Annotated in this window: 45 protein-coding genes and 1 pseudogene; 32 read left to right on the top strand and 14 right to left on the bottom strand. The window is 63.4% G+C overall.

Features of this window, described 5'->3' with window-relative positions; all coding sequences use genetic code 11:
• Positions 1-477: 477 nt before the first annotated feature.
• The 3 genes from AC629_RS14305 to AC629_RS14295 form a co-directional block, all read right to left on the bottom strand.
• A complete protein-coding gene (locus tag AC629_RS14305; RefSeq protein ID WP_084805364.1) occupies positions 478-681 on the bottom strand; it encodes a hypothetical protein in 204 nt (67 codons plus the stop codon).
• A 144-nt stretch (positions 682-825) separates the two neighbouring features.
• Positions 826-2,121 (bottom strand): spinster family MFS transporter, encoded by a 1,296-nt coding sequence (locus AC629_RS14300; protein WP_084805363.1) that lies wholly within the window; start codon positions 2,119-2,121, stop codon positions 826-828.
• A 61-nt stretch (positions 2,122-2,182) separates the two neighbouring features.
• Complete coding sequence (locus AC629_RS14295) at positions 2,183-3,373, bottom strand: aromatic ring-hydroxylating dioxygenase subunit alpha (protein WP_084805362.1); 1,191 nt, start codon at positions 3,371-3,373, stop codon at positions 2,183-2,185.
• A gap of 182 nt (positions 3,374-3,555) precedes the next feature.
• On the opposite strand from AC629_RS14295, the gene AC629_RS14290 reads away from it, so the two are divergent.
• From AC629_RS14290 to mtnK, 26 genes and pseudogenes are all read left to right on the top strand, one after another.
• Positions 3,556-4,071 (top strand): MarR family winged helix-turn-helix transcriptional regulator, encoded by a 516-nt coding sequence (locus tag AC629_RS14290; RefSeq protein WP_084805361.1) that lies wholly within the window; start codon positions 3,556-3,558, stop codon positions 4,069-4,071.
• A 186-nt stretch (positions 4,072-4,257) separates the two neighbouring features.
• Positions 4,258-6,511 (top strand): annotated as a pseudogene (locus AC629_RS14285) (TonB-dependent siderophore receptor).
• 22 nt (positions 6,512-6,533) lie between these two features.
• Complete coding sequence (locus AC629_RS14280) at positions 6,534-7,670, top strand: PepSY-associated TM helix domain-containing protein (protein WP_084805360.1); 1,137 nt, start codon at positions 6,534-6,536, stop codon at positions 7,668-7,670.
• Positions 7,671-7,744: 74 nt separating this feature from the next.
• On the top strand, positions 7,745-7,900 hold the full coding sequence (locus AC629_RS46795; RefSeq protein ID WP_168195480.1) for a hypothetical protein: 156 nt from the start codon (positions 7,745-7,747) through the stop codon (positions 7,898-7,900).
• 246 nt (positions 7,901-8,146) lie between these two features.
• Positions 8,147-8,512, top strand: a complete 366-nt coding sequence (locus AC629_RS14270; RefSeq protein ID WP_008136158.1) for an NADH-quinone oxidoreductase subunit A — start codon at positions 8,147-8,149, stop codon at positions 8,510-8,512.
• The gene (locus AC629_RS14265; RefSeq protein ID WP_084805358.1) at positions 8,503-9,090 is read left to right on the top strand and encodes a NuoB/complex I 20 kDa subunit family protein; all 588 of its coding nucleotides are present in this window, start codon (positions 8,503-8,505) and stop codon (positions 9,088-9,090) included. The genes AC629_RS14270 and AC629_RS14265 overlap by 10 nt, the downstream gene beginning before the upstream one ends.
• Before the next feature lie 11 nt (positions 9,091-9,101).
• Entirely contained in the window at positions 9,102-9,713 is a 612-nt protein-coding gene (locus AC629_RS14260; RefSeq protein ID WP_084805357.1) for an NADH-quinone oxidoreductase subunit C, read from the top strand.
• A gap of 2 nt (positions 9,714-9,715) precedes the next feature.
• Positions 9,716-10,912: an NADH-quinone oxidoreductase subunit D gene (locus AC629_RS14255; protein ID WP_084805356.1), complete on the top strand. Its 1,197-nt coding sequence runs from the start codon at positions 9,716-9,718 to the stop codon at positions 10,910-10,912.
• The gene (locus AC629_RS14250) at positions 10,912-11,889 is read left to right on the top strand and encodes an FkbM family methyltransferase (RefSeq protein ID WP_084805355.1); all 978 of its coding nucleotides are present in this window, start codon (positions 10,912-10,914) and stop codon (positions 11,887-11,889) included. Before AC629_RS14255 ends, AC629_RS14250 begins: the two co-directional genes overlap by 1 nt.
• Before the next feature lie 10 nt (positions 11,890-11,899).
• Positions 11,900-12,511 carry an NADH-quinone oxidoreductase subunit NuoE gene (gene nuoE / locus AC629_RS14245; RefSeq protein WP_084805354.1) on the top strand — a complete coding sequence of 204 codons (612 nt, stop codon included), beginning with the start codon at positions 11,900-11,902 and terminating at the stop codon, positions 12,509-12,511.
• Complete coding sequence (locus AC629_RS14240) at positions 12,511-12,717, top strand: hypothetical protein (RefSeq protein ID WP_084805353.1); 207 nt, start codon at positions 12,511-12,513, stop codon at positions 12,715-12,717. The genes nuoE and AC629_RS14240 overlap by 1 nt, the downstream gene beginning before the upstream one ends.
• Before the next feature lie 15 nt (positions 12,718-12,732).
• Positions 12,733-14,058: an NADH-quinone oxidoreductase subunit NuoF gene (gene nuoF, locus AC629_RS14235; RefSeq protein ID WP_074122216.1), complete on the top strand. Its 1,326-nt coding sequence runs from the start codon at positions 12,733-12,735 to the stop codon at positions 14,056-14,058.
• Positions 14,059-14,063: 5 nt separating this feature from the next.
• Positions 14,064-16,139: an NADH-quinone oxidoreductase subunit NuoG gene (nuoG, locus tag AC629_RS14230; RefSeq protein WP_084805352.1), complete on the top strand. Its 2,076-nt coding sequence runs from the start codon at positions 14,064-14,066 to the stop codon at positions 16,137-16,139.
• A 10-nt stretch (positions 16,140-16,149) separates the two neighbouring features.
• Complete coding sequence (nuoH, locus tag AC629_RS14225) at positions 16,150-17,217, top strand: NADH-quinone oxidoreductase subunit NuoH (protein WP_143199127.1); 1,068 nt, start codon at positions 16,150-16,152, stop codon at positions 17,215-17,217.
• 14 nt (positions 17,218-17,231) lie between these two features.
• Positions 17,232-17,720: an NADH-quinone oxidoreductase subunit NuoI gene (gene nuoI, locus AC629_RS14220; RefSeq protein ID WP_027529879.1), complete on the top strand. Its 489-nt coding sequence runs from the start codon at positions 17,232-17,234 to the stop codon at positions 17,718-17,720.
• 9 nt (positions 17,721-17,729) lie between these two features.
• Positions 17,730-18,368 (top strand): NADH-quinone oxidoreductase subunit J, encoded by a 639-nt coding sequence (locus tag AC629_RS14215; protein WP_084805350.1) that lies wholly within the window; start codon positions 17,730-17,732, stop codon positions 18,366-18,368.
• On the top strand, positions 18,365-18,673 hold the full coding sequence (gene nuoK, locus AC629_RS14210; RefSeq protein WP_074122220.1) for an NADH-quinone oxidoreductase subunit NuoK: 309 nt from the start codon (positions 18,365-18,367) through the stop codon (positions 18,671-18,673). Before AC629_RS14215 ends, nuoK begins: the two co-directional genes overlap by 4 nt.
• Positions 18,674-18,681: 8 nt before the next feature.
• Positions 18,682-20,751, top strand: coding sequence for an NADH-quinone oxidoreductase subunit L (nuoL, locus tag AC629_RS14205; protein ID WP_084805349.1), 2,070 nt, complete (start codon positions 18,682-18,684; stop codon positions 20,749-20,751).
• Entirely contained in the window at positions 20,752-22,260 is a 1,509-nt protein-coding gene (locus AC629_RS14200; RefSeq protein WP_084805348.1) for an NADH-quinone oxidoreductase subunit M, read from the top strand.
• A 22-nt stretch (positions 22,261-22,282) separates the two neighbouring features.
• Positions 22,283-23,719, top strand: a complete 1,437-nt coding sequence (nuoN, locus tag AC629_RS14195) for an NADH-quinone oxidoreductase subunit NuoN (protein WP_084805347.1) — start codon at positions 22,283-22,285, stop codon at positions 23,717-23,719.
• Between the two features lies 1 nt (position 23,720).
• The gene (locus AC629_RS14190) at positions 23,721-24,527 is read left to right on the top strand and encodes a biotin--[acetyl-CoA-carboxylase] ligase (RefSeq protein WP_084805346.1); all 807 of its coding nucleotides are present in this window, start codon (positions 23,721-23,723) and stop codon (positions 24,525-24,527) included.
• Complete coding sequence (locus AC629_RS14185) at positions 24,527-26,197, top strand: ribonuclease J (RefSeq protein ID WP_084805345.1); 1,671 nt, start codon at positions 24,527-24,529, stop codon at positions 26,195-26,197. Before AC629_RS14190 ends, AC629_RS14185 begins: the two co-directional genes overlap by 1 nt.
• 69 nt (positions 26,198-26,266) lie before the next feature.
• Complete coding sequence (gene mce / locus AC629_RS14180; RefSeq protein WP_084805344.1) at positions 26,267-26,671, top strand: methylmalonyl-CoA epimerase; 405 nt, start codon at positions 26,267-26,269, stop codon at positions 26,669-26,671.
• 9 nt (positions 26,672-26,680) lie between these two features.
• Positions 26,681-26,956 (top strand): DUF1467 family protein, encoded by a 276-nt coding sequence (locus AC629_RS14175; protein WP_084805343.1) that lies wholly within the window; start codon positions 26,681-26,683, stop codon positions 26,954-26,956.
• A 48-nt stretch (positions 26,957-27,004) separates the two neighbouring features.
• On the top strand, positions 27,005-27,352 hold the full coding sequence (locus AC629_RS14170) for a hypothetical protein (RefSeq protein WP_084805342.1): 348 nt from the start codon (positions 27,005-27,007) through the stop codon (positions 27,350-27,352).
• Between the two features lie 120 nt (positions 27,353-27,472).
• A complete protein-coding gene (mtnK, locus tag AC629_RS14165; protein WP_084805341.1) occupies positions 27,473-28,762 on the top strand; it encodes an S-methyl-5-thioribose kinase in 1,290 nt (429 codons plus the stop codon).
• 180 nt (positions 28,763-28,942) lie between these two features.
• On the opposite strand, the gene AC629_RS46790 is transcribed toward mtnK, so the two are convergent.
• The 3 genes from AC629_RS46790 to AC629_RS14150 all read right to left on the bottom strand — a co-directional run bounded on the left by AC629_RS46790 (position 28,943) and on the right by AC629_RS14150 (position 31,837).
• The gene (locus AC629_RS46790) at positions 28,943-29,086 is read right to left on the bottom strand and encodes a hypothetical protein (RefSeq protein ID WP_168195479.1); all 144 of its coding nucleotides are present in this window, start codon (positions 29,084-29,086) and stop codon (positions 28,943-28,945) included.
• A 399-nt stretch (positions 29,087-29,485) separates the two neighbouring features.
• Complete coding sequence (locus AC629_RS14155; RefSeq protein ID WP_084805340.1) at positions 29,486-30,385, bottom strand: GNAT family N-acetyltransferase; 900 nt, start codon at positions 30,383-30,385, stop codon at positions 29,486-29,488.
• A gap of 75 nt (positions 30,386-30,460) precedes the next feature.
• Entirely contained in the window at positions 30,461-31,837 is a 1,377-nt protein-coding gene (locus AC629_RS14150) for an FAD-binding oxidoreductase (protein ID WP_084805339.1), read from the bottom strand.
• 106 nt (positions 31,838-31,943) lie between these two features.
• Here AC629_RS14150 and AC629_RS14145 point away from each other — a divergent pair, with 106 nt between their 5' ends.
• Positions 31,944-32,852 carry a LysR substrate-binding domain-containing protein gene (locus tag AC629_RS14145; protein ID WP_084805338.1) on the top strand — a complete coding sequence of 303 codons (909 nt, stop codon included), beginning with the start codon at positions 31,944-31,946 and terminating at the stop codon, positions 32,850-32,852.
• Between the two features lie 718 nt (positions 32,853-33,570).
• Here AC629_RS14145 and AC629_RS14135 read toward each other — a convergent pair.
• Both AC629_RS14135 and AC629_RS14130 read right to left on the bottom strand, forming a co-directional pair.
• Positions 33,571-34,413: a hypothetical protein gene (locus AC629_RS14135; RefSeq protein WP_143199126.1), complete on the bottom strand. Its 843-nt coding sequence runs from the start codon at positions 34,411-34,413 to the stop codon at positions 33,571-33,573.
• Between the two features lie 171 nt (positions 34,414-34,584).
• Positions 34,585-34,797 carry a hypothetical protein gene (locus AC629_RS14130; protein WP_143199125.1) on the bottom strand — a complete coding sequence of 71 codons (213 nt, stop codon included), beginning with the start codon at positions 34,795-34,797 and terminating at the stop codon, positions 34,585-34,587.
• A 293-nt stretch (positions 34,798-35,090) separates the two neighbouring features.
• On the opposite strand from AC629_RS14130, the gene AC629_RS14125 reads away from it, so the two are divergent.
• Genes AC629_RS14125 through AC629_RS14105 form a run of 5 tightly spaced genes read left to right on the top strand, consistent with a single transcriptional unit; the run spans position 35,091 to position 40,504 of the window.
• Positions 35,091-36,680: an ABC transporter substrate-binding protein gene (locus AC629_RS14125; protein WP_143199124.1), complete on the top strand. Its 1,590-nt coding sequence runs from the start codon at positions 35,091-35,093 to the stop codon at positions 36,678-36,680.
• Positions 36,681-36,740: 60 nt separating this feature from the next.
• Positions 36,741-37,664 (top strand): ABC transporter permease, encoded by a 924-nt coding sequence (locus AC629_RS14120; RefSeq protein ID WP_084805334.1) that lies wholly within the window; start codon positions 36,741-36,743, stop codon positions 37,662-37,664.
• Positions 37,661-38,482 carry an ABC transporter permease gene (locus AC629_RS14115; protein ID WP_074122236.1) on the top strand — a complete coding sequence of 274 codons (822 nt, stop codon included), beginning with the start codon at positions 37,661-37,663 and terminating at the stop codon, positions 38,480-38,482. Before AC629_RS14120 ends, AC629_RS14115 begins: the two co-directional genes overlap by 4 nt.
• Entirely contained in the window at positions 38,479-39,459 is a 981-nt protein-coding gene (locus AC629_RS14110) for an ABC transporter ATP-binding protein (protein ID WP_084805333.1), read from the top strand. The genes AC629_RS14115 and AC629_RS14110 overlap by 4 nt, the downstream gene beginning before the upstream one ends.
• On the top strand, positions 39,452-40,504 hold the full coding sequence (locus AC629_RS14105) for an ABC transporter ATP-binding protein (RefSeq protein WP_084805332.1): 1,053 nt from the start codon (positions 39,452-39,454) through the stop codon (positions 40,502-40,504). The genes AC629_RS14110 and AC629_RS14105 overlap by 8 nt, the downstream gene beginning before the upstream one ends.
• A gap of 142 nt (positions 40,505-40,646) precedes the next feature.
• On the opposite strand, the gene AC629_RS14100 is transcribed toward AC629_RS14105, so the two are convergent.
• From AC629_RS14100 to AC629_RS14075, 6 genes are all read right to left on the bottom strand, one after another.
• On the bottom strand, positions 40,647-42,146 hold the full coding sequence (locus tag AC629_RS14100; protein WP_245331857.1) for a tetratricopeptide repeat protein: 1,500 nt from the start codon (positions 42,144-42,146) through the stop codon (positions 40,647-40,649).
• Positions 42,147-42,257: 111 nt separating this feature from the next.
• Positions 42,258-42,323 carry a BBE domain-containing protein gene (locus AC629_RS50575; RefSeq protein WP_502693013.1) on the bottom strand — a complete coding sequence of 22 codons (66 nt, stop codon included), beginning with the start codon at positions 42,321-42,323 and terminating at the stop codon, positions 42,258-42,260.
• 249 nt (positions 42,324-42,572) lie between these two features.
• Positions 42,573-43,601 carry an ABC transporter permease gene (locus AC629_RS14090; RefSeq protein ID WP_084805331.1) on the bottom strand — a complete coding sequence of 343 codons (1,029 nt, stop codon included), beginning with the start codon at positions 43,599-43,601 and terminating at the stop codon, positions 42,573-42,575.
• A 12-nt stretch (positions 43,602-43,613) separates the two neighbouring features.
• Complete coding sequence (locus AC629_RS14085; protein ID WP_084805330.1) at positions 43,614-45,116, bottom strand: sugar ABC transporter ATP-binding protein; 1,503 nt, start codon at positions 45,114-45,116, stop codon at positions 43,614-43,616.
• A gap of 6 nt (positions 45,117-45,122) precedes the next feature.
• Positions 45,123-46,145, bottom strand: coding sequence for a sugar ABC transporter substrate-binding protein (locus tag AC629_RS14080; RefSeq protein WP_084805329.1), 1,023 nt, complete (start codon positions 46,143-46,145; stop codon positions 45,123-45,125).
• Between the two features lie 138 nt (positions 46,146-46,283).
• Entirely contained in the window at positions 46,284-46,688 is a 405-nt protein-coding gene (locus AC629_RS14075) for a globin (protein ID WP_084805328.1), read from the bottom strand.
• Positions 46,689-46,791 lie beyond the last annotated feature (103 nt).

Here is a 46,791-nt window from a genome sequence, read left to right as displayed (position 1 = left end):
GCTTCCCGGCGATCGCCAGCTGACCGATCCGGCCCATGCCGGCGAACGTGGTGACACCCGCCCAGCTACACCACGCCAAGGGACACGATCCGCCTGCCTGATCCGACGCGTTATAGTTGGAATAGTTGGAGCAATGATGAGGGGCTTCGCTCAGAGCCGCAGGACGACAGCACAAATCGACACTCGAGGGACCCGGCGCGGCACCTTGCCGGTCGACCTCTACGGGTGACACTTAAGCGAGAATCTACGGCCGGTTTCGGGGACGAATTTGTCACCGATGTTTGATTTGTTTCAGCTTTTTCCGGCCTGTCACGCCGGAGGTCGCGGGTTCGAGCCCCGTCTCTCGCGCCATTTCATGGCGGATACACCCCTCAATATCTTTAAAATCAACGGTTTGGTGAGGCGTTCTCGTGCGCGCCTGGAATCAAAAGACCGCCCGTAGGCGGTCGTTTGGTATCAAATCGGACCTTTTGGTTGTCAGCGAATCTCGGGCGAGCCCGCGCTCGTGACCGCCACCGGCTTGCCGGCCTTGATGACGTGGGTCGACTGGGCGGTCTGGCTGAAATTGGCGCTGCTGCGGGCTGCGATCCCGAAGCCGGCCACGATGATGCCGGCAACCAGCGCCACCACCACGATCTTCAGGTGGGTCGCACGATCAACGGAATGAATTGAATGGTTCATCTGAGCCTCCCGACGGGCTTTGCCGCCGTTTATGGGCTCTTCTTCTAAGGGCTATCTGTTTCGGGATCGTTTCGCGGGTTCCGCAAAATGGTTTCATCTCCCGCCCGGCTGGTTTCACCGGGCGGCAGGGCCGGGGAGGCGGCCTCAGGCGGCGGCCCGGCCGATGTCGGCCCGGATCGACCGGGCGGCCCAGAGGAACAGGAGGGCTCCCAGCGTGGTCGTGATCGTCGCCGAGAGCAGGGAATAGCGGACAGCGTCAGCGCCATAGCTGCCCCTCAGGGCGTCGTTGACCACGCCGACCGCAAGCGGGCCGACGCCCTGGCCGAAGCAGGTCGCGGTCAGCGCGATGAGCGCGGATGCCAGCGCCCGCATGCTCGGCTTCGCCACCGTCTGCGCGATCGCGAAGATCGGCCCGAGATGGAAGCCGACCAGGAACGAGGTCAGCGCCAGCATCGCGACCATCATCGCGAAATCCTGCGTCAGCATGCAGAGCGCGAACACCGGGCCGGCGAGGCCTGAGGTGATCGCGGGCGCCCACAGCTTCCAGCGGTCGTCGCGGCGGCTGACTTGCGCCACCACGAAGCCGCCGAGCAGGGTGCCGGCCATGCCGGCGAGCCCCTTGAAGGTGCCGGCATAGGTGCCGATCTCGGCGCTCGACAGATGATGCACGCGGGCGAGGAATGGCGGGATCCAGGCCGCGGTCGCGTAGTTCGTGTAGGTGGTGAGGCAGAAGCCGATCAGCACGATGATGAAGCTCCGCTGCGAGGCGAGGAAGCGCAGCGTCGGCCCGAGCGGCTCGGGCACGAAGCTCTCCTGCATCGCGCCGCGCTTCGGCTCCGAGATCGTCAGCCACAGGATCAATGCGAGCAGGATGCCCGGCAGGCCGGCAACGTAGAAGGCGGCCCGCCAGCCATAATGCTGGTTCACATAGCCGCCAACGAAATAGCCGAGGAAGACGCCGAGATAGGTGCCGATGGCGTAGATGCCGAGCGCGCGCGGGCGCTCGTTCTTGGCAAAGAGATCGGCGACGATCGATTGCGAGGCGGGGGAGCCCGCGGATTCACCGATGCCGACGCCGACGCGGGCCAGCGCCAGCGAGGTCACGCTCGAAGCCGCGCCGCACAGCGCCGTCATCGCGCTCCAGAACGCGAACGCCGCGGCCACGATGTTGCGCCGGTTGAGCCGGTCGGCGACGCGCGCGATGGGAATGCCGAGCAGGGAATAGAACAGCGCGAAGCCGAAGCCTGCGAGCAGGCCCATCATGGTGTCGCTGAGCTGAAACTCCTTCTTGATCGGCTCGATCAGGACGTTGAAGATCGTGCGGTCGAGGAAGTTCAGCGCATAGATGACGGTGAGCAGGCCGAGCACGTAGTAGCGGCGCGCCGAGGGCTTTGCTGCGGCGGCCGCCTGCACCGACATTTGTGACGTTACGTCGACCATCGCTTCCCCCAATTTGCTTTTGTTATCATTGCCAGTCCCGCTCTTATTTGGAGCGGGATTCTCAGCCTTCGCGGATGTAATTCCCCGCTTCGAATTCGACTGGAGGCGCGCTTGCATCGAACGACACGCCGATCGGATCGCGATCTGCGGCGAGCGCGTCGAGCTGGTCGCTCAACATGCGCCGGATCATCAGGATGCCGCGGTCGCTCTGGCCGAAATGCTCCTCGGAGTGGATGGTCACCTCGCCCTGGCCGACCTGGGCCTCGTAGTCGCCCGGGAATTGCTGGTGCTCGGCTTCCGTCATGTCCCACCAGAACTTGCCGTTGAACTTCGAGCGCATCCGGCCGATGTCGCCGGAATTCTTGACGCGGCCGGCGACATAGATGCGGAACGAGGTGTCGTCGATCGGCAGCGTCCAGCCGATCGACTCGACGCGGGCGAATTGCGCCACGCGCGGGTTCGGCACGACGCGCAAGGTGGGGAGGGCAGCCTCGGTGACGCGATAAAACACCTTGCCATCATCCTGCTTGCGGATCGAGCGTACGGCGATGCCGCGCGGCGTCTTGTCGAACTTCACCTCCGGCATCGAAGCCATCATGTTGGTGAATTGCGGGCCCGAGAACGAGCCGTGCAGCACCGGCACGTGGTAGGGATCGACCACGTTCTCGAAATGCTGCAGCCAGTTGCAGGGGATGATCGCAGGGCCGCCGCCGCCGATCGAGGAATCGTCCGCCTCGACGAACTCGCCGTCATCCATGTTTTCCAGGCATTCGTAGGCCGGCAGCACCGGGCGTTTCTCGGCCGGACCCATATAGGCGAAGATCAGCCCGTAGCGTTCCTCGACCGGGTACCAAGGCTGGCGCACCTTGTCCTTGAACTGACCGCCGTCGGGCTCGCAGGGCTGTTCGAGGCAATGGCCTTCAGTGTCGAACTTCCAGCCGTGATAACAGCAGCGGATGCCGTCTTCCTCGACCTTGCCATAGTAGAGCGTGGTGCCGCGGTGGCAGCAGCGGGCATGCAGCAGGCCGACGCGGCCGTGCTTGTCGCGGAACAGGATAAGATCCTCCCCGAGCGCGCGCACCTTTTTCGGCGTGTCGGTCGCGTCGCTGGCAAGCCCGACCGGATGCCAGTAGCGGCGGAGCAGTTCACCCATCGGCGTGCCGCGCACAACCGAAGTGAGTTCGGCGCGCGTGTTCGCCGGCTTCATCGCATAGGCCGTGCCGAGATCGCGATCCCGCTGGGTGATCGTCATCCTGTTCCTCCCGCCGCAGGCCTTGGTGGCCGGGTCGTTTCTTATGCCGTGCCCCAATGAAAAATAATTCGATGACAATGTCAACGATATTGCAGAATGCTTCTTAGCCGCATTTTGATGAGGCTGGGGAGGTTGCGAGGCGCGGACTTGGCACGCCCCGGCTTTCTTGGCAGAGGTGGACCATGAGCCAGACATCGAGCAGGGGCGGGCGCGCGTCGTCCGACGTGGACGACAGTCACGCGCCGGCGCCGATCACCATGATGCTGTCGTCGCGGCTGATGGTCCTGGCCAACCTGCTCAAGCGGGGCGCCATCCTGCGCTACAAGCGCCTCGCCGGATTGTCCTCGGTCGAGTTCGGCCTCGTCGCTTCGCTCGGCCGCCGGCCGCCAATGAGCGTGGCGCGGCTCGCCGAAGCCGTCGGCCAGGACAAGGGTCAGATCAGCCGCGCGCTCGCGGAACTCGTCTCGCGCAAGCTGATCGCGAAATCGGCGAACCCGAAGGACAGCCGCGAGGTGCTGGTGTCGCTGACCGCGGCAGGGCTCGCCGCGCATGATGCGATCGTCGCCGGCGCGCAGCAGCGCAATCGGCAATTGCTGGAACAATTGAGCAAGGACGAACTCGAGACGCTGCTGGCGCAGATCGATCGCCTCACGGCGACGGCCGAGAAAATGCTCGAAGCCGAGCAAGCCCAGCGCTGATCTCCAGGCAAATTCCGGAAATATTGGATCGCTTCCAAGAGGTTCTCTAAGAGTCCTTCTAAGAGGCATTCAATTAGGGAATTCGCGCACCCTCACATAAGCGTCACCGCAACGCATGCCGCACGGGGAACGACGGCATGACGCAGCAAATAGACATCTTGGGGTGGCGTGTTGAACAGTCTTCGTATGCTGCGGTCGGCCGTATTGGCGACCGCGTCCGCTTTTGTATTGGTGCCGCAGGAATCGCTCGCACAATCATCCGCACAGTCCGGCGCGCAGAACGTTCCGTCCGTGACCGTTACTGCGCCGCAAGCGCATCGCCACGCGACGACGACCCCACAACGCCGCGTGCCGCGGTCGTCGGTGCAGACCGCCGCCAGCCGTAAACCGCAGCCGCAGCGCGACGCCGGCTTCGTCGAGACGCCGCGCGGTCCGGTCAACGGCTACGTCGCCAGCCGCAGCTCATCCGGCACCAAGACCAATACGCCGATCATGGAGACGCCGCAGTCGGTGTCCGTGATCGGCGCGGAGCAGATCCGCGACCAGAAGCCGAACAAGCTCGACGAAGTCCTGCGCTACACCGCCGGCGTGCGTGCCGGAACCTTCGGCGCGGACACGCGCAACGACTGGTGGCTGATCCGCGGCTTCAAGTCCGACGACATCGGACTGTTCCTCGACGGCATGCAACTTTACTACACGGCCTATGCGAGCTGGAAGCTTCAGCCATTCAATATGGAGCGGGTCGAAGTGCTGCGTGGTCCGTCGGCTGTGCTCTATGGCGGATCGAGCCCGAGCGGCATCGTCAACGTCATCAGCAAGATGCCGCCGGCCGAACCGATTCGCTACATCGAGACCGGCGTCAATAATTTCGGCAATGCCTATGTCGCCTTCGATGTCGGCGGGCCGGTCGCGACACAGCCCGAGAACGGCAAGCTGTTCTACCGCGTCGTCGGCGAGGTGCAGAACGGCGGCACCCAGGTCAACTTCACGCCCGACAACAACTACTTCATCGCGCCGTCCTTCACCTGGAAGCCGGATGCCGACACGACTTTCACGGTCCTTGCATCGGCGTCGAAGCAGGACACCCGCGGCATCAACTTCCTGCCTTACCAGGGCACGGTGACCAACGCGCCGTTCGGCAAGATCCCGACCAGCTTCTTCGCCGGCGATCCCAGCGTCGACAGGTTCACGCGCGAGCAGGAGATGCTCGGCTATCTGTTCGAGCGCAATCTTACGGACGGCCTGACATTCCGCCAGAACGCGCGCTTTGCGCATGTCGACCTGACCTATCGCGGCTACGTTGGTTCCGGCTGGTCCGACATCAACACGGCCATGCTCGGCCGCTACAATTGGTATGCGAAGGACACGGCCAACCAGGCCGACCTCGACAACCAGCTGGAGTATCGCTTCAACACCGGTCCGGTGCGACACACGATGCTGTTCGGGGTCGATCTGAAAGGGTACCAGATCGACGACTATCAGGCCTTCAACTTCGGCACTGTTCCTCCGATCAACGTATTGAATCCGGTCTACGGCATTGACATCCCGCTCACAGGCCCCCCCGTTCCGCAACTTCCTGATCACGCAGAAGCAGGCCGGCACCTATCTCCAGGACCAGATGAAGCTCGGCAACTTCACGCTGGTGCTGAGCGGCCGCAACGATTGGGTCGAGACGACGCAGGCCGCCCGCGACACGGGGGCAACGCTCGCCAGCAACAATGACAGCCATTTCAGCGGTCGCGCAGGCCTGATCTACAATTTCGACAACGGCATCGCGCCCTATATCTCCTACGCGACGAGCTTCAACCCGATCATCGGCCTCAACGCGCAAAACCAGCTGTTCGTGCCCGAGACCGGCAAGCAGGCCGAAATCGGCGTGAAGGTCGCGCCCAAGGGATTTGACGGCTACTTCACTGCCTCGGTGTTCGACCTGAAGCGCCAGAATGTGCCGACCACCGATCCGGTCATCGTCACATTGCAGAACCAGACCGGCGAGGTGACTTCGCGTGGCATCGAGATCGAAGCGGTGGCCAATGCCACGAAGGAGCTGAAGCTGATCGGCGCTTTCACGGCCTATCATCTGTTCACCAGCAGGGACCTTAACCAAGCCCTGGTCGGCAAGACTCCGACCAACACGCCCGAGATGCTGGTGTCCGGCTGGGCGGACTACACCTTCAAGGACGGTCCGCTCGCTGGATTTGGGTTCGGCGGCGGTGTGCGTTATGTCGGCTCTTCCTGGGCTGACCCCGCCAACACCCTCGAGGTTCCCGCGGTGGTGCTCGGCGACCTCACGGTCCACTACGAATGGCAGAACTGGCGCACGGCCCTCAATGTGATCAACGTGACCGACAAGATGTACGTCGCGAGCTGCGCGGGAACCACGTCCTGTTTCTATGGCGATCGCCGGCGCGTCACCGCCAGCGTTTCCTACAAGTGGTAAGCACAGGCCAGGGGAGGGGCTCGTGAAGGCGCGCACGGTCAGGCTTTGGTCCGTGGTCCATACCTGGACCAGCCTGATCTCGACCGTCTTTTTGCTTCTGCTCTGCCTGACCGGCCTGCCGCTGATCTTCCACCACGAGATCGATGAGCTCTTGGGCTATGCCCCCCAGCCCGAAGCTCATGGGGGCGCGGCGCGTGCGACGACGCAAGCCGTCGCCGACGCCGCGCTCGCCGCCGATCCCGGCCGGGTGCTGCAATATATCTCCTGGGACAAGGACGAGCCGGGGATTGTGACCGCGTTCACCAACAGCGCCGTCGACGGGTTGCCGGACAACACGACCGTGCGCGCCTTCGATGCCGTGTCGACGAAGCTGCTCGGGCCGGTCGGCATCGGGCCGATGCTGATCATGCTCAAGCTGCACACCGACATGTTCGCCGGCCAGCCCGGGAAACTGTTCCTCGGCGGGATGGGCCTGTTGTTCGCCATCGCCATCGTCTCCGGCGTCGTGCTGTATTGGCCGTTCACCCGCCGCCTGCGCTTTGCCATCATCCGCGATCACGCCTCGTGCCGCGTGCGCTGGCTGGACTGGCACAATCTGATCGGTGTCGTGACGGTGGCCTGGGCGCTGGTGGTCGGGCTGACCGGCGTCGTCAACACCTGGGCCGAGCTGATGCTCAACCAGTGGAAGGCGACCGAGCTCGCCAGCATGGTCGCGCCCTATGCCGGCAAGCCGCCGCCGTCGCATCTCGCCTCGCTCGATGACGTCGTCGCGCGCGCCAAGCTGACGGCTCCCGGCATGGAGGTCGCCTTCATCGCTTTCCCGGGCACGCCGTTCACCTCGTCGCATCACTTCGCCGCGTTCATGCGCGGCGACACGGCGCTGACGGCGCGGCTCCTCAAGCCGGTCCTGCTCGACGGCGAAACGGGGGAGGTCGCAGACAGCCGGGCGCTGCCGGTCTATCTCCAGGCCCTGCTGATCTCGCAGCCGCTGCATTTCGGCGACTACGGCGGCATGCCGCTGAAGGTGATCTGGGCCGCGCTCGACCTGCTCACGATCGTTGTGATCGGGAGCGGCCTCTATCTCTGGCTGGTGCGTCGGCGCAAGCGCGCGCTCGGCCGGACCGACGCATTCGCCAGACGTGCCCCGGTCCCGTCGTGATGCATGGCTCCTCTGACCGCTCCCGCCTGTGGATACGTGTCTTTGCTGCACCTATCGTGATCGCGGCCGCGACCATGGCCGGCCTCCTGGCTGCGCTGCTCTGGGGAACTGTTGGCCAATATGTCGCCTGGGTGACGGTCGGGGCCCCCGTGCTGGTCGTCGCCTGGGTTTGGGTGCGCTGTCGCACCACGAAAACCGGGCAATTTTCACGGGCGGCGCGCGGCAAATAGCTGCCTCGGCCTGTGCGCCGCAATCTCGGAACGGCTGCCCTGCAAAACTGTGGCCGCCCTTGCTGGGTCTGACGATCTGCTCCATACCAGCGCCGGGGTGATTCCGGGATTTTCACCGTTCGGGGAGCGGCAAAGGCCTGAAAACAGCGTGTCTTGCGCCCATTGGTGCACTGCGCTAAGGCTCAGAATAATTCCAAATCCGACGAATCCGTGGCTGCCCCGAGGCTACGGGAAAAAGGGCTCGCCATGAGCGGCATTCTGCAGAACTATCTTCCACTCGTCGTCTTTATAGGTGTAGCAGGCCTCATTGGCCTCGTGCTGCTGATCGCGCCCTTCATCGTGGCGTTCCAGCAGCCGGACCCGGAAAAGCTGTCGGCGTATGAGTGCGGTTTCAACGCCTTCGACGACGCCCGAATGAAGTTCGACGTCCGCTTCTATCTGGTCGCCATCCTCTTCATCATCTTCGACCTCGAGGTGGCGTTCCTGTTTCCTTGGGCGGTGGCGTTCGGCAAGCTTGGCGCGACCGGCTTCTGGTCCATGGTGGTGTTCCTCGCCGTGCTGACGGTCGGGTTCGCCTATGAATGGAAGAAAGGGGCACTGGAATGGGATTGAACCCTGCATCGTCCACAGGTCCGGTTGTTGCGCCGGCCCCCAAGGGCATTCTGGATCCGTCGACCGGCAAGCCGGTCGGGGCCAATGATCCGTTCTTCCTCGAGGTCAACTCCGAGCTGTCCGACAAGGGCTTCTTCGTGGCCGCGACCGACGACCTCATCACCTGGGCGCGCACCGGCTCGCTGATGTGGATGACCTTCGGTCTCGCCTGCTGCGCGGTCGAGATGATGCAGGTGTCGATGCCGCGCTACGACGTCGAGCGCTTCGGCTTCGCGCCGCGTGCATCGCCGCGCCAGTCTGACGTGATGATTGTCGCGGGCACGCTGACCAACAAGATGGCGCCGGCGCTGCGCAAGGTCTACGACCAGATGCCCGAGCCGCGCTACGTCATCTCGATGGGGTCCTGCGCCAATGGCGGAGGCTACTATCACTATTCGTACTCGGTCGTGCGCGGCTGCGACCGCATCGTGCCGATCGACATCTACGTGCCGGGCTGCCCGCCCACGGCGGAAGCGCTGCTGTACGGCGTGCTGCTGCTTCAGAAGAAGATCCGGCGCACCGGCACCATCGAACGCTAAGGTTTTACGTCATGGACGACGGCAAGCTCGAGGCCCTTGGGCAAACGATCGTTAGCGCGCTTCCGGGCGCCGCCACCGGTCATTCGGTGGCCTTCAATCAACTCACGGTTGATGTTGAGGCCAGCAAGATCGTCGAGGTGGTCAAGTACCTCCGCGACGATCCGAACTGCCGCTTCGTCAACATCACTGATGTGACCGCGGTCGATTACCCCTCGCGCGAAAAGCGCTTCGACGTGATCTATCATTTCATGTCACCGATCCTGAACACGCGGATCCGGCTGCGCGTTGCCGCCGACGAGACAACGCAGGTGCCGTCCCTGATCGACGTGTTCCCCGGCGCCGACTGGTTCGAGCGCGAGGCCTACGACCTCTATGGCGTGTTCTTCGTCGGTCATCCCGACATGCGCCGCCTTCTCACCGACTATGGTTTCGAGGGGCATCCGCTACGCAAGGATTTCCCGACCACCGGGTTCGTCGAGGTCCGCTACGACGACCAGGAGAAGCGGGTGGTGTACGAGCCTGTCAGGCTCAACCAGGAATTCCGCAAGTTCGATTTCCTCTCGCCGTGGGAAGGGGCGGACTATCCGCTGCCCGGTGACGAGAAGGCGGGGCCGAAGGTCTGATCATGAACGAACAACCTGAGAACCTCCGAAATTTCACCATCAATTTTGGACCGCAGCATCCGGCGGCCCATGGTGTGTTGCGTCTCGTGCTCGAATTGGACGGCGAGGTCGTCGCCCGTGTCGACCCGCATATCGGCCTGCTTCACCGCGGCACCGAGAAGCTGATCGAGCAGAAGACCTATCTCCAGGCGATCCCGTATTTCGATCGGCTCGACTACGTCGCGCCGATGAACCAGGAGCACGCCTTCTGCCTTGCGGCCGAAAAGCTGCTCGGCATCGAGGTGCCGCGCCGCGGCCAGCTCATCCGCGTGCTCTACTGCGAGATCGGTCGCATTCTGTCGCATCTGCTCAACGTCACCACGCAGGCGATGGACGTCGGCGCGCTGACCCCGCCGCTGTGGGGCTTCGAAGAGCGCGAGAAGCTGATGGTGTTTTACGAGCGCGCCTCGGGCAGCCGTATGCACGCAGCCTTCTTCCGCGTCGGCGGCGTGCATCAGGACCTGCCGCAAAAGCTGATCGACGATATCGACGCCTGGTGCGATCCGTTCCTGAAAGTGGTCGATGACCTCGATCGCCTGCTCACCGCCAACCGCATCTTCAAGCAGCGCAACGTCGACATCGGCGTGGTGCCGCTGAAGGAAGCCTGGGAGTGGGGTTTCTCGGGCGTGATGGTGCGTGGCTCGGGCGCGGCCTGGGACCTGCGCAAGTCGCAGCCTTATGAGTGCTACGCCGAAATGGATTTCGACATTCCGATCGGCAAGAACGGCGACTGCTACGACCGCTATCTGATCCGCATGGAAGAGATGCGCCAGTCCGTGCGCATCATGAAGCAGTGCATCCAGAAGCTGAACGCGCCGGACGGGAAGGGGCCCGTCGTCGTCGAGGACAACAAGGTCGCTCCGCCGCGTCGTGGCGAGATGAAGCGCTCGATGGAAGCGCTGATCCACCACTTCAAGCTCTACACCGAAGGTGTTCGCGTGCCGGCCGGCGAAGTCTACGCCGCGGTCGAGGCGCCGAAGGGCGAGTTCGGCGTCTATCTCGTCTCTGACGGCACCAACAAGCCCTACAAGTGCAAGATCCGCGCGCCGGGCTTTGCCCATCTCCAGGCGATGGATCACATCTGCCGCGGTCATCTGCTTGCCGACGTCTCGGCGATCCTCGGCTCGCTCGACATCGTGTTCGGAGAGGTCGATCGGTGATGGCGCAGGCGCCAATCCAGTTTGACCGTGCCTCGGGGGCCCTTGAAGGGGCCAACCTGTGGGAGCGGACGGCTGCCTTGGCGCTGGTGACGGGATCAAAGATCTCGTCGCACTTCTCGCATATGGGCTACATTGCCTGCGCGAACCTGCTGCGGAAAACGCTGCCCGAGCGCAACATCGCGATCAGGCTCAATCCCGACGCGGTGTTCGAGTTCCCGTATGGCGACGGCTACTGGAGCAAGCTGCTCAACCGTTCCTACAATTACGAAGACGAGCTCGAGATCCTGTTTGCCGACTCCGTCGATGTCGACTACACGCTGCTCGATTGCGGCGCCAATTACGGCTACTGGTCGGTGCTGGTATCGAGCAAGCCGTTCGGCTCGCACAAGGCGATTGCGATCGAGCCGTCGGGGCAGAACTATCCGAAGCTCGCCAACAACGCGCGCGTCAACGGCAACCGCTTCGAGACCATGAAATGCGCGATCGGCGCGGCCCGCGGCACCGCGCGGCTGTCCGGTACCAAGCACGAGGCCTTCAGCATCGCCGGTGATGCGTCGGCGGGCGGCGAGGAAGTGCCAGTCATCGCGCTCGACGACCTCATCGACGACGGCAAGGTCGCAGGCACCGGCAGGTTCCTGATCAAGCTCGACGTCGAAGGCGTCGAGATCGAAGCGATCAAGGGCGGCGCCCGGCTGCTCGAGGCCGACAGCGTGATCATGTGCGAGGAGCACGGCAGCGACCGCTCTCATGCCGTGTCGCGCTACATCCTCGAACAGACCCCGCTGAAGCTGATCGTGTTCGATCCGCGCAGCAACCGGATGGAGACCGTGACCGAGCTGTCGATCCTCGACCGCATCAAGGTCTCGACCCACGTCGGCTACAACGTTTTCGGCACCGCAAGCGCGTTCTGGCAGGACAGGATCGATGCCCTGAATGCCAAGATTCTGAACGCCAAGACCGCGCGCCGTATGCAGTGAGAGATAAGAGATGTCCGTCCGCCGATTAGCACCGAAGGAAGTCCAGCCCGCGAGCTTTGCGTTCACGGAGGAGAACCTCGCGTTCGCCAGGCAGCAGATCGCGAAATACCCGGCCGAACGCCAGGCCTCCGCGGTCATCGCCATCCTCTGGCGGGCGCAGGAACAGCACGACGGCTGGGTCTCGGAAGCCGCGATCCGCGTCATCGCCGACATGCTCGACATGCCCTATATCCGCGTGCTTGAGGTCGCGACCTTCTACACGATGTTCCAGCTCGCACCCGTGGGCAAGAAGGCCCACGTCCAGGTCTGCGGCACCACGCCGTGCCGCCTGCGCGGCGCCGAGGATCTGATCCACGTTTGCGAGCACCGGATCCATCACGAGCCCTTCCATCTCTCCAAGGACGGCAACTTCAGCTGGGAAGAGGTGGAGTGCCTGGGCGCCTGCGTGAACGCGCCGATGGTGCTGATCGGCAAGGACACCTATGAGGACCTGACCAAGGAAAGCTTTGGCAAGGTGCTCGACGGCTTTGCCTCCGGCAATCCGCCCAAGCCCGGTCCGCAGAACGGCCGCCAGTTCTCGGCGCCGATCACCGGACCGACCACGCTGAAGGAGAGCACCTGATGCGTGGGCTCTCGACGCCGACGACAGAGAGGGGCGGCGCCATGAAGAAATGGGGCTTCGTTGCCATGCACGCCGCCGTGGCGGCGGCTTTCATCTTCCTGCTGCAGCGCTTCTCGCTGAACGCGTCGCTGGAATCCAGTCTGCTCTGGGCGCTGACCTTTGGTGTCTGCGCCGCCGGGCTTGCCTACAAGCAGGCCAACCGTTGATCGGAAAGCACTGAAATGCTCGAGGACAAGGACCGCATCTTCAAGAACCTCTACGGCCTCCACGATTGGGGGCTCGAGGGCGCGCGGCGCCGCGGCGCCTGGGATGGCACCAAGGCCATCATCGACAAGGGCCGCGACTGGATCATCAACGAGATGAAGGCCTCGGGCCTTCGTGGCCGTGGTGGCGCAGGCTTCCCGACCGGTCTCAAGTGGTCGTTCATGCCGAAGGAATCGACCGACGGCCGGCCGAGCTATCTCGTCGTCAATGCCGACGAGTCCGAGCCCGGCACCTGCAAGGATCGCGAGATCATGCGGCATGATCCGCATCTCCTGATCGAGGGCTGCCTGATCGCGAGCTGCGCGATGAACGCGCACACTTGCTACATCTATGTCCGCGGCGAGTTCATCCGCGAGCGCGAGCATCTCCAGGCCGCGATCGACCAGGCCTATGAGGCCAAGCTGGTCGGCAAGGACAACGTCAACGGCTGGCCGTTCGACATCTATGTCGCGCACGGCGCCGGCGCCTATATCTGCGGCGAGGAAACCGCGCTGCTCGAAAGCCTCGAGGGCAAGAAGGGCCAGCCGCGTCTGAAGCCGCCGTTCCCGGCGAACGTCGGCCTGTTCGGTTGCCCGACCACCGTCAACAACGTCGAGTCCATCGCCGTTGCGCCCGACATCCTGCGTCGTGGCGCGGCCTGGTTCGCCGGCATCGGCCGTCCGAACAATGTCGGTACGAAACTCTTCTGCATCTCCGGTCATGTCGAGCGGCCCTGCAACGTCGAAGAGGCCATGGGCATTCCGTTCCGTGAGCTGATCGAGAAGCATTGCGGCGGCATCCGTGGCGGCTGGGACAATCTGAAGGCCGTGATCCCCGGCGGCTCGTCGGTGCGCATGGTGCCGGCCGAGCAGATCATCGACACGCCGATGGATTTCGACAGCCTGAGCAAGCTGCGCTCGGGTCTCGGCACCGCGGCCGTGATCGTGATGGACAAGTCGACCGACCTGATCCGCGCGATCGCCCGCATCTCTTATTTCTACAAGCACGAGAGCTGCGGCCAGTGCACGCCGTGCCGCGAGGGCACGGGCTGGATGTGGCGGGTGATGACCCGCATGGCCGAGGGCCGCGCCCACAAGCGCGAGATCGACATGCTGCTCGAAGTCACCAAGCAGATCGAGGGCCACACCATCTGCGCGCTCGGCGACGCAGCCGCCTGGCCGATCCAGGGCCTGATCGCGCACTTCCGTCATGAGATCGAAGCGCGCATCGACCAGTATTCGCACAAGGCCGACATCGACGATGCCGGTGTCCGCGATCCCGTGAACATGGTCGCGGCGGAGTAGGAAGAATGACCAAGCTCATCATCGACGGCAAAGAGATCGATGTCCCGCCGGAGTACACGCTGCTGCAGGCGTGCGAAGCCGCGGGCGCCGAGATTCCGCGCTTCTGCTATCACGAGCGCCTGTCGATCGCCGGCAATTGCCGGATGTGCCTCGTCGAGGTGAAGGGCGGCCCGAAGCCGGTCGCGAGCTGCGCCTGGGGCGTGCGCGACTGCCGTCCGGGCCCCAAGGGCGAGCCGCCGGAAATCTCCACCCGTTCGCCGATGGTGAAGAAGGCACGCGAAGGCGTGATGGAGTTCCTGCTCATCAACCATCCGCTGGACTGCCCGATCTGCGACCAGGGCGGCGAGTGCGATCTGCAGGACCAGGCGATGGGCTATGGTGTCGACACCAGCCGCTTCGCCGAGAACAAGCGCGCGGTTGAGGACAAGTATCTCGGCGCGCTGGTCAAGACCTCGATGAACCGCTGTATCCAGTGCACGCGCTGCGTCCGCTTCTCGGCGGAAGTCGCGGGCGCCCCCGAGATGGGCGCGACCGGCCGCGGCGAGGACATGGAGATCACGACCTATCTCGAGCACGCGCTGACGTCGGAATTGCAGGGCAATCTCGTCGATATCTGCCCGGTCGGTGCGCTGACCTCGAAGCCCTATGCTTTCGCGGCGCGCCCCTGGGAGCTCGGCAAGACCCAGTCCATCGACGTGATGGACGGCATCGGCTCGGCGATCCGCGTCGACACCCGCGGCCGCGAGGTGATGCGCGTGCTGCCGCGCATCAACGAGGCCGTGAACGAGGAGTGGATCTCCGACAAGACCCGCCACATCGTCGATGGCCTGCGCACCCAGCGCCTCGACCGCCCCTATATCCGCGAGGCCGGCAAGCTGCGTGCGGCGAGCTGGACGGAAGCTTTTGCGGCGATCGCTGCGAAGGCGGCGCGCACCGACGGCAAGCGCATCGGCGCGATCGCCGGCGACCTCGCCGGCGTCGAGGAGATGTTCGCGCTGAAGGATCTCCTGGCGAAATACGGCTCGACCAATCTGGCGGTGCAGGGCGGCGACGCCTTCGATCCCGCGCTCGGCCGCGGCTGCTACATCTTCAATCCGACGCTCGTCGGCGTCGAGCAGGCCGACGCGCTGCTCATCATCGGCGCCAATCCGCGCAAGGAGGCGGCCGTGTTCAACGCCCGCATCCGCAAGCGCTGGCGCGCCGGCGGCTTCAAGGTCGGCGTGATCGGCGCCAAGGCCGATCTGACCTACGACTATGACCATCTCGGCGCGGGCACCGAGACGCTCGGCGAGCTCGCGGCCGGCAAGCACTCCTTCATGGACGTGCTCAAGAACGCCAAGCACCCGATCATCCTGGTCGGCGCGGGCGCGGCCTCGCGCCACGACGGCGCCGCCATTCTCGCGGCCGCCGCCAAGCTCGCGCTCGATGTCGGCGCGGTGAAGGACGGCTGGAATGGTTTTGCCGTGCTGCACGAGACCGCTTCGCGCGTCGGTGCGCTCGATATCGGCTTTACGGCCGGTCAGGGTGGCCTGAACGCGGCGCAGATGACGACGTTCGGCACGCTGGACCTGCTGTTCCTGCTCGGCGCCGACGAGATCAAGGCGCCGGACGGCACCTTCGTCGTTTATATCGGCACCCATGGTGACCGCGGCGCGCACCGCGCCGACGTAATCCTGCCGGCGGCGGCCTACACCGAGAAGTCCGCGATCTACGTCAACACCGAAGGCCGCGCGCAGATGACCGGACGCGCCGCGTTCCCGCCGGGCGAAGCCCGCGAGGACTGGGCGATCGTTCGTGCGCTGTCGGAGGCGCTCGGCAAGAAGCTCGGCTACGACTCGCTCGCGGCCCTGCGCCAGGCGATCTTCAAGGCCGTGCCGCATCTGATCCGTCTCGACCAGATCGAGGCCGGCTCGGCCGACCAGATCAAGAAGCTGGCGGGGAAGGGCGGCACGCCGGAGAAGGCGCCATTCAAGCCGCTGGTCGAGGACTTCTACCTGACCAACCCAATCGCGCGTGCGTCCGCCGTGATGGCGGAATGCTCGCGGCTTGCCTCCGGGCAGATGCTGACCGCAGCGGAGTGAGCGTGATCTGATGGAATTCTTCGAAAGCGCATTCTGGACCGGTTTCCTCTGGCCGCTGATCATCATGGTCGCGGAGAGCGTCTTGGTGCTCGTCGTCCTCCTGGTCGCGATCGCCTACATCCTGCTCGCCGACCGCAAGATCTGGGCGGCGGTGCAGATCCGCCGCGGTCCGAACGTGGTCGGCCCATGGGGCCTGCTGCAGTCCTTCGCGGACCTGCTGAAGTTCGTGCTGAAGGAACCGATCATTCCGTCCGGCTCCAACAAGGGCGTGTTCCTGCTCGCGCCGCTGGTGTCGTGCGTGCTCGCACTCGCCGCCTGGGCGGTGATCCCGACCAATCTCGGCTGGGTGATCTCCGACATCAATGTCGGCATCCTCTTCATCTTCGCGATCTCGTCGCTGTCGATCTACGGCATCATCATGGCCGGCTGGTCGTCGAACTCGAAGTATCCGTTCCTGGCCGCGCTGCGCTCGGCGGCGCAGATGGTGTCCTACGAGGTCTCGATCGGCTTCGTCATCATCACGGTGCTGCTCTGCGCCGGCACGCTGAACCTCACGGCCGTGGTCGAGGCCCAGCATGCACGCGGCCTTGCCAGCCTGATCGGGCTGCCGCAGCTCACCATCCTGAACTGGTATGTGTGGCCGCTGTTCCCGATGTTCGTCGTCTTCTACGTCTCGGCGCTGGCGGAAACCAACCGTCCGCCCTTCGACCTCGTCGAAGCGGAATCCGAGCTCGTCGCCGGCTTCATGGTCGAATACGGCTCGACGCCGTACCTGCTGTTCATGCTCGGCGAGTATGTTGCGATCGTCACGATGTGCGCGATGGCGACGATCCTGTTCCTCGGAGGCTGGCTGCCGCCGGTCGATCTGCCGCCCTTCAACTGGGTGCCGGGGATCATCTGGTTCTCGCTGAAGCTGTTCTTCATGTTCTTCCTGTTCGCGATGGCGAAGGCGATCGTGCCGCGCTACCGCTACGATCAACTGATGCGCCTCGGCTGGAAGGTGTTCCTGCCGCTGTCGCTGGCGATGGTGATCGTGGTGGCCGGCGTGCTGCATTTCGCCGGCATCGCGCCGAAGTGAGGGCCGTCATGGGTATCAACATCAACGCCACTGCACGCTCGCTTCTGCTGTCGGAATTCGTCTCGGCGTTCTTTCTCGCCATGCGCTATTTCTTCCAGCCGAAGCCGACGCTGAACTATCCGTTCGAGAAGGGGCCGATCTCACCGCGCTTCCGCGGCGAGCACGCGCTGCGCCGCTATCCGAACGGCGAAGAGCGCTGCATCGCCTGCAAGCTGTGCGAGGCGATCTGCCCGGCGCAGGCCATCACCATCGAGGCCGGCCCGCGCCGCAACGACGGCACCCGCCGCACCGTGCGTTACGACATCGACATGGTGAAGTGCATCTATTGCGGCCTCTGCCAGGAGGCCTGTCCGGTCGACGCCATCGTCGAAGGTCCGAACTTCGAGTTCGCGACCGAGACCCGCGAGGAACTGTTCTATGACAAGGCCAAGCTGCTCGCCAACGGCGACCGCTGGGAACGCGAGATCGCGAAAGCGATCGAGCTCGACGCGCCGTACCGGTGAGGTGAGGGCATGATCCTTCCCGCGCTTTTCTTCTATCTGTTCGCCGGCGTCTGTGTCGCCTCGGCGGTGATGGTGATTGTCTCGCGCAATCCCGTGCACTCCGTGCTGTACCTGATCCTGGCCTTCGTCAACGCCTCCGGCCTGTTCGTGCTGATGGGCGCCGAATTCCTGGCGATGATCCTGATCGTCGTCTATGTCGGCGCGGTCGCGGTGCTGTTCCTGTTCGTGATCATGATGCTTGACGTCGACTTCCTCGAGTTGCGCGAGGGCTTCATCGAGTACCTGCCGGTCGGCCTCGTGATAGGGGGCATCTTCCTGTTCGAGCTGCTGCTCACCGTCGGCTTCTGGGTCATCAACCCCGGCGTCGCCAAGACCATCACAGCGGCGATCCCGACCAATGTCAGCAACACCGAGGCGCTCGGGCTCGTGCTCTATACGAAGTACATCCACTACTTCCAGCTCGCCGGCATGGTGCTGCTGGTCGCCATGATCGGCGCCATCGTGCTGACGCTGCGGCACAAGGCGAACGTGAAGCGGCAGGACATCAACGTTCAGAACGCGCGCACGCCCGAAATGGCGATGGCGATGCGCAAGGTGGCGTCGGGGCAGGGGCTTTCGGATGCCGATGCGGCGGAGTGGGTGAAATGACGATCGGGATCGGACACTATCTTGCCGTCGGCGCGATCCTGTTTACGCTCGGGATTCTCGGTATTTTCCTGAACCGCAAGAACATCATCGTCATCCTGATGTCGATCGAGTTGATCCTGCTCTCGGTCAACATCAACCTCGTGGCGTTCTCGACCTTCCTCGGCGACATCGTCGGTCAGGTCTTCGCGCTGCTGGTGCTGACCGTTGCGGCCGCAGAAGCCGCGATCGGTCTCGCCATCCTGGTGGTCTATTTCCGCAACCGCGGCTCGATCGCGGTTGAGGACGTCAATCTGATGAAGGGCTGAGCTCAGTCATGGTTCAGGCAATTGTCTTTCTGCCTCTGCTGGGCGCCATTCTCGCCGGCCTGATCGCGATCGTCGGCGCACACGGCCGCAACCCCTCGGGCGACACGGTCGAGCATCACGACGATCACGGTCACGGCGATGCTCACGCCTCGGCCGCCCATGGTCACGACGATCACGCTCATGACGACCACGGCCACGGCCCGGTCGAGCCGCCGGCGGCTGGCTCGCGCGGCGCCGAGCTCATCACCACCGGGCTCCTGTTCGTGTCGGCGGCGCTGTCCTGGATGACGCTGGTCGATGTCGGCTTCATGCATCACGACGCCCGGATCCAGGTCCTGCCCTGGATATTCTCCGGCGACCTCCAGGTCTGGTGGGCGCTGCGGGTCGACACGCTCACCGCCGTGATGCTGGTTGTCGTGACGACCGTGTCCTCGCTCGTGCACCTCTATTCCATCGGTTACATGGACGAGGACCCGTACCGGCCGCGTTTCTTCGGCTATCTCTCTTTGTTCACCTTCGCCATGCTGATGCTGGTGACTGCGGACAATCTGGTGCAGCTGTTCTTCGGCTGGGAAGGCGTGGGTCTGGCCAGCTACCTGCTGATCGGATTCTGGTACCAGAAGCCGTCGGCGAACGCGGCGGCGATCAAGGCTTTCGTGGTCAACCGTGTCGGCGACTTCGGCTTTTCGCTTGGCATCTTCGCGGTCTTCGCACTCGTCGGCTCGACCGATTTCGAGACGATCTTCCACGCCGCGCCCGGCCTCACCGGCAAGACCATCAACTTCCTCGGCTGGCACGCCGACGCGCTGACCCTGACCTGCCTCCTGCTGTTCATGGGCGCGATGGGCAAGTCGGCGCAGTTCCTGCTGCACACCTGGTTGCCGGACGCGATGGAAGGCCCGACCCCGGTCTCCGCGCTGATCCACGCCGCGACCATGGTGACCGCGGGCGTCTTCATGGTGGCGCGCCTGTCGCCGCTGTTCGAACTCGCCCCGACCGCCCAGGCCGTCGTGATGTTCTTCGGCGCCACCACCGCGTTCTTCGCCGCGACCGTCGGCCTCGTCCAGAACGACATCAAGCGCATCGTCGCGTACTCGACCTGTTCGCAGCTCGGCTACATGTTCGTGGCGATGGGAGCGGGGGCCTATTCGGTCGGCATCTTCCACCTGTTCACGCACGCCTTCTTCAAGGCACTCTTGTTCTTGGGCTCCGGCTCGGTGATCTACGCGATGCACCACGAGCAGGACATCCGCAACATGGGCGGCCTCTGGCGCAAGATCCCCTACACCTACGCGGTGATGGTGGTCGGCACGCTGGCGCTGACCGGCTTCCCGCTGACCGCCGGCTATTTCTCCAAGGACGCAATCATCGAGTCCGCCTACGCCTCGCACAATCCGTTCGCGGTGTACGGCTTCCTGATGACGATCGTCGCTGCCTGCCTGACCTCGTTCTACTCCTGGCGCCTGATCTTCAAGACCTTCCACGGCGAGCCGCATGACGAGCATCACTACGAGGCCGCGCATGAAGCGCCGCTCTGGATGCTGATCCCGATCGGCGTGCTCGCGGTCGGCTCGATCGTCGCGGGCTTCCCGTTCAAGGAGCTGTTCGCCGGTCACGGCATCGAGGAGTTCTTCCGCGAGTCCGTGAAGATGAACCCGCACATCATCGAGGAGATGCACCACATCCCCGAGACCATCGCCTTCCTGCCGACGGTGATGATGGTGCTGGGCTTCCTCGTGTCGTACCTGTTCTACATCAGCCGGCCTTACCTGCCGGTCGAGCTCGCGAAAACGCAGCCGATGCTGTACCAGTTCCTGCTCAACAAGTGGTACTTCGACGAGCTCTACGACGTCATCTTCGTCCGTCCGACGAAGTGGATCGGCTACCAGCTCTGGAAGAAGGGCGACGGCGTCATCATCGACGGCCTCGGGCCCGACGGCGTTTCCGCGCGCGTGCTGGACGTCACCCGCCGTGTCGTGAAGATCCAGACCGGCTATCTCTATCACTATGCATTCGCCATGCTGATCGGTGCCGCCGGTCTGATCACCTGGTTCATGTTCGGCTTTGGAGGCCAGTAAATGACAACCTGGCCCATCCTTTCGGTCACGACGTTCCTTCCGCTGGTCGGCGCGCTGATCGTCTATCTCAGCCGCGGCGAAGACGAGGCGGCCAAGCGCAATTCGCGCTGGATCGCGCTCTGGACCACGCTGATCACCTTCGCGGTGTCGGCGATCCTGGTGCTGCGCTTCGATCCGTCGAACGCTGACTTCCAGTTCGTCGAGAAGGCGAACTGGCTCGCGACTGGCATCACCTACCACATGGGTGTGGACGGCATCTCGCTGCCCTTCGTGATCCTGACCACGGCTCTCATGCCGTTCTGCATCATCGCGAGCTGGACCGCGATCACGAACCGGGTGCGCGAATACATGATGGCGTTTCTGATCCTGGAAACGCTGATGATCGGCACTTTCTCGGCGCTCGATCTCCTGCTGTTCTACCTGTTCTTCGAAGGCGGCCTGATCCCGATGTTCCTGATCATCGGCGTCTGGGGCGGTCCGCGGCGGGTCTACGCGTCGTTCAAGTTCTTCCTCTACACGCTGCTCGGCTCGGTCCTGATGCTGCTCGCCATCATGGCGCTGTACTGGAACGGCGGCACCACCGACATCCCGACCCTGATGCACACCGCCGTGCCGCGGTCGTTGCAGACCTGGGCCTGGCTCGCCTTCTTCGCCTCCTTCGCGGTGAAGATGCCGATGTGGCCGGTGCACACCTGGCTGCCCGACGCGCACGTCGAGGCGCCGACGGCGGGCTCGGTGATCCTCGCCGCGATCCTGCTGAAGATGGGCGGCTACGGCTTCCTGCGCTTCTCGCTGCCGATGTTCCCGCTCGCCTCGCATGACTTCGCGCCGCTGATCTTCACGCTCTCGACTATCGCCATCATCTACACCTCGCTGGTGGCGCTGATGCAGGAGGACATGAAGAAGCTGATCGCGTACTCCTCGGTCGCGCATATGGGCTTCGTCACCATGGGCATCTTCGCCGGCACCATGCAGGGCGTCGCCGGCGGCGTGTTCCAGATGATCTCGCACGGCATCGTCTCCGGCGCGCTGTTCCTCTGCGTCGGCGTCGTCTACGACCGCATGCACACCCGCGAGATCGCGGCCTATGGCGGCCTCGTCAACCGGATGCCGCTCTACGCGCTGACCTTCATGGTCTTCACCATGGCCAATGTCGGTCTGCCCGGCACGAGCGGTTTCGTCGGTGAGTTCATGACGCTGATCGGCACCTTCAAGGTCTCGATCCCGACCGCGTTCTTCGCCACCTTCGGCGTGATCCTGTCGGCCTGCTATGCGCTCTGGCTCTACCGCAAGGTCGTGTTCGGGGCGTTGGTCAAGCCGTCGCTGATGAGCATCAAGGATCTCACCCTGCGGGAGTGCGTGACGCTGTTCCCGCTGATCGCGCTGACGATCCTGTTCGGCATCTATCCGAAGCCTGTGCTCGACATGTCGGCCGCCTCGGTCCAGCAACTCGTCAACAATTACAACACCGCTGTGACGGCCGTGAAGGCCGCCGCACTGCTCCAGTGATCGGGCAGGTCAGGATATCGCCATGAGCTTTGAGACTGCAGGTTATCAACTGGCGCCGGTGCTGCCCGAGATCGTGCTCGCGATCGGCGCCATGGCGCTCTTGATGCTGGGGGCCTACCGCGGGCAGGGGACCACAAGGACGATCACGTCGCTTTCCGTCGTGCTCCTGATCGTGGTCGGCGCGCTCGTGTACATGCAGCCCGCGGGCAAGCAGGTGACCTTCGGCGGCAGCTACATCGTCGACGATTTTGCGCGCTTCATGAAGATCCTGGCCCTGATCGGCTCGGCGGTGACGCTGGTCCTGTCGACCGAGTTCCTGTCCGACCCCTCGCGGCGCATCTTCGAATACGCGATCCTGGTGCTGCTCTCGACGCTCGGCATGATGGTGCTGATCTCGGCCGGCGACCTGATCTCGCTCTATCTCGGCCTCGAATTGATGTCGCTCGCGCTCTATGTCGTGGCGGCCTCGAACCGCGACAACACCAAGTCGACCGAAGCCGGCCTGAAGTACTTCGTGCTCGGCGCGCTGTCGTCGGGCATGCTGCTCTACGGCGCCTCGCTGATCTATGGCTTCACCGGGACGGTCAGCTTCGCCGGCATCGCCTCGGCCGTGACGGTCTCGAATGTCGGCCTGGTGTTCGGACTCGTCTTCCTGCTCGCCGGCCTCTGCTTCAAGGTCTCGGCCGTGCCGTTCCACATGTGGACGCCGGACGTGTATGAGGGCGCTCCGACCCCGGTGACCACCTTCTTCGCCTCGGCGCCGAAGGTAGCCGCGCTCGCAGTCTTCACCCGCGTCACGCTCACCGCATTCCCGGGCGTCGTCTCGCAGTGGCAGCAGATCCTGGTGTTCGTGTCGATCGCCTCGATGGCGCTCGGCTCCTTCGCCGCGATCGGTCAGACCAACATCAAGCGCCTGATGGCCTATTCCTCGATCGGCCACATGGGCTTCGCCCTGGTCGGCCTTGCCTCGGGCACGGTCGAGGGCGCGCAGGGCGTGCTGATGTACATCGTGATCTATGTCGCGATGACGCTCGGTTCGTTCTCGGTCATCCTCGCCATGAAGCGCAACGGCCAGGCCGTGGAGCAGATCAGCGATTTCGCCGGCCTGTCCCGGACCAATCCGCTGCTCGCCTTCATGTTCGCGATGCTGCTGTTCTCGCTCGCCGGCATCCCGCCGCTCGCCGGCTTCTTCGCCAAGTGGTACGTGTTCGTCGCCGCCATCAAGGCCAACCTGTTCACGCTTGCCGTCATCGGCGTGCTGACCAGCGTGGTGGGCGCCTACTACTACCTCGCCATCGTCAAGACGATGTACTTCGACGAGCCGGCCGGCAAGGTTGACCCGGTGCGTTTCGAGGTGCGGACGGTGCTGGCGGTCGCGGGCCTGTTCAACATCCTGTTTGCATTGATCGCGGGCCCGGTGGTGAGCGTCGCCTCCGCCGCGGCAAAGTCGCTGTTCTAGGATGGCGTTCGCGCTCGGTCCTCGCGCATCGTCCGCGGGCTATCGGCTCGCGGCTTTCGAGCGGACCGGCTCGACCAATACCGACGCGATCGAACACGCCAGGCGCGGCGAACGCGGCCCGATGTGGTTCGTCACATCGGAGCAGACTGCCGGCCGCGGCCGCCGCCAGCGTGCCTGGATCGCGCCGCGCGGCAATCTGGCGGCCAGCATCCTCGAGGTCCTGGACGTCGCCCCCGCCGTCGCCGCGACGCTTGGCTTTGCGGCCGGCCTCGCGGAGGAGGCGGCGCTGGAGAAGGTCAGCCTGGAAGCCGCGCTGCGCCTTGGCCCGGACCGCCCCCGCTACGCCCTGAAATGGCCGAACGACGTGCTCGCCGGAGGCAAGAAGCTCGTCGGCATCGCCCTCGAGGCTGAAGTTGTCGGCGACCGCCTCGCCGTCGTTGCCGGCATGGGGACCAACGTCGTGGCAGCGCCGGAAGGCACCCCGACGCCTGCGGTGTCGCTCGCAGCGCTCGGCGTCCAGATCAGCGCCGAGGAACTGTTCCTGGCATTGTCCGACGCCTGGGTCGAATTCCGCGGCATCTGGGACAATGGCCGCGGCTTTGCCGAGATCCGCAAGCTGTGGCTGGAGCGCGCCGCCGGCCTCGGCGAGCGGGTCGCAATCAACATGGGAACGATGACGCTGGAAGGCATTTTTGACACCATCGACGACACCGGCTGCCTGATCGTCCGCACCGCGGAGGGCCGGCGTGTGCCCGTGGCCGCGGGCGAGGTGTTCTTTGGCTCGGCCGCCTCCGTGGGAGCTGCCTGATGGCGAGGCCCGACGAACTGGTGTTTGCGCCGCTCGGCGGCGTCGGCGAGATCGGCATGAACCTGTCGGTCTACGGCCTCGGCAACCGCCACCAGCGCGCCTGGCTCGCGGTCGACCTCGGTGTCTCCTTCGGCGACGAGGAGCATCTGCCGGGCATCGACCTGATCATGCCCGACATCAGCTTCCTGGAAAAGGAACGCAAGAACTTGATGGGGCTGGTGCTGACCCACGCCCATGAGGACCATTTCGGCGCCATCATCGACCTCTGGCCGAAGCTGAAATGCCCGATCTATGCGACCCGGTTCAGCGCCGCATTATTCGAGGCCAAATGTGCCGCCGAGCGTAATGCGCCTGATATCCCGGTCACGGTGGTCCCGTCCGGCGGCCGCGTTGATGTCGGCCCGTTCAACGTCGAGTTCATTCCCGTCGCGCATTCGATCCCGGAAGCGCACGCGCTCGCTATCCACACCGAGGCCGGCACGGTGCTGCACACCGGCGACTGGAAGATCGACCCAACCCCGCCCCTGGGGAGCCCGACCGACGAGAAGCGGCTGCGCGAACTGGGCGAGGAGGGGCTGCTCGCGTTGATTGGCGATTCCACCAACGCCGTGCGCGACGGTCGCTCGCCGTCGGAAGCGGAGGTTGCCAGGACCATCATCGACCTGGTCAAATCAGCCAAGGGCCGCGTCGCGGTGACGACCTTCGCCTCCAACGTCGCCCGCATCAAGGCCGTGGCCGATGCCGCCAAGGCCGCCGACCGCGAGGTCGTCGTGGTCGGCCGCGCCATGGAGCGTGTGGTGCAGGTCGCGCGCGAGACCGGCTATCTCGACGGCGTCCAGAATTTCCGCTCGCCCGAGGTCTACGGCCATCTTCCGCAGGACAAGGTGCTGGCGCTGTGCACCGGCAGCCAGGGCGAGCCCCGCGCCGCGCTGGCGCGCATCGCCAATGACGACCATCCTGAGATCACGCTCAACCGCGGCGACAGCGTGATCTTCTCCTCGCGGACCATTCCCGGCAACGAGAAGTCCGTCGGCTCGATCATCAACAATCTGGTCCTGCAGGGTGTCGAGGTCATCACCGACCGCGACCATCTGGTCCACGTCTCCGGCCATCCCCGCCGCGACGAGTTGCGCGACCTGATCGCCTGGACAAAGCCGCAGCTCCTGATCCCGGTGCATGGCGAGGCCCTGCATCTGCACGAGCACGCCAAGCTCGCGCGCGCCGCCGGCGTGCCGCGCGTGCTGGTCTGCCGCAATGGCGACCTCGTCAAGCTCGGCCCCGGCGATCCCGGAATCGTCGGCGAGATACCTTCGGGCCGGCTCTACAAGGACGGCACGATTTTGGAGGACTCCAAGTCCCGCGCCGTGGTCGAGCGGCGGCGGATGGCTTTCTCCGGCTGCGCCTTCGTCGCCATCGCCATGACGGCGCAGGGCGAGCTTGCAGACGATCCCGAGGTCGATCTCGTCGGCGTCCCCGAGAAGAACAAAGCGGGCGAGACCTTCGACGACCTCGTTTTCGACGCCGTGATGTCCACGATCGAGGGGCTGCCAAAGGCACGCCGCCGCGATCCGGATGCCTTGGGCGAGTCGGTGCGACGCGCCGTCCGGGCCGTGATCAATGAACATTGGGGCAAGAGGCCCCCCTGTCTGGTACACGTGCTGACAGTCTGAGTGTTAAAGTATGGTCTCTTCGGAAAGCCGCTTCACGCGTTTCCGGATCATGCTCTGAGGGAGAGAAACATGCTGGGCCGGCTCAACCATGTCGCGATCGCGACCAAGGACGCGATCAAGGCCGCCAAGATCTACGGCGCGGCCTTCGGAGCGCAGATCTCGGAGGCCATCGCGCTGCCCGAGCATGGGGTGACCACCGTGTTCGTGACGCTGCCCAACACCAAGATCGAATTCATCGAGCCCTATGGCGCGGGATCGCCGATCGCGAAATTCCTCGAGCGCAATGCCGACGGCGGCATCCACCACGTCTGCTACGAAGTCGTCGACATCATCGCCTCACGCGACACACTGGTGAAGGAGGGCGCGCGGGTGCTTGGCGACGGCGTGCCGAAGATCGGCGCCCACGGCAAGCCGGTTCTGTTCCTGCACCCGAAGGATTTCTCCGGGGCGCTTGTCGAGATCGAGCAGGCGTAAGGCCGCCCCATGGCCGTCCAGATATCAACCGCGCTCGCGATCTACTTCGTCATCTGGTGGGTGGCGCTGTTCCTGACGCTGCCGTTCGGCGTGCGCAGCCAGCATGAGGACGGCGTGGGAGCGCCTGGCACCGACCCCGGCGCGCCGATCCTGACGCGGATGGGCCGCAAGCTGATCTGGACCACGATCATCTCGGCGATCATCTTCGGGATCGGCATGGCCGCCTATCAGGCCGGCTATCTCTCGATCGAACGCTTGTCGAAACTGATGGGAATGCCATTCTAGGAGTTCTTGCTACAACTTTTCGGTTGGGTCGTTGTTCGGGGGGAACGAATGACTTTTCAAAGGATCGTCGTTGCGCTTCTGGTGCTGATCGTGGCCGGTCTCGGTGCCATCGGCTATGTCGAATGGCGGACGGCCGTGCAGGTGCGGACGCTGAAGGCGTTCGTCGAGGGCTATGTCTTCAACGATGCAGTCGCGGCTTGCGAGCGGGCGCAGAGCTCGACGCCGTTCAAGTGGAACGGGGGCAAGAGCACCTCGGTCATCGGCCTGAACTCTGTCAAGCTCGACAAATACACGGTCAGCGCCAGCTACACGCTGGTGGCGGACAGCGTCTATTGTGATTACGATCCCATCAAAAGAAAGGCCGAGATCGGCTCGAGCTTCCTGGAGCGGGAGTAACGATCCGGCCGTGCCAAGAGCATGATACGGAAAACTGCGAAGCGGTTTTCCGAGAAGATCATGCTCAAATAACAATCTAAAGCGCGATCTCGTCGCGCTTTAGCATCGGATGGGATCGTCATGACGCAGGGGCAGGGGGATTACCGGATTCTGCAGGAGGCGGCCTTGCGGGACTATCTCGCGGGCCTGCCGGACCTCAAGGGGCTTCTCGGCGGCGAGCCGGCCTCCTGGGTGATCACCGAGGTCGGCGACGGCAATCTCAATCTCGTCTTCATCGCGAAGGGGGCGCGCGGCGGCATCGCCGTGAAGCAGGCGCTGCCCTACGTCCGCCTCGTCGGCGAGAGCTGGCCGCTGCCGCTGTCGCGGGCCCATTTCGAGTATCTCGCTTTGTCCCGGCAGGCCCAGCTCGCGCCCGGCCTCGTGCCGGCGCTGCTGCATCACAACGAGGCGCTGGCGCTGACGGTGATGGAGCTGCTCGAGCCCCATATCATCATGCGCAAGGGGCTGGTCTCGGGAACGCAATATCCGCGCTTCGTCGACGACATCACCACCTTCATGGCGCGGACGCTGTTCCTCACCTCTGACCTCGCGCTCACCGCCGCGGACAAGAAGGAAGGCATCGCGGCCTTCGCCGGCAACCATGCGCTGTGCAAGATCACCGAGGATTTGATCTTCACCGATCCCTATCGCATCGCCGATCAGAACCGCTGGACCGTGCCTTATCTCGACGCGCTGGCCGCCGCCTTGCGCGACGACATGGACCTGCATGTCGCGATCTCCCGGCTGAAGCTGAAGTTCATGGCAAGCCCCGAAGCGCTGCTCCATGGCGACCTCCACACGGGCTCGATCATGGTCACGGATAGCCAGACGCGGGTGATCGATCCCGAATTCGCGTTCTACGGCCCTATGGGGTTCGACGTCGGCGCAGTGCTGGCCAATTTGCTGATGGCCTATTTCGCCTCCGTCGGTCACGAGCGATCGCCGGGCGAGCGCCGCGCGTTCGAGGGCTGGGTGCTGGACACCGTCGAGAAGGTCTGGAACGGGTTCGCCCGCAAATTCCTCGACCTCTGGCGTGCTGAAGCCGCTGGCGATGCCTATCCCATTTCGCTCTTCGCAGGCGAGCAGGGCGCCGCACGCCTGGAGGCCGAGCGGCAGGCCTACATGCAGCGGCTGTTCGCCGACACTGTCGGCTTCGCCGCGGCCAAAACCATCCGCCGCATCTTCGGCCTCGCCCACAATATCGATTTCGAGCTTATCGAAGATCCACGCAAACGTGCGGTGAGCGAAGCCCGCGCCGTGCGGCTGGCGCGCGCGATGATGGTGGAGACGGGATCGTTTCCGGCTATCGCCGACGTCACGGGCGCGGCGAAAAAGCTGAGGGACTGGCAGCCGGAGTTTGCGAACGGCTAGGCCGTGCGCTCGGTGACTCACAGCGAGCGCCAGATGATCGCAGGCAAAACCCGGTCGGCCTTGCACGCATGCAGGTACGCCGTCAGCTACGACCACCTCCGCCACGACTGCCGCCGCGACCACCACCGCCACCTCCAGGACGGCCCGCGGACCCGGGACGCCCTGCACCAGGACGTTGGCCTACATTCGGACGAGATCCTGGGCGTTGAGCGACATTCGGCGGACGAGAACCTGGGCGTTGACCGACATGCGGCGGACGAGGACGCGGGCGTTGACCAACATGAGGAGGACGAGGACGGGGGCGTGGACCGACATGCCAACCATGCCAACCTCGCGGGCCACCCCAGCCCAAACCGCGGCGGAACGCATAGCCGCACCAGTACCAGCCGGGGCCGCGCCAGGCGTCCCAATACCAGCAGTAACGCCGGCCTCCGAAGAAGAACTGAGCTTCCTGCAGTGGCACAGCGTCTCCGCCATCAACGTGAAGCGGGGCGATAGGCATTGCCCGGGTCGTTGGTATCCATAGCGTACCCAACGCTAACGCCGCGCTCAGCCCAATCACCACCCTGGCTTTGTTCATCGAGGCTCCTCCCTTGATCAAGGGTACTCCGCGCGCCCCGCGTTCTAATCTGCCAGACCGGCTTAAGTTCCGCGTTGGGATTGCGTGCTCCGCAAAGGCGGCCGCGCCGCACCCCGCGTTGCCTTCAACTCATCTGGATTGAGCTACATGAATCCGGGATTGCGCGGGAGGTAGCTGGCCCAATCTCCGAATTGTCGGTTAGACATCAGCAGCATCGGGAGCGTTAGACGCATCCCGTGGTTCATCGCCGCCTTGAGCGCTGACTCGCTTGCGCCTGGCACGAAAGCCGAAATGCTTGGAGAATTGCTCCGTGCCGCAAACGACAACGCACTGGCGAACGCGGGACCCACGAGATCCGGCCGACGGACTGCAAGCGGGCCAACGTGTCCTTCGGAAATATAGACATACCCCACGCACTCGCTGCCGGCGTGGATGGTGAACCCGTTCGACGTGCCGTCGCCAAGGAGAAATCGATGATGCTTCTCTCTGGAAACGCCGACGGCACTGATATCAATGAGGGCCAGATCGTCGAACCTGGCTGTCTTGGCCGTGAGAGATTCAAGACGGAGGGGCGGCTCAGCCAACAGGGGTGCCAGGCGGTCCCGAGGCGCGCTGACCATGTAGATCGGAAAGCGCGGGAATAGTCCGTGGCGGATGTAGAGCCCCTGGGACACGTTGTTAAACGTGAAAGTGATCAGCGCCTTGATGGATGCTCCGCGCGCTTCTGCGTGAGCGAACGTCTTGCCGATGAGTTGATTTCCGATGCCGTCGCTCTGGCGGTCAGGTGCCACAAACAGCTGTGCCAGAAACCAAAGTTCGCCGCAAACCCAACTCCACGCGAAGCCGATAACTTCTCCGTCGTCATCGGCGACCCATAGACCTTCGGTATCGTCCCTGAGCGAGAAGGCTTGAAAATTCGGTGGGTGAGAGGATGCGATCTTTCCGAAGCCCCGCCGTTCAGTGAGTTCATTGATGCTGGCGACCACGAGCTCATCGGCCCGCGTCAAGTCGTCCATGCGAGCGGGGCGGCACACGATAGCCATGTTCGAGTTCTCCTCCGGGATCGGTATGCCGGACCAACGACGGCTTAAGAGGGACGAAACGCTTTCACATGGTGATCAGGCCAGCGGCCGGATGTTCTGGTTCATGCGAAAGAAATTCGTCGGATCGTATTTCGCCTTGATCCGCTGCAGACGCCGGTAGTTCGGCCCATACGCGGCAGCGACAGGATCGCCCGCCTCGTCGTCATCGAGATAATTGACGTAGCGGCCAGAGGCGAAGAAGGGCCGCATGCTTTCGTAGGTTTCGCGTGCCCACGAGATGCAGCGGCTGGTGTCGCCAGGCTGCATCCATTGCGTGAGTATCAGGAAATTGTAGCCATCCTGCCGATGCGGAAATGCCGTATCCCCTGGACCAACACGGGTTGCCGCGCCGTGGATGTGTTCAAGCAGCAGCTGGCCCATGGGAGTCGGGCAGCGCGCGAAACATTCGATCATGGTCGCAATCGCAGCATCGCTCAGCTCCGTGAGGAAGTTCGATTTCCAGTAGTTGAGGGCGCCCCTGGGGTAGTTGGCGTCGAGCATGCTGTTGAGCTGGCAATAGGGCATCGGCCCGACTGCGTCCATCATCGGAGTCCCGAACTGTTTCAGCGGCCGTACGGCTCGTTCGGCATCCGTCGCAGGGCCGCAGTGACAGGTGACAAGAGCAGCGACCTCCGTGCCGGACCCGTCGGGCGCGTGCGTCAGGGTCGCGAACAGCGTGTGCTCGTCCGTTAACGACTGCCTACGGGCCCGGAAGAATTCGAGCAGGTCGCGGGAACGTTCGATGGGGTGGATGATTGGGCCGCCGGTAATGATTGGCCCGACTGTGTGTAGGTCGTATTCGAGGCTGGTTGCGATCCCAAAGTTTCCGCCGCCGCCGCGAATGGCCCAGAACAGATCGGGCTCCTCCTGCTTGCTGGCCCGCAAGACCTTGCCGTCGGCGGTGACGAGCTCGACAGCCCGCAAATTATCCAGGGCAAGGCCGTACTTGCCCATCAGCCAGCCCAGTCCCCCGCCGAGGGTCAGTCCGGCGATCCCGGTGGTCGAGACCACGCCGCCGGTAACCGCAAGTCCGTGAAGTTGCGTCTCGCGATTGACCTCGCCCCACGTGACCCCGCCCTGCGCCCGTACGGTTTTGCCTGCTACATCGACGTGGACGCCCTTCATTGGTGACAGGTCGATCATGATCCCGCCGTCGATGGTCGCGCGTCCTGCCACATTATGGCCGCCGCCACGAACCGCGACCTCAAGGCCGAGCTTGGTCGCAAGCGCGACGGCGTCCACGACGTCGGCCGTACCGCGGCATCGGGCAATCAATGCCGGTCGTTTGTCGACCAGCCCGTTGTGGACCTTTCTCGCCTCCTCAAAGCCCTCGTCCGTAGGTTTGAGGAGCTGTCCTCCAAAGGAGGCGCTAAGGTCGGCGGCGGCGCTGGCGACGGATGCGATGGACGACATGACACGGTCTCCCCGGTTCGACCCCCCAATCCTCAATGGTGGGCTGGCTCAGGGCAAATCCGAAGAATTCAGGTGACGATGAACTTATTTCACCTAGACTGGCCGCATGCACAAGCTGCCGCCCCTGATCGAACTTCGCGCTTTTGAAGCTGCCGCCCGCCATCTGAGCTTCAAGAAGGCCGCGGAAGAACTCGGCGTGACGCCAACCGCGATCAGCCACCAGATCGGATTGCTCGAGCAGTATTGTGGTCGCGCGCTGTTCCGGCGCAGGCCACGACCTCTTTCGCTGACCGATGCCGGAGCGGAGCTGTTCCCCGCCATTCGGGGCGGGCTCGAGGTGTTTGCCGCTGCAATTGCGGCCGTCAAGCAGGAGCGCGACCAGCAGCCGCTTCGGGTGACGACAACCAACGCTTTCGCCAGCCGCTGGCTGGTGCCCCGTCTGCCCGTGTGGCGAAAGTTGCATCCTGATGTACCGCTGGAGGTCATTGGCACGGACACCGTGCTCGATCTGCAGGCCGGAGATGGCGATGTCGCCATTCGCTATGCAACCAGCCGGGTACTGCCGACAGACGGGATCGTCGATGATCTCTTCAGCGATACATTCTGGCCGGTCTGCAGTCCGCGCCTGCTTTCAGCGGGACGCCTGAAGAGGCCGGTCGATCTTGCAAACCACGTTCTGATCCACTCCTACTGGTCACCGGCCGATCGTGAGCCGCCAACATGGCAGAGATGGCTTGCCGTGGCACAGCGCAGATGGCGGGAAGTGCCCGAATTCAAGGACATGCAGCACCTGAGTTTCCGCGAGGAACTGCACGCCATCGAGGCGGTGATCGCCGGGCAGGGAGTCGGGATTTTCAGTGATGTGCTGGTGGCAAACGAACTCGCCGCCGGCACGCTCGTGAAAGCGTTCAAGTTGAGCTTGCCCGGCTATAGCTTCCATGTGGTCAGCAAGCCGAGCCATCCGCGCAAGAAAACCATCCGAGCCTTCTCGGAGTGGTTGCAGTCAGGTACTTAATGCGCCTCTCGTGCCCCCGCGAAATGGACAGCCTCAGTGCCACAAAGGAGCGCCTGGATTGACACTATGGCGGCGGAAGTGCGATCCAGTTCACACTCGACGTTACGTCCTAATTCTATAATCTAGACACGACTGGAAACAGGTAGGCTAGCCCTACCGCGGAATGGCGCAGCCATCTGCAGCTCGCGATCAAGCAATAGGATGGTAGCTCGCTCTTCTGTACCGTTAGCGGAGGGTGATCATGCACGCAGCTACAGCCGGATGGCAGCCCACTTCGACAGCTCCGCGTGACCGAGATCTCGAAATCTGCGCATTGGATTTCGATGGTATTGTCCATGCAATTCCTTATCCCTGTCACAAGGACGGGACCAACTGGGTCGATCGCTCCGGTCAACGGCACGCCGACATCGAGCCGACCCACTGGCGCACGTGGACTGACCCCGGCTAGGTCGGCGGCCGAGGCGCACGAGGCGCGTGGTCCGTGACTTTCGTGCTGGCGTTTATGTTTCCACCTGCGCGCATCGGGAGGCCGGACCAATCTCCGCGGTGGGGGACACGAGCGGACACTTGTAGCTTTAGCGCTATTTCGTCGATGCACAGGGTACGCTGGCCGCCTATGGCCGCTTCGTGATGATCACGATCGTCATCTCGACTTACGGCCGCGTTTCCCGGAGACAGTGCCGAGGGCAAAGCGAACCGCACTGATCGTGGAAAGCCTCTAGTAAAGTCTTTGAACTACTTTGAGAAGCCCGTTCGCAACCAGCACCGTCGCGACGTATACGACAAGATAGGACAATATAACCGCCGAATAGATGCGCGTCTGCGATCTCTCGTACACGACCGCCAGAGCGTACTGCCTCTTGGCTATTAGCAGTAGCAGGAAACATCCGAAGGCTAGTTCTGAGTAAAGAAGTGCAACCGAACCGGTTGAAAGAAGGTAATGTACCAGGGCCATTCCGAACCAGAACGGCCCCCAGACGAGGGCGGCCGCCGCTCCCGTGACCAGGAGATATGGTCGCGCTGTTGTCTTGAGAGGCACTCCCTTCGGAGCCACAAGGCCATGCACGACGAGGAAACCCAGGAGAAATATGACCCGAGAGGCGAAATCAATCAGCTTGATTGACAGGCCTTGTGTCCGGTTCTCGCGTTCGACCGCTTCAGTGAAGGCTTTGCCGAGCGAAGCATTCTGCGTCGCGAGGTAATTCCCAATTAGGTAGGGGTCGATCGAGCCTGCCTTGGGTCGAATTTTCTTTGCCGCGGAAGAGCTTCCAGGAAGCAGAATTTCCGCGATCGCATCTTCATAGCGCAGAACATATCCAGGAGGGCTTGCATACACATCGTAGTTCATTACGTCACGGAGATCGAAGATTTGGATGAATTGATCGTTTTGTTCCGTTGAGAGCGACTTGAAACCGTCAGTCCAGGATGCTGAACCTCTTGGATCAAGGGCACCTAACGTGGCGCTAAGTGCTACGGCCCAAAAAGCAAACCGATAGACTTTTATTTTGCGATGCCATTCTTGTGGAGGATCGTCTCGCAACACCAGATAGGAGATGATCAAATACTTAAGGGGTTGCCTCTTGGCAGCGCTCCGGGCGAGCCGTCCTGTTAGGGCGGAGGTAGAGTCGGCAAGACGTCGCACCCAATGGATCACGAGTCTACCCGCGTTAGAAAATGTGCCAGTAACCTCAAGTTGAGGCCTGTATATCAATTTTCCGGATCACCCGGAAGCTCAAGCTGTGATGGCCGGGCCAGCAAACTTCAACGCCACGACAACGGCTTCAATCCAGCTTTCGCGATGACGGCTGCGGCGTCCGCAGAGGAGAGGAATTTCAAAAAGGTCGATCCCGGACGAGATCATCACCTTGATATCGGCAGCGGTCGCGGCAGGTGCGAAAACAAGGGTTACGAGGACAGCAAGCAGGCAAGCGACATGTCGCGGCATGATCGCGCCCCTAAACGGCGATCGGTTGCAATGTCTTACGATAGCCACCCCCGATAATCCGTGCAAACCGACGATCAAGGAAGCCCGCGCCGAGCGGCCGGCAAGGACGATCATGGTGGAGGCAGAGGCGTTTCCGGCAATCGCCGACCTCGCTGGTGCAGCGCGAAAATGGCGCGACCGGCGAGGGCGCGTGCTCACAAATCGGCCCGACGCACTATTCAAGGAGCTTGCATTCGACATGCTGTGAATGGTCAACTCTCTGATCGGGACACGCCTGCATTGTCGGAGGGAACATGATGTTCAGGATAGTGGCGATCGTCGCTGGTTTGGGACTGGCGCTCGCCGCCACGGCGGAGGCCCAGACACCGCGCAAGGGTGGAACCATCCGCATGACCGCGCCCTACGGCTCGAGCTTCACCAGCCTGGACATTCATACGACGCAGCGCGCCCAGGACGAGATATACGCCAAGGCCCTGCATCGGTCGCTCTACATCTGGGATTCCGCGGAAGGCAAGCCGGTTCTGGAGCTTGCCAAGGAGGACGTGGTCTCGGGCGGAGGTCTCGTTCACACGTTCAAGCTGCGCGACGACGCCTATTTCCACAATGGCCGCAAGATGACGGCCGACGACGTCATCTGGTCCTACAACCGCATCATGGATGGCACCAAGGCCTTTCCCGGTGCGCGTTTTGTCCGTGTGATCGAGGGCGCGGCCGCGGTCGAGAAGGGGCAGGCCAAGGAAATCTCCGGCCTGAAGAAGATCGACGATTTCACTCTCGAAATGAAGCTGACCGAGAAAGTCGATCCGGGCTTCTACTTCTTCACCGCGCTGACCTCGATCTATCCCGCCGATGAGGCCGCCAAGGAGAGCTTCATCCAGAAGCCGATCGGTCTTGGCCCATTCAAATTCGTCGAGCACGTGCCGGGATCGCGCATCGTCCTGGAGCGGTGGGACCGGTTCTACAAGCCCGGCAAGCCCTATGCCGACAAGGTCATCGTGTCGATCATGGCCGAGGCCGCGGCACGCGATGTCGCCTTCCGCAACAAGGAGATCGACACCTCGGTGCTCGGGCCCGCGCAGTATGTTGCCTATCAGGCCGATTCCGGCCTCAAGGGCACCATCGTCGAAGTCGCCGAGGTCTTCACGCGTTACATGGGGATGAATCCCTCGTTCAAGCCGTTCGCCGACAAGCGCGTCCGGCAGGCGATCAACTACGCGATCGATACCGACCTGATCATCAACAAGCTCGTCAAGGGCAAGGCCTATCGTGCCACCAGCTGGTTGCCGCTGACCTCTCCCGCCTACGACAAGGCCATGAAGCCGTACCCCTACGATCCCGCCAAGGCCAAGCAGTTGCTGACTGAAGCGGGCTATCCCTCGGGCTTCGAATTCGAATGGACCACCAGCCAGAATGAAAGCTGGGGCTTGCCGATCGTCTCGGCCGTCATCCCGATGCTGGACAAGGTCGGCATCAAGGCGAAGGTCAAGCAGGTCGAGACCGCAGTGCTGGCGGAGGTGGTGCGCAGCGGCGACTACCAGGCCTTCATATATTCCCAGGCGACAGGCCCGGATCCCCAGGCGGCCCTCAAATGCTTCCACTCGTCGACGCCACAGCCAGCCTGCAACTACATGAACTTCAGGAATGCCGAGTTCGACAAGTTGATGGATGAAGCAGGGCAGGCCGACGACGCTGCAAAGCGTACCCAGCTGCTGCAAAAGGCCAATGCGCTGCTCTATGACGAGGCGCCGGTCTGGTTCTTCAACTATAACAAGGCGGTCATGGCGGTGCAGCCGTGGCTCAAGGGAATTCAGCTTAATGCGACGGAGCTGACCCATCAAAACGTCGAAGACCTCTGGGTCGACGAGACCTCGCCCGCGAAGTGACATGCGCTCTCGCGCTCCCTCCATCGCAGCAAACGATGGAGGGAGAGAGGAAAAGTGCCGATGTTCTCCTTCCTGATCCGTCGAATCCTGCAAACCATCCCGACCGTGCTCGCTGTCGTGCTGCTGGTGTTCGTGCTGTTCAGCGTCGTTCCTGGCAGCATCGTCTCGAGCATGAGCGACGATAGCGATCCGCAGGTCGAGCTCCGCATGAAGAAGCAGCTCGGCCTCGACGATCCCGTCTACGTGCGTTTCGGCTCCTACATCGCAAAGCTTGCGACCGGTGATTTCGGGACGTCGTTCCGGACGCGCGAGCCGGTCACGACCATGATCGCAAAGCGGATGGGACCGACACTGCAACTGATATTTGCAGCCATGACATTTGCGATCATAGTCGGCGTGCCGCTCGGCTTCATTGCTGCATTGCGGCCGGGCAGTATCGTCGACACGGCCTCGATGGTCGTGGCGGTGTCGGGTCTTTCAATGGCCAAATTCTGGCTTGGACTGCTGCTGATGTATCTGTTCGCGCTGAAGCTCGGCTGGTTGCCAAGTTTTGGCTATGGCGAAGGAGGGGGCAAGTACCTGATCCTTCCGGCCGTGACACTCGGCGTCTCCCCGATGGCGTTGCTGGCCCGGACGACGCGCGCCGCTGTCCTCGAGATCATGACGGCTGATTTTGTCCGCACCGCGCGCTCGAAGGGCATGAGCGAGACCCGGGTCGTGCAGTGGCATGTGATGCGCAACGCGCTCGTCTTGATTCTCACGACCGTAGGCCTGCAGTTCGGCGCGTTGATGGGGCAGGCGGTCGTGGTCGAGAAATTGTTCTCGTGGCCGGGCATCGGCTCGCTGCTGGTCGACAGTGTCTTGCAGCGCGACATTCCCGCCGTCCAGGGCTCCATTCTCGTGGTGGTGCTGTTCTTTCTCGCGATCAACTTGCTGATCGACGTGCTCTACGGCGTGATCGATCCCAGGATCAGATACGCATGAAGCTCCGCGCCAATCTCATCATCGGTGGCGCGTTGTTCGCGCTTGCGATCCTGGTGGGCCTGCTCGCGCCTTGGCTGGCGCACACGGATCCTGTCCTGGACGCCAACCTGCTGAACGCGGAAGAAGCCCCGAGCTGGACCTGGTGGTTCGGTACCGACGATCAGGGCCGCGACATATACTCCCGCGTCGTGTACGGCGCCCGTATCTCGCTGACGGTCGGCATCGTCTCGCAGCTCATCAACAGCGTCATCGGCGTCGGGCTGGGCCTGAGCGCCGGCTATTGGGGCGGCTGGTGGGACGATTTCGTCAACGGGCTGACCAACCTGATGCTGGCGATCCCCTCGCTGATCTTCGCACTTGCCATCATGGCGGTGCTTGGCCCTGGCCTGACGAGCCTGCTCATCGCACTCGGGCTGACCAACTGGTCTTTCACGTGCCGGATCGCACGGGCGTCGGCGCTGTCGCTCAAGAGCCAGGGCTATGTGCAGGCGGCAACCGTGCTCGGCTACGGAGATTTGCGGATCATGATCACGCAGCTCCTGCCGAACATGCTCGGACCTATCGTCGTCATCGGCACGCTCGGCATGGGCAGTGCGGTCTTGTCCGAAGCCGCATTGTCCTTCCTTGGCCTCGGCGTCCGCCCGCCCTTCCCAAGCTGGGGCAGCATGTTGTCGGACGCCCGCGACCAGATCACGACGGCGCCGTGGCTCTCGGTCTTTCCGGGCCTCGCCATCTTCCTGACGGTGCTCGGCCTCAACCTGCTTGGCGACGGCCTGCGCGACATTCTCGATCCACAATCGCGGAGCCGGCGGACATGACGGGCTCGCCGTTGATTGAAGTCGAGGACTTGCGTATCGATCTCAACGACGGATCGAGGTGCGTTGCAGCGGCCGAGGGCATTTCGTTCCGCATCGATCGCGGCGAGACGTTCGGCCTTGTCGGCGAATCCGGCTGCGGCAAGAGCATTACGGCTCTCGCTTTGATCGGCCTGTTGCGGCAGCCCTTGTCGATCGGGGGCGGCGTCATCCGATTTGAAGGGCGGGAAATCCAGCAGCTTTCGGCGGCCGGACAGCGGGAGCTGCGCGGCAATCGCATCGCCATGATCTTTCAGGAGCCGATGACGGCGCTGAACCCGGTCTCGCCCGTGGGACGGCAGATCGCCGAAATGTTCGTGCTGCACAAGGGCAAGAGCTGGCGGGAGGCCAATCAGCTGGCGGTCGAGGCGCTGGCGAGCGTCCGCGTGCCCGCGCCCGAGCGACGCGTGAAGGATTATCCGCACCAGCTTTCCGGCGGCATGCGTCAACGCGTGATGATCGCCATCGCACTCGCATGCGGTCCGGATCTTCTGATCGCCGACGAGCCGACGACCGCGCTCGACGTGACCGTGCAGGCCGAAATCATCGAGCTGATGCGGAATTTGTGCGCCGAGAGAGGAACGGCGATCCTGATGATCAGCCACGATCTCGGCCTGGTCGCCAATGTCTGTCGTCGCGTTGCCGTGATGTACGCCGGCCGCATTGTCGAAGAGCGCGGCTCGGCCGATATTTTTCGAACGCCCTCGCACCCCTATACGCAAGGCCTGGTCGCCTCGTTGCCGCGGCTGGGCAGTCGCGCTGCGCTTGGCCGCACGCGGCTCAAGGAGATCGCGGGCGTCGTCCCGGCTATCACGAGTTTCCCTGATGGCTGCAGGTTCAATCCGCGTTGCACGCGGGCGACCGATATTTGCCGGACCGCCGCGCCGGACACGACATGGCTGGGGCCTGGCGGTTTCGTCAGGTGTCACCACCATGCATGAACCGAAAAACATGCTGGGCAAGGGCAGGCCGGACGACGATCTCATTCTCAGCATCGAGGATCTCGCGGTTCATTTTCCGCTGGGCGGCGGCTTGCTCGGCCGCGGCCGGCGGCTGTTGCGCGCCGTCGACGGTGTCGATCTCAAGCTGAAGCGAGGCGAATGCCTCGGCCTCGTCGGTGAGTCCGGCTCCGGCAAGTCGACGGTCGCACTTTCAATCCTTGGTCTCTTGGCGCCGACGCGCGGCCGCATCGTGTTGGACGGGCAGGTCGTGACGAACAGGCCATCCGGCGATCGGAAGGCGTTGGCCCGCATCGTGCAAATGGTCTTTCAGGACCCCTACGCCTCGCTCAATCCGCGCCAGACCGTTCGTCGCACGCTTGAAGATCCGCTGCGTGTGCATGGCGTGACCGCCGCAAGCGAGATCGAGGATCGCGTTGCGAAGATGCTGCGGCATGTGGGCTTGCGGCCCGAACAGGCCGACCGCTACCCGCATGAGTTCTCGGGTGGCCAGCGCCAGCGTATCGGCATTGCGCGTGCGCTGATCCTCAATCCCAGGATCGTCATCTGCGATGAGCCCGTTTCGGCGCTCGATGTCTCGATCCGCGCCCAGATCATCAATCTGCTGCTGGAATTGAAGGAAACGCTCGGTCTCTCCTACATCATGATCAGCCACGACCTTGGCGTCGTCGAGCACATGAGCGACAGGGTCGCCGTCATGTATCTCGGCCGCATCGTGGAGAATGGCGACTGGCGCGAGATCTTTGAACGGCCGGCGCACCCGTATACGCAAGCCCTGATCGCCGCCATCCCTGATCCCTTGCGCCATGCGCCGTTAGCTACGACAGGGGGCGACCTTCCCAATCCGCTCAATCCACCGAACGGATGCGCCTTCAGCCCGCGCTGCGGTTATGCTGAGGCCGTGTGCCGCCACGAGCCGGGGCCGTCGCTCGAAACGCGTCCCGACGGGCATGCGGTGAGGTGTTGGCGGAGTGAGGAGATTGCGGGGCAGGCGGCGTTGGCATCGATCGCAAGCGGACATCGCTAGGATGGAGCGCGTCTGCCCCACGGCTCTGTTCGGCACGGCAGTAGGATAGGGCGGCCGCGAAGCAGGGCGCTCTCCGCAGGCCATGATGTCTGCCCTGACCCCGCAACATGGTCTCGTCCCATGAGTTCGTCGAGCGGCGCCTTCAATCGGAATTTCCTCGTGACGCGCCCTCAGGCACGCCGGCCATGCGCAAACCCTCAATCAAGCGTCTGCCTCCGGCCTGAAAGACCAAATTGTCGCTGAATGTAATGGCTTTCAGGCGACGAATTGTAAAACCCGGATCAAGCGAAAGGCCAGCTTTCGCAGTCGTTCGGGACTCTTCGAGTTTGCCGAGCTGCGCAAGCGCAGCAGCCAGCTGAAGGTGCGCGAATGGATAATTCGGGTTGGCCTTGAGGCTTTGGCGTAGCCACGAAACGGCTTCGTTGTCGAAACCGAGGTGCAACTTGGCGCCGCCGACATAACTCATCCACCGGTGTACAGCCTCGTCGCGAGGCGACAGGCGGAGAGCTTCTCGAACACATGCCTCGGTTTCTGCAGCCTGGCCGACGAAGATCTTGGCGGCTCCAATGGTAGCGTGCGCCTCGGCCAGATTTCGGTTCAGAGCCGACGCATGCTCGCACTCAGCAATACCCTGCTCTGCGCGATTGGACATGAACAGGACGATACCCAGAAACATGTACGCCAGGGCATGTTGCGGGGCCAAAGAGAGCGCCTTCGTCAGCGCCGTTTCTGCCGCTGTAAGGCGCGCCTGAAAGTCGTCGACGAGAAAGAGGGTCGCGCTAGCGGCATCCACCGCCGCAATGCCCACCAAGGCGTCGACAAAATCGGGATCAAGCGCTAATGCGCGTTCGAAGTAGCTCCGCGCCTGTACCATATGGTCCGGCGTCCAGCGTTTATTCCAACGCGCTATGCCCTGAAAATACAAGTCCATCACATCCGGATTCAACGAACGCTCTGCTCGACGAGCCTCGGCCGCCAGCAGCTCGGCATTCAGGGTGTTGGCGAGCCGCGAAACGATTTCGTCCTGCATTTCGAACAGGTCGGATATGGGCTTGTCGAAGCGATCTGCCCAAAAGTGATTGCCGTCTTCTGCGCTAACAAGCTGAACGTTAACCCGGAGCCGGTCACTGCCGCGCTGCACGGAGCCTTCAAGGATGTAGCGCACGTTCAACTCCCGGCCGATCTGCTTTAGATCAGCGGCCTTGCCCTTGTATGCAAATGCGGTGTGCCGGCCAACGACGAACGAGCTGCTGATGCGCGACAAATCCGTGGTCAGGCTCTCGGTTACGCCATCGGCGAAGTAATCTTGCCCGGGGTCACCGCTGAGGTTAGCGAAAGGCAGTACAACGAGTGAAAGCCGTGGTGCTGGAGTTGCAACGGCATTCTCCGCAAAGCGAACCGCATCGAGGGTGGGGATCTCGGCTTCCCGCACCGTTCCGACGAAGCGAAAACCTTTGCGCTGCAGCGTTTTGATGAGGCGCTGTGGAACCGCGATCGGAGACACCGGTTCAACAATGACTTCGCCCCCGTCCGAATTGAGTACATGAAGCCCGGATTGCGCGGGAGGTAGCTGCCCCAGTCTCCGAATTGCCGATTCGACATCAGCAACATCGAGAGCGTTAAACGCATCGTGATCGGCCATCCATAGACAATCGGTATCGTCCCTGAGCGGGAAAGCTTGGAGGCTGAGGGCGCGCGGGGGCACACGAGCGCCACCTTCGAGTCCTCCTCCGGGATCGCTCTCACTTGGCGATCAGGCCAGTGGTCGGATGTTCTGGTTCATGCGAAAGAAGTTCGCCGGATCGTATTTCGCCTTGATCCGCTGCAGGCGCGGCAGTTCGGCCCATACGTGGCAGCGACAGGATCGCCTGCCTCGTCGTCATCGAGATAATTGACATATCGGCCGGAGGCGAAGACGGCACGCGATCGGTGCCATGATGACATCGTGCCCCTGTTTTGCCCGACGTGTCAAACGCCCCTGAGACACCGGGCAAGGCCACCCCGCGCAAAATTCTTCAATGATTTCTACTTTGCATGGGGTTGTTTTCGCGTTTTTGCGGAGAGGAGGCTACTCCGCCGCCTTTTCCCTTAGCCGCTGCGCGTAGACGTTGATGACCAGCGCCGCTAGCAGGATCAGGCCGCGGATCAGGATCTTCAGGAAGCTGTCGATGTTGACGTGGTCGAGGCCGTTGTTGAGGACGCCGAGCACGAAGAGGCCGACGATGGTGTTGCCGATGCCGCCGCGGCCACCGAACAGGCTGGTGCCGCCGACGACGACAGCGGCGATGGAGTCGAGCAGGTAGGTGTCGAACTCGTTTTGCTGCGCGCTGCCGAAATGGGCCACACCGAGCATGCCGCCGATACCGGAGCAGACCGCGGAGATCACCATGACCGCGCCGAGGATGAGCTTGACGTTGAGGCCGGAATATTCGGCCGCCTCGCGATTGCCGCCGACCATGTAGACGTAGCGGCCGAAGCGTGTGTAGGTCAGCACCAGATGACCGCCGAGCAGCATCACGGCCGCGACGATGACGATCCAGGGAATGCCGCCGATCGAGCCTGAGCCGAGCGTTGCAATCAGGTCCGGCACCTTGTAGGCGATCTGGCCGCGCACCAGCAGTGCCGAGATGCCGGCCGCGATCTGCATCATCGCCAGCGTCATGATGAAGGAGGGGATGCCGATCACGGTCAGCCCCAGCGCATTGACGAGGCCGAGCAGCGCACAGAGCAGGATGGCGAGCAGGATCGCGACGGCGCCGGGCAGCGGCACATTGGCGATGTTGACGTAGGATTCCTGCAGCGTGAAGTAGGCGACCGCGATGCCGGTGACATTGGCGATGCTGGCGATCGAGAGGTCGATCTCCGCGCAGAGGATCACGAAGGTGAGGCCGACGGCGATGATGCCTGTCACCGAGACCTGGGTCAGGATGTTGCCGAGATTGTCGAGCGTTGCGAAGGAGGGGCTGGCGAAGGCGAAGAAGGCGGACAGGAAGATCAGAGTCAGGAACGGTGCGATGTTGCGCATCTGCGAGCGCAGGAAGGACCCAAGGCCTCGCGCCCGCCGACCCGCCGCTGGAACCGTCTCACTGCTCGCCATTGTGCTTCTCCGTCACGCCGCTTCCAGCAGGCGGTCCTTGCTGACCAGCTCGTTCTTGAACTCTCGCACCACCGCGCCGCGCTTGAGCACAAGGATGCGGTCGGCCAGCGACAGCACCGTTTCCGGCTCGGTCGACAGCACGATGACCGCAAGCCCCCTGGCGCGGAGGTCGCGGACGATGTTGATGACGTCGTTCTTGGCGCCGACATCCATGCCGCGGGTCGGCTCGCACAGCACCAGCAGTTTTGGCGGATAGGTCAGCCATTTTGCCAGCGCGACCTTCTGCTGGTTGCCGCCGGAGAGCATGCCGAGGTCGAGGCCGACCACCGGCGGCCTGATCTGCAGCTGATCAACCTGGCGCTTCGCGATGTCGCGCTCATGCGCTGGCTTGAGCAACAGGGACGAGATGCGGTCAAGAATGCTGATGGAGACGTTCTTGTAGACCGGCTCCTGATGAAACAGCATGTCACGCCGGCTTTCGGGCACCAGCGCCACGCCGGCGCGCCGGGCCGCCGCCGTGCTGGCGAAAGTTCTCGGCCGCCCCCCGACGGCGAGCGTGCCGCCGTCCGGCTTGAGCTTGCCGAAGAGGATGCGAGACAATTCCTGCTGGCCGCAGCCCATGAAGCCGTAGATGCCGAGGACCTCGCCGGCGCGTGCTTCGAAGGAGACATCCTGCAGGCTGCGGGCCAGCGAAAGCTGGTCGACCTTCAGGACCACCGCCCTGTCGCTCGGCTGCGGTAGCAACAGGTCGTCGGTATAGCTGTGCTCGAGTGCTTCGCCGCCGCGGCCGATCATGGCCTCAATCAGCGCGCCCTTGCTGGTCGCGGCGCTAGCTGTCTCGGCGACCTTCCGCCCGTTTCGGAACACGGTCACCGTGTCGGACACGCGCAAGATGTCTTCGATGAAATGCGAGATGAAGACGATGCTGGTGCCTTCTTCGCGTAAGCGCCGGAGCGTCGCAAACAGGCGCTCGACCTCGGGCGGGGAGAGGGCGGAGGTCGGCTCGTCCAGGATGACGATGCGGGCGCCGGAGAACAGCACGCGCGCGATCTCGATCAGTTGCTGCAGCCCGATCGGGAGGTCGCCGAGCCGCGACATCGGATCAAGGTCGATGCCGAAGCGGGCGAGCTGCTCGCCGGCCTCGCGCGCCATCCGCCGCCACTGCACGAGGCCGAGCCGGTTGGTCGGCTGGTTGCCCAGGAACACGTTCTCCGCGACCGTGAGGTCGGGCGCGACGCTGAGCTCCTGATGCACCATGGCGATGCCGGCCGCGTGCGCGTCGCGGGCCGAGCGGAAATGCGTCTCCTGGCCGTCGATCAGGAAGCGGCCGGAGAATTCGGTGTGCACGCCGGCGATGATCTTCATCAGCGTGCTTTTTCCTGCGCCGTTCTCGCCGACGAGACCGTGGATCTCGCCGGGATAGAGCGCGAAGTCGACACCACGAAGCGCTTCGACGCCGCCGAAGCTCTTCGTGATGCCCTTCAGTTCCAGGATGGGCGAACGAACCTCAGGCATGGAGGACTAGATCAGGAAGTGGTCTTCCATCCATTGCATGCCGGGGGCGTTCGCCTTGGTCACGACCGGGCCGTCGGTGACCACGTTCTTGGGAATGCCCTGGCCGCTCTTCTCGCCGCCAACCACTGCCGCAACACCGGCGATGATGGCGCCGCCATGGATGCGGCAGGACGGGTTGCGAACGGTCGCGAACATCCGGCCGTCGCTCACCGCCTGGATCGCCGGAGGCATGGCGTCGACGCCGCCGATCAGGATGTTGGTGCGGTTGCGCGCCTTCATGATGTTGTAGGCGGCGAGCGCCATGTCGTCATTGTGGAAGAACGCCGCGTCGATCTGCGGATATTTGGTCAGGTAGGTTTCCCAGAGCCGCGCGGTCTTGGAGACGTCCCAGTCGGCCGGCTGGGTGTCGAGCACCTCGATGTTGGGGAATTGCTTGACCACCGAGTTGAAGCCCTTGGCGCGGCCCTGCGCGCCGGTGTGGCCGAGGGCGCCCTGGGTCATGATGATCTTGCCCTTGCCGCCCATGGCGTTGCACAGCGCCTGCGTCACGGACGCGCCCATGAACTCGTTGTCGGGGGCGAGGAAGGAGTGGACGTTAATCTGATCGAGAGGAGCAATAAGCGTGTCCATGTCGATCACGGGCGTGCCGGCGTCGATCATCTTCTGCACGGGCTGGGTGAGGGTGCCGATGCCAAAAGCCTGGATCGCGACGAAATCCCATTTCTGCGAGGCCATGTTGTCGATCGCCGCGCGCTGCTTCACCGCGTCGAGCTGGCCGTCGAACCAGGTCACGTCGACATTGAACAGCTTGCCCCAGAATTCCGCGGCCTGCTTGCCCTGCGCGCACCAGGTCGCCTGGAGGCCTGCATTGGAGAACGCCGCCTTCAGCGGCTTCTCGGATCGTCCGACTTCGGCTGCAAGTGCGGGGTTTATGCCCATGCTGCCGAGGATGGCAGTCGCGGCGCCGGCGGTCGCTGCCGCCTGAAGAAGATCGCGCCTCGTCGTCGAGAAATCTTTCGTCCCGGACATCGCTCGCTCCCATATATTCTATCGTCGGCGCGTCATTGATTGCGCGACCGATGCGGAAAGTGTCTCACAAAGGTTGTTGCCACTCAATCTGCAATCGATCGTAAGGTCGCGACAGCCGCGTTGGTGCAGCGCAAAGCGTCACGCTGCGATGCCAGCGAAGGCCTCGATCTCGACCAGCAGTGCGTCCCAGGCCTGCGCGATCTCGACCGACCATTCATCGCCGAGCAGGTCGTGCAGCGTATCCCTGATGATCGCGAAAAAGGCGATGAAGACGTCGCGCGGCGTGCCGTAGGCATCGTGCGAGGCGACCTCGCAGGCGATCAGCCGGAAATGCCCGCCGCGCTGGCCCGCGAAGTCGAGGATCGCCTCGATCGTGAGCGCAAGCATCGATCCCATCACGAGCTCACTGCCTTGCGTGCGGAACATCGCCCGCGTTTCGGGATGCTCCTTGAACAGACGTTGATAGACGAGCGGCGTGAGATCCGCGCAGCGCAAGGCCGCGAGTTCAAAGGTCTGTTCGATCGGATTGGGAGAAGCATTCATCGGCGGTTCAGCCCCGCGGATAAAAAAAAGAGCGGGGCCCTGGCCCCGCTCAAAAATTGTGTCGACCCTATTATCCCCGATTCTAAGATTTGCTCTTGATTGA

Source organism: Bradyrhizobium sp. NAS80.1, assembly GCF_001908205.1.
In the GTDB taxonomy this organism is placed as follows: Bacteria; Pseudomonadota; Alphaproteobacteria; order Rhizobiales; family Xanthobacteraceae; genus Bradyrhizobium.
The sequence above is the reverse complement of the archived record's forward strand: the minus strand, read 5'-3'. Positions and strand labels throughout refer to the sequence as shown.

What these genes read in the sequence shown, in the direction of transcription:
- AC629_RS14155 (WP_084805340.1), bottom strand. Translation starts at nt 30,385, where the DNA reads ATGGCTATCGTGTGCCGCCCCGCTCGCATGGACGACTTGACGCGGGCC.
- AC629_RS14170 (WP_084805342.1), top strand. Translation starts at nt 27,005, where the DNA reads ATGACTTTTCAAAGGATCGTCGTTGCGCTTCTGGTGCTGATCGTGGCC.
- AC629_RS14200 (WP_084805348.1), top strand. Translation starts at nt 20,752, where the DNA reads ATGACAACCTGGCCCATCCTTTCGGTCACGACGTTCCTTCCGCTGGTC.
- AC629_RS46790 (WP_168195479.1), bottom strand. Translation starts at nt 29,086, where the DNA reads ATGGTTGGCATGTCGGTCCACGCCCCCGTCCTCGTCCTCCTCATGTTG.
- AC629_RS14265 (WP_084805358.1), top strand. Translation starts at nt 8,503, where the DNA reads ATGGGATTGAACCCTGCATCGTCCACAGGTCCGGTTGTTGCGCCGGCC.
- AC629_RS14085 (WP_084805330.1), bottom strand. Translation starts at nt 45,116, where the DNA reads ATGCCTGAGGTTCGTTCGCCCATCCTGGAACTGAAGGGCATCACGAAG.
- nuoH (WP_143199127.1), top strand. Translation starts at nt 16,150, where the DNA reads ATGGAATTCTTCGAAAGCGCATTCTGGACCGGTTTCCTCTGGCCGCTG.
- AC629_RS14185 (WP_084805345.1), top strand. Translation starts at nt 24,527, where the DNA reads ATGGCGAGGCCCGACGAACTGGTGTTTGCGCCGCTCGGCGGCGTCGGC.
- AC629_RS14115 (WP_074122236.1), top strand. Translation starts at nt 37,661, where the DNA reads ATGAAGCTCCGCGCCAATCTCATCATCGGTGGCGCGTTGTTCGCGCTT.
- AC629_RS14130 (WP_143199125.1), bottom strand. Translation starts at nt 34,797, where the DNA reads ATGCCGCGACATGTCGCTTGCCTGCTTGCTGTCCTCGTAACCCTTGTT.
- AC629_RS14125 (WP_143199124.1), top strand. Translation starts at nt 35,091, where the DNA reads ATGATGTTCAGGATAGTGGCGATCGTCGCTGGTTTGGGACTGGCGCTC.
- nuoE (WP_084805354.1), top strand. Translation starts at nt 11,900, where the DNA reads ATGTCCGTCCGCCGATTAGCACCGAAGGAAGTCCAGCCCGCGAGCTTT.
- AC629_RS14075 (WP_084805328.1), bottom strand. Translation starts at nt 46,688, where the DNA reads ATGAATGCTTCTCCCAATCCGATCGAACAGACCTTTGAACTCGCGGCC.
- AC629_RS14270 (WP_008136158.1), top strand. Translation starts at nt 8,147, where the DNA reads ATGAGCGGCATTCTGCAGAACTATCTTCCACTCGTCGTCTTTATAGGT.
- AC629_RS14250 (WP_084805355.1), top strand. Translation starts at nt 10,912, where the DNA reads ATGGCGCAGGCGCCAATCCAGTTTGACCGTGCCTCGGGGGCCCTTGAA.
- AC629_RS14120 (WP_084805334.1), top strand. Translation starts at nt 36,741, where the DNA reads ATGTTCTCCTTCCTGATCCGTCGAATCCTGCAAACCATCCCGACCGTG.
- mtnK (WP_084805341.1), top strand. Translation starts at nt 27,473, where the DNA reads ATGACGCAGGGGCAGGGGGATTACCGGATTCTGCAGGAGGCGGCCTTG.
- AC629_RS14110 (WP_084805333.1), top strand. Translation starts at nt 38,479, where the DNA reads ATGACGGGCTCGCCGTTGATTGAAGTCGAGGACTTGCGTATCGATCTC.
- mce (WP_084805344.1), top strand. Translation starts at nt 26,267, where the DNA reads ATGCTGGGCCGGCTCAACCATGTCGCGATCGCGACCAAGGACGCGATC.
- AC629_RS14240 (WP_084805353.1), top strand. Translation starts at nt 12,511, where the DNA reads ATGCGTGGGCTCTCGACGCCGACGACAGAGAGGGGCGGCGCCATGAAG.
- nuoK (WP_074122220.1), top strand. Translation starts at nt 18,365, where the DNA reads ATGACGATCGGGATCGGACACTATCTTGCCGTCGGCGCGATCCTGTTT.
- nuoN (WP_084805347.1), top strand. Translation starts at nt 22,283, where the DNA reads ATGAGCTTTGAGACTGCAGGTTATCAACTGGCGCCGGTGCTGCCCGAG.
- AC629_RS14190 (WP_084805346.1), top strand. Translation starts at nt 23,721, where the DNA reads ATGGCGTTCGCGCTCGGTCCTCGCGCATCGTCCGCGGGCTATCGGCTC.
- AC629_RS14105 (WP_084805332.1), top strand. Translation starts at nt 39,452, where the DNA reads ATGCATGAACCGAAAAACATGCTGGGCAAGGGCAGGCCGGACGACGAT.
- AC629_RS14080 (WP_084805329.1), bottom strand. Translation starts at nt 46,145, where the DNA reads ATGTCCGGGACGAAAGATTTCTCGACGACGAGGCGCGATCTTCTTCAG.
- AC629_RS14305 (WP_084805364.1), bottom strand. Translation starts at nt 681, where the DNA reads ATGAACCATTCAATTCATTCCGTTGATCGTGCGACCCACCTGAAGATC.
- AC629_RS14150 (WP_084805339.1), bottom strand. Translation starts at nt 31,837, where the DNA reads ATGTCGTCCATCGCATCCGTCGCCAGCGCCGCCGCCGACCTTAGCGCC.
- AC629_RS14175 (WP_084805343.1), top strand. Translation starts at nt 26,681, where the DNA reads ATGGCCGTCCAGATATCAACCGCGCTCGCGATCTACTTCGTCATCTGG.
- AC629_RS14090 (WP_084805331.1), bottom strand. Translation starts at nt 43,601, where the DNA reads ATGGCGAGCAGTGAGACGGTTCCAGCGGCGGGTCGGCGGGCGCGAGGC.
- nuoG (WP_084805352.1), top strand. Translation starts at nt 14,064, where the DNA reads ATGACCAAGCTCATCATCGACGGCAAAGAGATCGATGTCCCGCCGGAG.
- AC629_RS14255 (WP_084805356.1), top strand. Translation starts at nt 9,716, where the DNA reads ATGAACGAACAACCTGAGAACCTCCGAAATTTCACCATCAATTTTGGA.
- AC629_RS14300 (WP_084805363.1), bottom strand. Translation starts at nt 2,121, where the DNA reads ATGGTCGACGTAACGTCACAAATGTCGGTGCAGGCGGCCGCCGCAGCA.
- AC629_RS14145 (WP_084805338.1), top strand. Translation starts at nt 31,944, where the DNA reads ATGCACAAGCTGCCGCCCCTGATCGAACTTCGCGCTTTTGAAGCTGCC.
- AC629_RS14260 (WP_084805357.1), top strand. Translation starts at nt 9,102, where the DNA reads ATGGACGACGGCAAGCTCGAGGCCCTTGGGCAAACGATCGTTAGCGCG.
- AC629_RS14295 (WP_084805362.1), bottom strand. Translation starts at nt 3,373, where the DNA reads ATGACGATCACCCAGCGGGATCGCGATCTCGGCACGGCCTATGCGATG.
- AC629_RS14100 (WP_245331857.1), bottom strand. Translation starts at nt 42,146, where the DNA reads ATGGCCGATCACGATGCGTTTAACGCTCTCGATGTTGCTGATGTCGAA.
- nuoL (WP_084805349.1), top strand. Translation starts at nt 18,682, where the DNA reads ATGGTTCAGGCAATTGTCTTTCTGCCTCTGCTGGGCGCCATTCTCGCC.
- nuoF (WP_074122216.1), top strand. Translation starts at nt 12,733, where the DNA reads ATGCTCGAGGACAAGGACCGCATCTTCAAGAACCTCTACGGCCTCCAC.
- AC629_RS46795 (WP_168195480.1), top strand. Translation starts at nt 7,745, where the DNA reads ATGGCCGGCCTCCTGGCTGCGCTGCTCTGGGGAACTGTTGGCCAATAT.
- AC629_RS14290 (WP_084805361.1), top strand. Translation starts at nt 3,556, where the DNA reads ATGAGCCAGACATCGAGCAGGGGCGGGCGCGCGTCGTCCGACGTGGAC.
- AC629_RS14215 (WP_084805350.1), top strand. Translation starts at nt 17,730, where the DNA reads ATGATCCTTCCCGCGCTTTTCTTCTATCTGTTCGCCGGCGTCTGTGTC.